At 54.4% G+C, this 45,172-nt stretch carries 49 protein-coding genes and 1 pseudogene; 35 read left to right on the top strand and 15 right to left on the bottom strand.

Annotated features, from left to right (window positions below; all coding sequences use genetic code 11):
- The first annotated feature begins 64 nt into the window (after nucleotides 1-64).
- The 3 genes from PFRI_RS07935 to PFRI_RS07925 all read left to right on the top strand — a co-directional run bounded on the left by PFRI_RS07935 (nucleotide 65) and on the right by PFRI_RS07925 (nucleotide 3,526).
- On the top strand, nucleotides 65-1,720 hold the full coding sequence (locus PFRI_RS07935) for a DUF1963 domain-containing protein (protein WP_072630165.1): 1,656 nt from the start codon (nucleotides 65-67) through the stop codon (nucleotides 1,718-1,720).
- Nucleotides 1,721-1,766: 46 nt separating this feature from the next.
- Nucleotides 1,767-2,945, top strand: coding sequence for a cytochrome P450 (locus PFRI_RS07930; RefSeq protein ID WP_072630164.1), 1,179 nt, complete (start codon nucleotides 1,767-1,769; stop codon nucleotides 2,943-2,945).
- Between the two features lie 74 nt (nucleotides 2,946-3,019).
- Nucleotides 3,020-3,526, top strand: coding sequence for a hypothetical protein (locus tag PFRI_RS07925; RefSeq protein WP_072630163.1), 507 nt, complete (start codon nucleotides 3,020-3,022; stop codon nucleotides 3,524-3,526).
- Between the two features lie 84 nt (nucleotides 3,527-3,610).
- Here PFRI_RS07925 and PFRI_RS07920 read toward each other — a convergent pair whose 3' ends face one another.
- Nucleotides 3,611-4,072, bottom strand: coding sequence for an Lrp/AsnC family transcriptional regulator (locus tag PFRI_RS07920; protein WP_072630162.1), 462 nt, complete (start codon nucleotides 4,070-4,072; stop codon nucleotides 3,611-3,613).
- 142 nt (nucleotides 4,073-4,214) lie between these two features.
- Between PFRI_RS07920 and cysG the strand changes: the two genes are divergently transcribed.
- The 6 genes from cysG to PFRI_RS07890 all read left to right on the top strand — a co-directional run bounded on the left by cysG (nucleotide 4,215) and on the right by PFRI_RS07890 (nucleotide 9,636).
- On the top strand, nucleotides 4,215-5,594 hold the full coding sequence (gene cysG / locus PFRI_RS07915) for a siroheme synthase CysG (protein ID WP_072630161.1): 1,380 nt from the start codon (nucleotides 4,215-4,217) through the stop codon (nucleotides 5,592-5,594).
- Nucleotides 5,594-5,893: a DUF2849 domain-containing protein gene (locus tag PFRI_RS07910; RefSeq protein WP_072630160.1), complete on the top strand. Its 300-nt coding sequence runs from the start codon at nucleotides 5,594-5,596 to the stop codon at nucleotides 5,891-5,893. The genes cysG and PFRI_RS07910 overlap by 1 nt, the downstream gene beginning before the upstream one ends.
- On the top strand, nucleotides 5,893-7,560 hold the full coding sequence (locus tag PFRI_RS07905; RefSeq protein WP_072630159.1) for a nitrite/sulfite reductase: 1,668 nt from the start codon (nucleotides 5,893-5,895) through the stop codon (nucleotides 7,558-7,560). The genes PFRI_RS07910 and PFRI_RS07905 overlap by 1 nt, the downstream gene beginning before the upstream one ends.
- Entirely contained in the window at nucleotides 7,550-8,296 is a 747-nt protein-coding gene (locus PFRI_RS07900) for a phosphoadenylyl-sulfate reductase (RefSeq protein WP_072630158.1), read from the top strand. The genes PFRI_RS07905 and PFRI_RS07900 overlap by 11 nt, the downstream gene beginning before the upstream one ends.
- Nucleotides 8,293-8,676 (top strand): DUF934 domain-containing protein, encoded by a 384-nt coding sequence (locus PFRI_RS07895; protein WP_072630157.1) that lies wholly within the window; start codon nucleotides 8,293-8,295, stop codon nucleotides 8,674-8,676. The genes PFRI_RS07900 and PFRI_RS07895 overlap by 4 nt, the downstream gene beginning before the upstream one ends.
- Before the next feature lie 111 nt (nucleotides 8,677-8,787).
- Nucleotides 8,788-9,636 carry a ferredoxin--NADP reductase gene (locus PFRI_RS07890; RefSeq protein ID WP_072630156.1) on the top strand — a complete coding sequence of 283 codons (849 nt, stop codon included), beginning with the start codon at nucleotides 8,788-8,790 and terminating at the stop codon, nucleotides 9,634-9,636.
- A 206-nt stretch (nucleotides 9,637-9,842) separates the two neighbouring features.
- On the opposite strand, the pseudogene PFRI_RS07885 reads toward PFRI_RS07890, so the two are convergent.
- A pseudogene (locus PFRI_RS07885) lies at nucleotides 9,843-10,652 on the bottom strand (TauD/TfdA dioxygenase family protein).
- 107 nt (nucleotides 10,653-10,759) lie between these two features.
- Entirely contained in the window at nucleotides 10,760-11,491 is a 732-nt protein-coding gene (locus PFRI_RS07880; RefSeq protein WP_072630155.1) for a hypothetical protein, read from the bottom strand.
- A 173-nt stretch (nucleotides 11,492-11,664) separates the two neighbouring features.
- Here PFRI_RS07880 and infC point away from each other — a divergent pair, with 173 nt between their 5' ends.
- Nucleotides 11,665-12,237 carry a translation initiation factor IF-3 gene (gene infC, locus PFRI_RS07875; protein ID WP_425439456.1) on the top strand — a complete coding sequence of 191 codons (573 nt, stop codon included), beginning with the start codon at nucleotides 11,665-11,667 and terminating at the stop codon, nucleotides 12,235-12,237.
- 60 nt (nucleotides 12,238-12,297) lie between these two features.
- Here the strand turns inward: infC and PFRI_RS07870 are convergent, their stop codons facing one another.
- From PFRI_RS07870 to PFRI_RS07860, 3 genes are all read right to left on the bottom strand, one after another.
- Entirely contained in the window at nucleotides 12,298-12,810 is a 513-nt protein-coding gene (locus tag PFRI_RS07870; RefSeq protein WP_072630153.1) for a class I SAM-dependent methyltransferase, read from the bottom strand.
- A 74-nt stretch (nucleotides 12,811-12,884) separates the two neighbouring features.
- A complete protein-coding gene (locus tag PFRI_RS07865) occupies nucleotides 12,885-13,886 on the bottom strand; it encodes a molybdopterin-binding protein (RefSeq protein WP_072630152.1) in 1,002 nt (333 codons plus the stop codon).
- Complete coding sequence (locus PFRI_RS07860) at nucleotides 13,883-14,860, bottom strand: XdhC family protein (RefSeq protein ID WP_072630170.1); 978 nt, start codon at nucleotides 14,858-14,860, stop codon at nucleotides 13,883-13,885. The genes PFRI_RS07865 and PFRI_RS07860 overlap by 4 nt, the downstream gene beginning before the upstream one ends.
- Nucleotides 14,861-15,047: 187 nt before the next feature.
- Here PFRI_RS07860 and PFRI_RS07855 point away from each other — a divergent pair, with 187 nt between their 5' ends.
- Nucleotides 15,048-16,004 (top strand): phosphoadenosine phosphosulfate reductase, encoded by a 957-nt coding sequence (locus PFRI_RS07855; RefSeq protein ID WP_072630151.1) that lies wholly within the window; start codon nucleotides 15,048-15,050, stop codon nucleotides 16,002-16,004.
- Here the strand turns inward: PFRI_RS07855 and PFRI_RS07850 are convergent.
- Together PFRI_RS07850 and PFRI_RS07845 are read right to left on the bottom strand one after the other, a co-directional pair.
- On the bottom strand, nucleotides 15,983-16,432 hold the full coding sequence (locus PFRI_RS07850) for an Rv1443c family protein (RefSeq protein WP_072630150.1): 450 nt from the start codon (nucleotides 16,430-16,432) through the stop codon (nucleotides 15,983-15,985). The genes PFRI_RS07855 and PFRI_RS07850 overlap by 22 nt on opposite strands.
- Nucleotides 16,433-16,699, bottom strand: a complete 267-nt coding sequence (locus tag PFRI_RS07845; RefSeq protein ID WP_072630149.1) for a hypothetical protein — start codon at nucleotides 16,697-16,699, stop codon at nucleotides 16,433-16,435.
- A gap of 96 nt (nucleotides 16,700-16,795) precedes the next feature.
- Here PFRI_RS07845 and pyrC point away from each other — a divergent pair, with 96 nt between their 5' ends.
- The 19 genes from pyrC to PFRI_RS07755 all read left to right on the top strand — a co-directional run bounded on the left by pyrC (nucleotide 16,796) and on the right by PFRI_RS07755 (nucleotide 33,138).
- Nucleotides 16,796-17,833: a dihydroorotase gene (gene pyrC, locus PFRI_RS07840; protein ID WP_072630148.1), complete on the top strand. Its 1,038-nt coding sequence runs from the start codon at nucleotides 16,796-16,798 to the stop codon at nucleotides 17,831-17,833.
- A 78-nt stretch (nucleotides 17,834-17,911) separates the two neighbouring features.
- Entirely contained in the window at nucleotides 17,912-18,592 is a 681-nt protein-coding gene (locus PFRI_RS07835; RefSeq protein WP_072630147.1) for an orotate phosphoribosyltransferase, read from the top strand.
- Nucleotides 18,593-18,784: 192 nt separating this feature from the next.
- The gene (locus PFRI_RS07830) at nucleotides 18,785-20,275 is read left to right on the top strand and encodes a replicative DNA helicase (protein ID WP_072630169.1); all 1,491 of its coding nucleotides are present in this window, start codon (nucleotides 18,785-18,787) and stop codon (nucleotides 20,273-20,275) included.
- Nucleotides 20,259-20,738, top strand: coding sequence for a hypothetical protein (locus PFRI_RS07825; RefSeq protein ID WP_139292107.1), 480 nt, complete (start codon nucleotides 20,259-20,261; stop codon nucleotides 20,736-20,738). The genes PFRI_RS07830 and PFRI_RS07825 overlap by 17 nt, the downstream gene beginning before the upstream one ends.
- Nucleotides 20,735-20,875 (top strand): 2-oxoglutarate and iron-dependent oxygenase domain-containing protein, encoded by a 141-nt coding sequence (locus tag PFRI_RS21650; protein WP_245812320.1) that lies wholly within the window; start codon nucleotides 20,735-20,737, stop codon nucleotides 20,873-20,875. Before PFRI_RS07825 ends, PFRI_RS21650 begins: the two co-directional genes overlap by 4 nt.
- A gap of 27 nt (nucleotides 20,876-20,902) precedes the next feature.
- The gene (locus PFRI_RS07820; protein ID WP_245812318.1) at nucleotides 20,903-21,649 is read left to right on the top strand and encodes an isopenicillin N synthase family dioxygenase; all 747 of its coding nucleotides are present in this window, start codon (nucleotides 20,903-20,905) and stop codon (nucleotides 21,647-21,649) included.
- Between the two features lie 53 nt (nucleotides 21,650-21,702).
- Complete coding sequence (gene alr / locus PFRI_RS07815) at nucleotides 21,703-22,737, top strand: alanine racemase (protein WP_072630168.1); 1,035 nt, start codon at nucleotides 21,703-21,705, stop codon at nucleotides 22,735-22,737.
- On the top strand, nucleotides 22,734-23,519 hold the full coding sequence (locus tag PFRI_RS07810) for an MlaE family ABC transporter permease (protein WP_072630145.1): 786 nt from the start codon (nucleotides 22,734-22,736) through the stop codon (nucleotides 23,517-23,519). The genes alr and PFRI_RS07810 overlap by 4 nt, the downstream gene beginning before the upstream one ends.
- Nucleotides 23,516-24,262 (top strand): ABC transporter ATP-binding protein, encoded by a 747-nt coding sequence (locus PFRI_RS07805; protein ID WP_072630144.1) that lies wholly within the window; start codon nucleotides 23,516-23,518, stop codon nucleotides 24,260-24,262. The genes PFRI_RS07810 and PFRI_RS07805 overlap by 4 nt, the downstream gene beginning before the upstream one ends.
- Before the next feature lie 81 nt (nucleotides 24,263-24,343).
- On the top strand, nucleotides 24,344-24,760 hold the full coding sequence (locus tag PFRI_RS07800; protein ID WP_139292106.1) for a hypothetical protein: 417 nt from the start codon (nucleotides 24,344-24,346) through the stop codon (nucleotides 24,758-24,760).
- The gene (locus PFRI_RS07795) at nucleotides 24,757-25,221 is read left to right on the top strand and encodes a paraquat-inducible protein A (RefSeq protein WP_072630142.1); all 465 of its coding nucleotides are present in this window, start codon (nucleotides 24,757-24,759) and stop codon (nucleotides 25,219-25,221) included. The genes PFRI_RS07800 and PFRI_RS07795 overlap by 4 nt, the downstream gene beginning before the upstream one ends.
- An 85-nt stretch (nucleotides 25,222-25,306) precedes the next feature.
- The gene (locus PFRI_RS07790; RefSeq protein WP_072630141.1) at nucleotides 25,307-26,068 is read left to right on the top strand and encodes a hypothetical protein; all 762 of its coding nucleotides are present in this window, start codon (nucleotides 25,307-25,309) and stop codon (nucleotides 26,066-26,068) included.
- A gap of 50 nt (nucleotides 26,069-26,118) precedes the next feature.
- A complete protein-coding gene (radA, locus tag PFRI_RS07785; protein WP_072630140.1) occupies nucleotides 26,119-27,486 on the top strand; it encodes a DNA repair protein RadA in 1,368 nt (455 codons plus the stop codon).
- A gap of 33 nt (nucleotides 27,487-27,519) precedes the next feature.
- Nucleotides 27,520-28,083: a CvpA family protein gene (locus tag PFRI_RS07780; RefSeq protein ID WP_072630139.1), complete on the top strand. Its 564-nt coding sequence runs from the start codon at nucleotides 27,520-27,522 to the stop codon at nucleotides 28,081-28,083.
- A gap of 105 nt (nucleotides 28,084-28,188) precedes the next feature.
- On the top strand, nucleotides 28,189-29,673 hold the full coding sequence (gene purF / locus PFRI_RS07775; protein WP_072630167.1) for an amidophosphoribosyltransferase: 1,485 nt from the start codon (nucleotides 28,189-28,191) through the stop codon (nucleotides 29,671-29,673).
- A 102-nt stretch (nucleotides 29,674-29,775) separates the two neighbouring features.
- Nucleotides 29,776-30,420: an SDR family NAD(P)-dependent oxidoreductase gene (locus PFRI_RS07770; protein WP_072630138.1), complete on the top strand. Its 645-nt coding sequence runs from the start codon at nucleotides 29,776-29,778 to the stop codon at nucleotides 30,418-30,420.
- A gap of 60 nt (nucleotides 30,421-30,480) precedes the next feature.
- Nucleotides 30,481-31,263: a 5'/3'-nucleotidase SurE gene (gene surE, locus PFRI_RS07765; protein WP_072630137.1), complete on the top strand. Its 783-nt coding sequence runs from the start codon at nucleotides 30,481-30,483 to the stop codon at nucleotides 31,261-31,263.
- Nucleotides 31,260-31,901, top strand: a complete 642-nt coding sequence (locus PFRI_RS07760; protein WP_072630136.1) for a protein-L-isoaspartate(D-aspartate) O-methyltransferase — start codon at nucleotides 31,260-31,262, stop codon at nucleotides 31,899-31,901. Before surE ends, PFRI_RS07760 begins: the two co-directional genes overlap by 4 nt.
- Before the next feature lie 64 nt (nucleotides 31,902-31,965).
- Nucleotides 31,966-33,138 carry a LysM peptidoglycan-binding domain-containing M23 family metallopeptidase gene (locus tag PFRI_RS07755; RefSeq protein WP_072630135.1) on the top strand — a complete coding sequence of 391 codons (1,173 nt, stop codon included), beginning with the start codon at nucleotides 31,966-31,968 and terminating at the stop codon, nucleotides 33,136-33,138.
- A gap of 53 nt (nucleotides 33,139-33,191) precedes the next feature.
- Here PFRI_RS07755 and PFRI_RS07750 read toward each other — a convergent pair whose 3' ends face one another.
- The 6 genes from PFRI_RS07750 to PFRI_RS07725 form a co-directional block, all read right to left on the bottom strand.
- Nucleotides 33,192-34,028 (bottom strand): ATP-binding protein, encoded by an 837-nt coding sequence (locus PFRI_RS07750; RefSeq protein ID WP_072630134.1) that lies wholly within the window; start codon nucleotides 34,026-34,028, stop codon nucleotides 33,192-33,194.
- Entirely contained in the window at nucleotides 34,025-34,984 is a 960-nt protein-coding gene (gene tatC, locus PFRI_RS07745; RefSeq protein ID WP_072630133.1) for a twin-arginine translocase subunit TatC, read from the bottom strand. Before tatC ends, PFRI_RS07750 begins: the two co-directional genes overlap by 4 nt.
- A complete protein-coding gene (gene tatB, locus PFRI_RS07740; protein WP_072630132.1) occupies nucleotides 34,981-35,577 on the bottom strand; it encodes a Sec-independent protein translocase protein TatB in 597 nt (198 codons plus the stop codon). Before tatB ends, tatC begins: the two co-directional genes overlap by 4 nt.
- Before the next feature lie 6 nt (nucleotides 35,578-35,583).
- Nucleotides 35,584-35,796, bottom strand: a complete 213-nt coding sequence (locus PFRI_RS07735) for a twin-arginine translocase TatA/TatE family subunit (protein WP_072630131.1) — start codon at nucleotides 35,794-35,796, stop codon at nucleotides 35,584-35,586.
- 151 nt (nucleotides 35,797-35,947) lie between these two features.
- Complete coding sequence (locus PFRI_RS07730) at nucleotides 35,948-37,024, bottom strand: ABC transporter ATP-binding protein (protein WP_072630130.1); 1,077 nt, start codon at nucleotides 37,022-37,024, stop codon at nucleotides 35,948-35,950.
- 74 nt (nucleotides 37,025-37,098) lie between these two features.
- Complete coding sequence (locus PFRI_RS07725; RefSeq protein ID WP_072630129.1) at nucleotides 37,099-38,478, bottom strand: SLC5/6 family protein; 1,380 nt, start codon at nucleotides 38,476-38,478, stop codon at nucleotides 37,099-37,101.
- 227 nt (nucleotides 38,479-38,705) lie between these two features.
- On the opposite strand from PFRI_RS07725, the gene PFRI_RS07720 reads away from it, so the two are divergent.
- Nucleotides 38,706-39,386, top strand: a complete 681-nt coding sequence (locus PFRI_RS07720) for a hypothetical protein (RefSeq protein WP_072630128.1) — start codon at nucleotides 38,706-38,708, stop codon at nucleotides 39,384-39,386.
- Here PFRI_RS07720 and PFRI_RS07715 read toward each other — a convergent pair.
- Nucleotides 39,383-40,162, bottom strand: a complete 780-nt coding sequence (locus tag PFRI_RS07715) for an SDR family oxidoreductase (RefSeq protein ID WP_072630127.1) — start codon at nucleotides 40,160-40,162, stop codon at nucleotides 39,383-39,385. The two genes, PFRI_RS07720 and PFRI_RS07715, sit on opposite strands and share 4 nt — an antisense overlap.
- A gap of 126 nt (nucleotides 40,163-40,288) precedes the next feature.
- Here PFRI_RS07715 and PFRI_RS07710 point away from each other — a divergent pair, with 126 nt between their 5' ends.
- The 4 genes from PFRI_RS07710 to PFRI_RS07695 all read left to right on the top strand — a co-directional run bounded on the left by PFRI_RS07710 (nucleotide 40,289) and on the right by PFRI_RS07695 (nucleotide 45,133).
- Nucleotides 40,289-41,308 carry a Hint domain-containing protein gene (locus tag PFRI_RS07710; protein WP_072630126.1) on the top strand — a complete coding sequence of 340 codons (1,020 nt, stop codon included), beginning with the start codon at nucleotides 40,289-40,291 and terminating at the stop codon, nucleotides 41,306-41,308.
- Between the two features lie 66 nt (nucleotides 41,309-41,374).
- On the top strand, nucleotides 41,375-42,985 hold the full coding sequence (locus PFRI_RS07705) for a peptide chain release factor 3 (RefSeq protein WP_072630166.1): 1,611 nt from the start codon (nucleotides 41,375-41,377) through the stop codon (nucleotides 42,983-42,985).
- A 107-nt stretch (nucleotides 42,986-43,092) separates the two neighbouring features.
- Nucleotides 43,093-44,748, top strand: coding sequence for a glycosyltransferase family protein (locus tag PFRI_RS07700; RefSeq protein WP_084649642.1), 1,656 nt, complete (start codon nucleotides 43,093-43,095; stop codon nucleotides 44,746-44,748).
- A complete protein-coding gene (locus PFRI_RS07695) occupies nucleotides 44,741-45,133 on the top strand; it encodes a glycosyltransferase family 2 protein (protein ID WP_072630124.1) in 393 nt (130 codons plus the stop codon). The genes PFRI_RS07700 and PFRI_RS07695 overlap by 8 nt, the downstream gene beginning before the upstream one ends.
- The last annotated feature ends 39 nt before the right edge of the window (nucleotides 45,134-45,172 follow it).

The following is a 45,172-nucleotide window of genomic DNA, read 5'->3' as shown; positions in this document are numbered from 1 at the left end:
CGATGGTTGAGCAAACTCTACATTAAACTGAGGGAAGTTTCGGGGGGCAGGTCAGGAATGATCCGTGAAAGTCCAATTAGAGAACGTCCCAAAGGTCATCGCCATTGCGCGCATCGTACTCTTCGCAATGGCATTCCTCTGCTTGTTTGTGCTCGATTTGAGTTTGCTAGCACTTATTCTCGTATCTATCCCGCTCCTGTTCCGCATCGCGATGCGCAGCAAACGCTTCAACATCCGTGTGATTGAAATCCTTACGGGTGTCCCAGTACACGTCAGCAAACCAACGTCGGAAGCTCCGCAAAACCAACCTTCACTGCACACAGACAATTCCAGCGCAACACGTGCTCCAAACTACTTTCGCGATCCAATTGCGATGTCGCCAGATAAAATTGGCGCGCTTATCGATCAAACCGCAGAGCCTGCCCTGCGCTTAAAACGTCATTGGCCTCCGCAAGTGTCCTTTCTTGGCAATTCATGGCTTGGCGGCGCACCTGCTTTGCCTGACGGACTCGCATGGCCAACGCATCCTGATACCGGCCTGAGCCTGCATCACCTTGCGCAAATTGACCTCTCTGAAATGCCCTCCTTGGCAACAGGGGCCAAACTGCCGAAAGAGGGAATGCTGTGGTTTTTTGCGGACATCAGCATTGACTTGGAGTGGTCCGAAGGTCCCCCAGCCAAAGGCACGGCTGTGGTGTTTCATCCGACCTCTACCAAAGGCATGCAGCTTGCCGCGGTCCCCGAAACCTTGCCAGAAGTCGACCACCCTGACGACCAAATGACAGGCCCGCTTTGGAACTTTAAAGGGCCTAATTTCGCGCTCTACCCACGTTGGCCGATCACAGCCCATGAAACCCTTGCTTGGCCCTTTCAAGACAATCAGCCAGACGGTGTCACTGATCCAATGGCCTATTCCGAGGCGTTACAAGCACGTGAAAAGGACGAAAAAGCCAAGATTTGCGGCCAAGCTGTGCCTGAAGATTACCGCGCAAAACTGATCACCAAAGAGATCCCAGAAGAGCGCACCCGCCCCAATGGAACCACTTTCACCTACAATAAACCGATCTATGCGCCAGAGCTTTGGGGGGCCACATTTCCATTTACCGCGCGGTTTGCCCACCATACGCTACGCTGGATGAACCATGATTTTGCGACTGCGCTCCAAGATGCCAGCGGCAGAATTTCCTATGCCAAAAAGACGAAAAATGCGCCGCAAGAGCGTGATTTGAAAGTTTTGGAAACCAACGCACCTGTCCTAGAAAAACTGGACGCTTTGATGCGTGATCTTAAGCAAGCGGAACAGGATACACCGCTGAGCGCTGCCCTAAATGAACGCACGCAAGCCTTATTCATCACGTTCTTTGACAAGGCCTCCAGTGGCAGTAAAGCCGACGGATACGCACAAAACGGTGCAATTGATTTTGCTGCTGAAGCAATGAGCACTCCCGCCCTCTTTGATACCGTGCCGAGCGCGCTGCTGGAGCAGGTCGCACCAACGCTGCAACCATGGCATCATTATACCGAACATTTCCTGCTTGGACCCAAAAGTTCAGCCACCAATCCGACTGCGGGCAAAGGCATTCGCCTTGCGCAATTTGATAGCGATTATGCGTTGCGGTTCATGTTCTGCGACGTTGGCATCATTGATTTTTGGATTGACGAGGACGACCTCGCCGCAGGTCGCTGGGACAAGGCCTATGGCGCGACAGCGGGCGGCTAACACCTAGGACTTGCCAAGCTGCGCGCATCGCTTCAAAGCTGCGCTCATGACAGAATGGCATCAACTCCCGACCGAACCTGCCTTTGTGCAAAACCCCTACCCAGCCTATGCGGCCGCGCGCAATCGCGCTGCGGTCCATCATTGGCCTGCCTATGGGATGAAAGCAGTGTTCAGTCATGCCCTTGTTGCGCAAATTCTCAAGGATCGTCGCTTTGGTCGCGAACCTTTGGAACCTATCGATTTTGCCCCACACCTCGCGCCATTCTACGCAATCGAAGCGCACTCCATGCTAGAACTGGAACCACCCCGTCACACGCGTTTGCGCTCTTTGGTTTTGCGCGCCTTTACGTCTCGCCGCATCAAAGAACTTGCGCCAGAGATTGACGCACTCTGCGATGATCTGCTCGACAAGTTGCCCCAAGACGAACCCTTTGATCTGATCAAACACTACGCGACGCCTATTCCCGTCATTATCATCTGTCGCCTGCTCGGCGTGCCAGAAACTATTTCTGATCAATTTCTTACGTGGTCAAATGATATGGTTGCGATGTATCAAGCCCGCCGCGACCGCGCGATAGAAGACCGCGCCGCGCGCGCCTCCTCAGAATTTGCGGATTTCATTCGAAGCTTTGCAGAACAGAAGCGCCAAACCCCAGGCGATGACCTTATTACGCAACTTCTGAGTGCCGAAGAAAACGGCGACAAACTCAGTATGGATGAGCTGATCACCACGTGCATCTTGCTCCTCAATGCAGGGCACGAAGCGACCGTGCATACCATCGGCAATGGCGTCAAAACGCTTCTCGAAACGCGCACGCCGCTCAGCGCATTGCAAGACAGCACGATAGATCAAACCGTCGAAGAGATTCTGCGCTTTGACCCGCCCCTTCATGTGTTCACGCGCTATTGCTACGCGGATATGGAACTCGACGGTCATACGTTCAAACGCGGAGATGAGATCGCCTTGATGTTGGCTGCCGCCAACCGTGATTCACTGCAATGGAGTGATCCAGACAGCTTCGATCCGACCCGCAAAATTCTTACTAACACCAGTTTTGGCGGCGGTTTGCATTTCTGCGTCGGTGCCCCTCTTGCGCGGCTTGAACTACGCGTGAGCATCCCCAAGCTGTTTCGCCATTTTCCTAATTTGCGCATCACAGAGCCACCCAAATACGCCAATCTCTACCATTTCCATGGATTAGAAAGTCTTATGCTGCGCGCCTAACTTTGACGCGGCAGACTTGACAGCTCCGCGTGATCGCGGCTCCTCTTACGGATTTAGCCTTTAGGAGATTTCACATGCAACGCATCATATTTGCTTTTTTCTGCACACTGGCACTGCCCGCGACAGCCCAAGAACGCATTCTCAGCGCGCAAAAAGCCAAAGGGTTCGACACCGTCATCACCCAATGCGTCAGCCTCACGCGCGCAGCCTTTGCCAATGCCGGCTGCGATGATTTGTTGATACGTATCGATCCAATGGTTCGTGCAGAAGGCCTCAAACATATCGGCTTAGGTCGAACCGAATGGGGCTTTGGCAATGACGTCTTCTTGCGCCCACCGGCCGAAGCAGACATAGCCAATTCAGTCTATCTAACAGCTTACTTGCGCGGCTCAATTGATCCACCAACGATGTCTGTCTGGCTCTCACTTTACAAAGAAACCGCGCAAGGGCGGCTGATCCTTTGGGAAGATTCCGGCCTCGGCGCGGGCGATCAATCCTATATCGCAAACGCCTTGTCCCAAGGCCTCGCTCAAAAACTCACACCCGTTTTCCAAACCCTCGGCCAAAACCGTGAAAACTAACATCTTCCTCTCTTCATAAGTATCCCGGGGAGCACGAGGGGCTGGCCCCTCGCCCTTGTCGGATTGCGGCAGCAATTCGAAACCCTACAAAGGCAGCGCAGTCGTGCTCTTTATCTCTTCCATCGACAAAAGCGCTGTAACGTTATGCACTTTTACCTCTGAAATCAGCGCCTGATAAAATACATCATACGCGCGCGCATTCTGCACACGCACCTTTAGAATATAGTCAATATCGCCGGCCAAACGATGCGCCTCTTGCACCTCTGCGCGATCCAACAGCGCTTTCAAAAACGCCGCCTGCCAATTCGCATCATGCTCTGACGTGCGGATCAAAACGAAGAAACACGCTTCGAATCCAAGCGCTTCTGCGTCCAGTTTCACGGTTTGTGCCCCAATAATACCGGCCTCGCGCATTTTGCGAATCCGGTTCCACACGGGCGTCTTGGAAGAGCCTACTTCGCGCGCAATCTCATCGAGCGAACGGTCTGCATCCACTTGCAACGCGCGTAAGATTTTTCGATCCGTCTCATCAATCCGAACAGACATTCGTATTCCTCCAGCGTTTTAGAACACATACTCCACAAAGCAACTCATTGCAAAACATTGTCCCTATCAAACCCAGGTATCTAGCAACATATCAGAACTTTTTCCTATATTGGACGCAGAAACAGAACGCAGGAACAGCCTCATGGATCATTTCCCAATATTCGTCGCCCTCGCTGGCCGCCGCGTGATCCTCTCAGGGGGCGGTGACGCCGCGCTCGCCAAGCTCCGCCTCCTTCTCAAAACCACAGCGCATATCACGGTGTTCGGTCCGAATGCCGCGCCTGAAATCAAACAGTGGCACGCCTCAGGCAAGCTCACATATATCCCGCGACAGATCGAGCCAGGCGATGCTATGTGCGCCGTTCTCGCCTATGCAGCTGATGAAGACGACGCGCTTGATGCGCGCACCTCGCAAATCGCCCGTGCAGATGGTGCGATGGTAAATATCGTGGATAATCTTGGGGATAGCCAGTTCATTACCCCCGCCATCGTTGACCGAGACCCCGTCACAATCGCGATCGGAACCGAAGGTGCAGCGCCCGTTCTCGCCCGCGCAATCAAGGCGGATTTGGAAGAGCGCTTACCGCAAAAGCTCGGCACCCTCGCGCGCATCGGTAAGTCCTTTCGCAAAGCCGCTGACGCCCTCCCCATGGGCCGCGCGCGCCGTGATTTCTGGCGCGATTATTACTTCAACAGCGGTCCCAAAGCGGACAGTAACGCAGACATCCAATCCGCGCTCGACACCACGCTCGCCAAGCACATTGCACAGAAACCTCGCGACGCGCATGTCGCCTTCGTCGGCGCGGGCCCCGGTGATCCAGAACTGTTGACCCTCAAAGCGCGCAAGGCGATTGTTGAGGCGGATGTGATCATCCACGACCGTTTGGTTACTGGCGAAATCCTCGAACTCGCCCGCCGCGAGGCCCTGATTGTCGATGCCGGCAAGGAGGGGTTCGGCCCCTCCATGAGCCAAACCCGCATCAACGCCCTCATCGCAGAGCACACCCAAAACGGCGCGCAAGTCGTGCGTCTCAAGTCTGGCGATCCCACCATCTTTGGGCGCCTTGATGAAGAAATCGAAACCTGTGCAGCCCATAATATCGCTTACTCAATTATCCCCGGCATCACCGCCGCCTCTGCTGCTGTGGCAAGCATTGGGCAAAGTTTTACGCGCCGTGGGCGCAACGGCTCAGTGCGGTTCTTGACAGGTCACGACATGAAAGGCTTTGCCGATCACGATTGGGCGTCCCTCGCAAAACCTGACGCTGTCGCGGCTATCTACATGGGCAAGAAAGCCGCGCGCTTTGTGCAAGGGCGTTTGCTCATGCATGGGGCTGATCGCCTTACGCCTGTTACTCTGATCGAAAACGCCTCACGACCTGATCAACGTATCATTCCAGCGACACTCGAAACCCTCGCAGATGTCACAGCCGTCACCGGCCCCGCCGTCATTTTCATCGGCCTCGCCCCGCGCGACGCCGCCAATTCACTCGCTGATCTTCCACAAGAGGAATTCGCATAATGCCGCATCATTTCACACCCAAAGTCGTCACCGCCAACGCCCTTTTAGAGGGCGATGTGGTCTACCTTACCAACATCGACACATGGACGCGCGATCTGAAAGACGCGATTTTGTTGACAGATGACGCTGATGCAGACCTGCGTCTTCTTCAAGCTGAAGCGCAAACAGGCATCGTTGTCGGAGCTTACCTTGCGGATATGAAAGACGGGCCAGATGGCCCAGAGCCCAGTCATTTTCGCGAAGCGTTTCGCCGCAAAGGCCCCTCCAATTACGCACACGGCAAACAGGAGCAATTCTGATGTACGCTTATTCTGAGTTCGACAAAAATTTTCTCGCCTCGCGCAACGCACAGTTCCGCGCGCAAGTGGAGCGCCGCATCGCCGGTCATTTGACCGAAGATGAGTTCAAACCGCTTCGCCTGATGAACGGCGTTTACCTGCAACTACACGCTTACATGCTGCGTGTCGCTATTCCTTATGGCACGTTGAATAGTGCGCAAATGAATATGCTCGCGCACCTCGCCGAGAAGTATGACAAGGGCTATGGTCATTTCACAACCCGTCAGAATATCCAGTATAACTGGCCTGAATTACGCGATATTCCTGACATGCTCGACGATCTTGGAACGGTTGAGATGCACGCGATCCAGACCTCTGGCAACACCATCCGCAACGTGACTGCGGATCATTTCGCAGGTGCCGCTGCCGATGAAATCGCTGATCCGCGTCCTGTGGCCGAGTTGATCCGTCAATGGTCTACAGACCACCCTGAATTCCAGTTCCTGCCACGCAAATTCAAAGTTGCGGTGACCGGTTCCGAGAGTGATCGCGCGGTGACGCGCGCCCATGATATTGGCTTGCGCATGGTCGAGCGTAACGGCGTTGCAGGTTTTGAGGTCATCGTAGGTGGTGGTTTGGGACGCACGCCGATGCTTGGCAAAGTCATTGCTGATTTCTTGCCGCGAGAAGATTTACTGCCCTACCTTGAGGCAATTGTGAGCGTTTATAATCTGCTTGGAAGACGCGATAACAAGTACAAAGCGCGCATCAAAATCACCGTGCATGAGAATGGCTTGGAAAAGATCCGTGATCTCGTCAATGAGCGTTTTGTTGATATCAAAGCGCGATTTAGCGGGTTCGATCAAGCGCTGCTCGACGAAATCAACTCTCAATTCGCGCCGCCTTTTTTCAAAAAAGGTGATATTGCGATTTTTGAAAAATCGCGCGCCCAAGATCCGGTGTTTCGCGCATGGAGCGACACAAATCTGCACGCGCACAAGGCGGATGGATATTCCATCGTCACCGTCTCGATGAAAGCCCATGGCGCGACGCCCGGCGATGCGAGTGCCGATCAGATGCGCGTCCTTGCGGATCTCGCGGCGCGCTTTGGCCATGACGAATTGCGCATTAGTCATGAACAGAACGTGATCCTGCCGCACGTGCATAAATCCGACCTACCTGAAGTGCACAAAATCCTCAAAGCGAACGGTCTGGGAACTGCCAACATCGGTCTGATCTCTGACATTATCGCTTGCCCCGGAATGGATTATTGCGCTCTGGCGACAGCACGCTCCATCCCAATCGCGCAACAAATCGCGACCCGTTTTGACGAGTTGAAACTAGAGCATGAGATTGGCGGATTGAAGATCAAAATCTCCGGCTGCATCAACGCCTGCGGGCATCACCATGTGGCGCATATCGGTATTCTTGGCCTCGATCGTGCTGGGGTTGAGAGTTATCAGATCACGCTTGGCGGTGATCATACGGAAACGGCGGCGATTGGTGAACGTGCGGGTCCGGGCTTTAGCGCGGATGACATTATTCCTGCGATTGAACGGCTGGTTGAGAACTACCTCGATTTCCGCTCGGACGCCGAGGAAACGTTCATACAGACTTACCGTCGTCTCGGCATGGCGCCGTTCAAAGCCGCGCTTTATCCTGAAAAAGCGCAGGCAAATGCAGCTTGACCCCCTCGCGCGCAAACTGAACGCACGCCTGACGTCCTGCAGCGCTGAACAGGCGTTGCGGGTTGCGGTGGATGCGCCAGAACTTGGGAGCATCGCGCTCGTCTCCAGCTTTGGTACAGAGGCGGCTGTCTTGTTGCATCTTCTGGCCCTAACCAAACCAGATTTGCCTGTGGTGTTTTTGGATACAGGCAAACATTTCACCGAAACGCTGGTCTACCAACAAGAGCTAAGCGAGCGATTGAACCTGCGCAATGTGCGCATCATTTCGCCTGCTCCCAAAGCGTTGAAATCCAGTGATCCAAAGGGCCGTTTGCATGAACAAGACAGCGACGCCTGCTGCGCTTTGCGCAAAACCGATCCGCTGGAACAGGCCTTGGCAGCAATACCGAACCTCTCTGCGCTGATCACTGGTCGCAAACGGTTTCAGGGCGGTGCGCGCAGCAAGATCGAGGTGTTTGAAGCCGATACAAAAACAGGCGTGATCAAGGTAAACCCGCTCGCCCATTGGTCGCCCCATGATCTGCGTGACTACATGGAAGAAAACCGCCTGCCCAAACATCCCTTGTTGGCCAAGGGCTATCTCTCCATCGGCTGCGCGCCTTGTACCAGCCCCGTTGCCGCAGGCGAAGACCCGCGCGCAGGACGCTGGCGTGGATCACAAAAGGCCGAATGTGGCATACATTTCATCAACGGGCGCGCAGTGCGTGGACCGATCAATCAGGAAGTAACGCTATGACGATTTTGGTAACGGATATTGGATTTGGCGCGGATGATTGGCAACACGCATATGACGGCGCGATTGCGCTTGATCTGGCGTCAGACGTTGACCCGACTGCGCTTGAAATCCCTGACAGTGTTGAAATGATCCGTGTTGATTTCCCGAATTTCTCGGACGGTCGTGGCTTGACCATCGCGCGGCAATTGCGCCTGCGTGGGTTCAAAAAACGTTTGCGCGCGAAAGGCCATGTGATCGCGGATCAATACGCCATGGCACGGCGTGCGGGATTTGATGAGGTCGAGATCGACGACAGTCTCGCAACCCGCCAACCCGAACCCGATTGGATCGCACGTGCAGATTGGCAAGCGGATGATTATCAGGCCCGCCTGCGCGGCTAAAGTCTAGCGCGATCAAATGACGCGACAGCAACGAAGGGTGCCCCGCGCCCTTCCCAAACGCATGAAACCCTATTACATGAGGAAACGGAGATATATTCCGTTTGTACACACATGAATGAGATGACGCCCGTGACCCAGTCCGAAGCCCCCACAACACCGATATTGCCAGACGCCCAAACCATAACCGCGGTCACTCATTGGACGGACAAGCTATTCTCGTTCCGCATGACGCGGCCTAACACGATGCGCTTTCGTTCAGGTGAGTTCGTGATGATCGGCCTCATAGGGGATGTGAACGAGAAGACTGGCAAAGCAAAGCCGCTTTTGCGTGCCTATTCAATCGCTTCGCCCTCTTGGGGTGAAGAGTTGGAGTTCTATTCGATCAAGGTGCAAGACGGTCCTTTGACGTCTCGTTTGCAACATATCAAGGTCGGCGATGAGGTGATCATGCGCCCCAAGCCTGTTGGCACTTTGGTGCATGACGCTTTGCTACCGGGCAAGCGTTTGTGGTTCTTTGCGACAGGCACGGGTTTCGCACCGTTTGCCTCGCTTTTGCGCGAGCCACAGACCTATGAAGATTACGACGAGGTGATCATCACCCACACATGCCGTGAAGCGGGTGAGTTGACCTATGGGCGCGAATTGATCGAGGGCTTGAAGACTGACGAATTGCTCAATGAGGTGATTGGTGAGGGTTTCTGGAAAAAGATCAAATACTACCCCACGACCACGCGAGAAGAGAGCCCAAAGATGGGGCGGATCACCGATTTGATGCGTTCAGGTGAGGCGTTTTCTGATCTAGAGGTCTCAAAGCTGAACCCCGAGAGTGACCGCGCAATGATCTGCGGGAATCTCGCGTTTAACCTTGAGCTTAAAGAGATGTTTGAGGAATACGGGCTTGAGGAAGGCGCGAATTCCAAGCCTGCCCACTATGTGGTTGAAAAGGCGTTTTTGGACTGATCTGGATGGGTGCGTGAAATCACGCACCTACATAAGGGGCGCTGCCCCCGCTCGATCAAGATCGACCTCCCCCGGGATATTTAGAAAGAGAGGAAGCCATTTAGGTGGCCTCTAAAAGGGCGGGAGATTTAGCCGCGAAACCTGTTGATTCAATTTAGGTTTTGTTAAGAGATGTCCCCAATGGATGACGCGCAAGTGCGATACGTTCAATAAGGTGCGAGCGTTTCGCCCTCCACCGTGATGCGGTGCATCAAGCGTTCGTGCCCTGCGTAATCGGCGCAGGCGAAGTGTTGCACGAGGCGGTTGTCCCAGATGGCGACGGAGCCTGCTTTCCAAGTCACGCGACAGGAATATTCTGGGCGCGTGGCATGGGCAAAAAGGTAGCTCAAAAGCGGCGCGCTTTCCTAAGGTGTCCACCCTTCAAAGTTCAATGTGAAGTCACCATTCACATAGAGACATGGCGCACCAGTCGTTGGATGAGCGATGACGACCGGATGCACCACAGGTTGGCGAAATGCGCTTGTTTGCGCGTCGATGCCCACGTTGCTCTGCGCGAAACTACCATCGGAATGCACAGCACGCAGGGTGCGAAGGGTCTGCGTAAGCCCGTCGCTGAGGCCTTCGTACGCAGCAGTCATCGACGCGAAAAGCGTGTCTCCACCGAAGGGAGGCAACGCGCGCGCAGCGAGGATAGAACACATCGCAGGGGCCGGATCGTAAGAGTGATCCGTGTGCCAAGTGCCACCGATCACGTGGGTCATTTCGGGTTTGGTGCGTACTTCAGCGATCATTGGATGAGTGTCTACAGGCGCGAAAAAGCGGTTTATGTCGATGGGGCCAAACCGCTCGGCCAGGGCGATGTGCGCTTCAGGCGTGAGGTTTTGGTCGCGGATGACAATCATGCCGTGTGAAAACAGGGCAGCGCGTATTTCATTGAAACTGAGGTTATTTAGCTGTGTCAGGTCAATGTTAGTAATTTCGGCCCCGACGGCGCCCGCGAGTTTTCTGATGTGCATTGCGCAGCCTCCATGTCCGTTTGAGGGAGCCTGAAAGTAAGAGGCTTGGCAAGAAAAAACCCCGCACCGAAGTGCGAGGTTCTTATCGTGTTCGAAAGAGCGGTAGCTTACATTCCAAGCGCGCCTTTGATCTGCTCAAGCACACCTGAGAGCAGCTCAGGATTGTCCTGCGCGCCGCTCAAAGCTGTTTTCAGAGCTGTTTTCTTCAACGCACCGAGCTCGGAACCGTCGATCATTTCAGCGACCTTGTCGAGGCTGAAACCTTCAGGCGTCAGCAGGTCCGCCATGCCGCCTGCGGCTTCTTCGGTTGCGGCGGCGGCAGTTTCTGCGGCCTCAGCAGCGGCAGCGGCAGCCTTTTCAGCGGCGGCTGTTGCGGCGGCTTCGGCTTCTGCTTTGGCAGCTGCAGCAGCTTCTTCGGTTGCAGCGGCAGCAGCTTTTGCTTCTTCTTCAAGCTTGGCCGCGGCGGCAGTCGCCTCTTCTTCGAGCTTCGCAGCAGCGGCAGCAGCCGCCTCTTCAGCCATCTTAGCTTCTTCTTCTAGCTTTGCAGCAGCCGCAGCAGCAGCCTCTTCTGCCATTTTCGCTTCTTCTTCTAGCTTTGCAGCAGCCGCAGCCGCCGCCTCTTCAGCCATTTTAGCTTCTTCTTCGAGTTTCGCAGCAGCGGCCGCAGCTTCCTCAGTCGCTTTTGCAGCAGCAGCTTCTTCAGCCGCCGTTGCAGCGGCCGCAGCTTTGTCGGCTTCCGCTTGCGCCATCGAAGCTTTTTCAGCAACGTTGTTCGAGTAAAGCGTATAACCGCCGCCAAGAACGAGTGCCGCGATCACGACCCAAATCAAGTTTTTCATGGAATAATCCCCCAGAGATAATCAAGTGCACCCGATGCGTCCTGCTCGGATGCTGCAAGCGCGAAGTGCTCTGATAGCGCGCTAAGCGCAAGGGGAAAACACCGTCTAAGAGCGCAAATTGCACGATTTGGCGCTTGAAGAACAATGCATGCGAGGATACCGTGCACGCCTAGATAAATAGCTATCAAAGGATAAATCCCATAGCCCGCAGACCTCACAATGCGCCGCCACAGCGCGACACCGGACCTCGTATTAACGATAAAATCCGCTCTCCAGAGATCCGCCTCATTGGCGCAGACGGCGAAAACGTGGGTGTAATCCACCCTGCCAAAGCAATGGTTATGGCTGAAGAAGTTGGCCTAGACCTGGTCGAGATATCGCCGAATGCCAATCCGCCTGTTTGCAAGATCATGGACTTCGGTAAGTTCAAATACGAGACGCAAAAGCGTGAAGCTGAAGCACGCAAGAAGCAAAAGATCATCGAGATTAAAGAAGTTAAGTTCCGTCCGAACACGGATACGAACGACTACGAAGTCAAGATGCGAAACGTGTATAAGTTCTTGGAAAATGGCGATAAAGTGAAAGTCACTTTGCGTTTCCGTGGACGTGAGATGGCACACTTGAACTTGGGTCGCGAACTGCTTGAGCGTGTTGCTGCAGACACCAAAGAGCATGGGCGCGTAGAGAACTTTCCAAAGATGGAAGGTCGCCAGATGGTGATGTTGATCGGGCCTTTGCCGAAATAAGCTCTACACTGAGACATAGACAGAAAGTCCGGCCTTTGAGCCGGACTTTTTTGTTGGGGGCTAGTGTTTTTGCACGAACAAAGTGCCACCCTTTTCAAAGACGGTATCCCAAACACTCTCGTCTTGTTGCAGGACTGTTTTGAACCCCGCAATGTTAGAGCGCTCATCCTCGATCAGCACGCGCCCTTTGGGAACAACATGCTGAATCAGGCGCGCTAGCACGAACAATCGGGGCGTTTCGGCTAGCATATGCAGCGTTCTATCAATCAAAACCACATCAAACACGCCCTCAGGCACGAACTCGGTTATGTCCGCGACACGCCCTTCAACGTCGAGGTTTTCCGTTGCTGCGGCGCGGCACATGTCAGCGACGCCGCTCGGCGATAGATCGATGCCAACCACGCTATGGCCCAAGCGCGCGATGTGTAAAGCATCACGACCTTGGCCACATCCAACATCCAAAACGCGCAGCGGGGCTTTGGTAAAGCTCTGAAAAACATCAACAAAGAGTTGATTGGGTGCACCCAAAGCTTGCGGCGTTGTCTTGTATGAAGCATCGTAGTCGTAGCCCAATTGCGCCTCCTTGGGATCAGGTAGGTGGCAACGCTAAAAGATCCGATTTGGCGCAGCAAGGGAAAGCTGAAGTGTTACAGAGTGTTTAGCGTGTGCTGCCGTGGTCTTGGTCGCGTCGGAATTTCTTTGAGCAGACCACCCACCCCCATACCAGCGATATCAGAACTGCTCACAGGCACGCCACAGAGCACACGACTGAGCACTTTATCCGCACCATTCAAAGCAGGCGAGCGGGCACATCCCGGAAGGCCGATAACAGGTTTGTCGCCAATACTGCCTAAGAACAGCAAGTTACCGGGATCAACGGGCATGCCAAACCGGATCAATTCACCGCCTGCAATGCCAAGAGCCGCAGGCGCAACATCCAAAGGGTCCGAGGTGGCCGAGCCGGTAAGGATCAAGATCACCTCACCCTTTGCCGATGTGATCGCGTCGACCAAAGGATCAAGGCGATGCGCGCATGTGAGTGTTTCAATCAACGGGCTTTCGAGCGCAGCAAGGCGCGCAGAAATTGCGGCAATGCCTTTACCTTCATCGCTGCCCTCACGGATTTGAGTGATGATCAGGGTCACCGTTTTGCGCAGTGGATGCGCCAGCGAAATCGCACCCCGTGCTAAAGCACTGGCCTGAACAAGATCAGGTTCAGGCACTGCATAAGAGATGATCTTAACAGTCCCAAGCATACCGGCCCGGTGCATTTGGTGATGCGGTGGTACTGTCGCGAAACTGACCATTGGATTGATTTCATTGAGCTTTGTAAGCCTCTGCACATTGAGGATCGCAACACCTGCACCATCGGCGATGATATTCACACGTCCCGTCGCGGCAATACTGGCGCTGAGCCCTGTGGTTCCATCAAGCAAAGCTTCACCAAGACGATAGGCGGCTTCATTTTCCTCAACATCGCCCTTCTCTAGTGTAGCGACAGTAATCTCGGCGATATTTGCAGCCCTAAGGGTCGCAATATGGGCTTGGTCGAGCATAACGCCTTTGCGCACTCGTGTGCCATTGGCATCAACTGAATGCGCGAGAATGCTACCAACGCAGTCATCAAGCGCGCGTGGCCCAAACTTCATTGGTTGCCCTTACGCAGCATTTGAACCATTTGCGCAATGATAGAGATCGCAATCTCTGCTGGGTTGCTTGCGCCAAGATCAAGACCAATGGGCCCTTGAATACGCGCGCACTCTGCTGCCGAAAAACCCGCATTTCGCAAGCGTTCAAGGCGTTTCGCATGGGTCCGTTTAGAACCAAGCGCACCGATATAGGCGACAGGGCTTTTCAACGCGAGTTGTAATACCGGATCATCGAGTTTTGGGTCATGCGTCAGCAGTACCAATGCTGTACGCGCATCCATATCAAAGGCGCTCGCCGCATCCAACGGCCACTCATGAGAGAGTGTGACATCGGGGAAACGTGCTTGGCTTGCAAAACTCTCGCGCGGATCAACCACCATCGGATCGTAACCCGCCATTTTTGCCATTGGAACAAGCGCTTGCGTGATATGCACCGCGCCAACGATCAACAATCGCAAAGGTGGATTGTGAATGGCAACAAAGCGTTTGCTGTCCTCTTCAAAGCCGGAACGATCCATCGAAAAACGCGTCTCAAACCCGTTAGTCGCTAAACTGCGCACGCCCGTTTCCAGATCGATCACGTAAGCAATCGGTTTACGCGCAGCGCGCGCAGCGACCAGTTCGGCGAGCAAATCACTGCTCAGAGCTTGACCTACAGGCTCGACCAAAATGCGGATCGTACCACCACAGGCAAGCCCTACGGCAAACGCATCGCCGTCAGAAACACCGAACTCTAACTCTCGCGCATCACCTTGCTGGATGGCTTCGATCGCTTCGACAATCACCGCGCCTTCGACACACCCACCAGAGACAGACCCGACGATTTCGCCCTGCCCGCTAATCGCTAACTGGCTGCCCACACGTCGCGGTGCGCTGCCCCATGTCTCGATCACGGTGGCCAAAGCCGCCCCCTGCCCAGCGCGGTGCCAAGCGAGCGCTTGCTCGGGAATATTGTCGAAATCGGTGTTGCTCATCCCGCGCTGCCCTTTGTGGTGATGTTGCGCATCAGTGGCTTGAACCTGCGCGAAAACAATCGCGGGCGCAACGCATCTATGTCCAAAGATGAACCCATGTTTTTCTAATTGCTGCCCCATTTGAGCGCTATCACCACATCAAAGGACCGCGACAGATCGGTCCATATGAGACGTGCAGGAGCAACACATGCAGGACGCAACGCATCTATTGGAAGAGTCCCTCGCAGGGCAATCTGGGCCAGCCTGGCTCGGCGCGCTCGAAGAGCTGGCCGATGAAGTCGGATATTTCCAACCGCTCAGCGCCAAGCACAATGCAGCATTTTTTGATGGTGGCAAAACGCTGCTCGTCAGTTTTGAAACCCTGCAATCCGTCCAGAACATCAACAGCAAGGCTCACCCAATTGGTTTTGAAATGGTGCGAAAAAAAGGTTGGTCCCTCTTAAGTTTTTTCAGCGATGGCGAAACGTGGTTCCGCGATCCGTCAATCTATCGCTATTTTGACCGTTTGATTGACGATGGTTTCTTTGAAGACTTTGATCAGGTGATTTTCTACGGCACTGGCTCTTGCGGATATGCCGCGAGCGCGTTCTCTGTGGCCGCCCCCGGTGCGCAGGTACTCGCCCTGAACCCGCAAGCCACGCTTGATCCGCGTGTGACGGAATGGGATGACCGTTTTCGCCGTATGCGTCGCACAAGCTTTACCGACCGCTATGGCTATGCGCCCGACATGCTTGATGCGGCCCAACGCGCGACGATTATTTATGACCCGAAGGTCGAGTTGGATGCGATGCATGCCGCACTCTTCACGCGCTCAAACGTAGACAAACTGCGGATGAGCTATTTCGGCTCCGCGCTTGATCTGCAAATGCTGCGGCTTGAGATTTTTTACCCGTTGCTCAGCGCGATTGGCGCAGGCGATGCTGTCCCTAACACGTTTCACATGCTTCACCGCGAACGCCGCAAGGACCGCAACTATTTGCGGGCGGTCTTGGGCGATACCGAAGATGCGAAACGCTGGGGCTTTGCCAAGACAATATGCAATCACGCGGCCGAAGCGCTCAATGCCCCCCGTTTCAAGAAACGCGCAGATCAGATTGCCGCTCTGCAAGAACGAGAGAGCGCTCAGCCCGCTGAGCCAGAGTGACGCAATAGCATTTTTTGACGCGGCTTGTGGCGGCGTTTATACATGAAGCGCGCCCAAACGGCGATCAGCGGCGTGCGCCATCCTGCTTCAATTTCGATCTCATCGTGCAATTCAGCGCCCTGCGCATGTGGCACAATGCGCAAGCTATGCTGCCAATGCTCAACACCCATGCCCACTTCGTTCGACTTAAATCGCATCTCAGCGTCATCGAACTCGATCAACTCCATACGGTAAGGCTGCGCAGGCAAAATCCCGAACATAGAGACTTTGACGTCAACAACCTGTCCCTGATGTATCACCCCTTTGGGCATCCCTTCAAACGAGAGCAGGCCGCGCACCGCTTCTTGCAAACACTCCAAATCCGTTGCGACACGCCACACGTCGCGGGGCGTATGCTCGTAGATATGGCTCAAGCGGACCGTTTTCATCTATGCACCGCGCGATGTGATACGATCGAGAAGCGGCTTGCGCGCGACGCCAACTGCTGCGCCTAGGCACAAGAGAACAGGATAGCTGTGCACGCCAATCAGGTTCAACAGCATCGCTGCTGCCCCAAGGCATATTGCAAAATTGAACAGGCTCATCTGGGTTTCAGCCAAAGCCACATTCGCGCGCTCTAGCAAACCCGAAATGAACGGCTGCGCCTGTGTGAAAAACACTCCGACGACAAATCCAGTGATCAACGTAAAAATCATGACAGCATTCCTTAATTTCAAGCTCCCGCTTAGCGATGTTTCGTCCCTCGCGCAAACCCCTAGCCCTTTTGCCTGCTTCGGTGTATGCGCTTTTGCATGACTGATAGCCTTACCCTCCGCCGCCCCGACGATTGGCATTTACACCTGCGCGATGGCGATATGCTGCGCGCTGTGCTGCCTGAAACCGCACGCCACTTTGCCCGCGCGATCATTATGCCCAACCTTGTGCCCCCGGTGGTCACAGGCGCTGATGCCCTCGCCTACCAAGCGCGCATCATAGAGGCGCTGCCAGAGGGCATGACGTTCGAGCCTTTGATGACGCTCTACCTCACGGAGGACACAAATCCCGCAGATGTGCGCGCAGCCCATGCAAGCGGTCTGATCAAAGCGGTAAAACTCTACCCTGCGGGTGCCACAACCAACTCTGCCAGCGGCGTACGCGATTTCGCGCGTGTGCAACCTGTGCTCGATGTGATGGCGGAGATCGGCTTGCCACTGTGCCTACACGGTGAAGTCACTGACTCTGAGGTGGATATCTTTGATCGTGAAGCCGTCTTCATCGACAAAATTCTCGACCCGATCCGTCGCGCCACACCCGGCCTCAAAGTTACGATGGAACATATCACCACCAAAGACGCCGTCGATTATGCGCGCGCTCAAGACGACAGCCTTGGCGCTACGATTACCACGCATCACTTGGTCATCAACCGCAACCACATCCTCGTGGGCGGGATCAAACCGCACTATTATTGCCTACCCGTTGCCAAACGCGAGCTTCACCGCGAAGCGCTTGTGGATGCTGCGACCTCCGGCGAGGCGCGGTTCTTTCTAGGTACAGACTCAGCGCCACATACGGATGTGCTCAAAGAAAACGCTTGCGGCTGCGCAGGATGCTTTACGGCAACCAACACGATGTCCATTCTTGCCGAAGTCTTCGATAAACAAAGCGCTCTGGACAAGCTCGAGAGCTTCGCCTCTTTGAATGGTCCAAAACACTACGGCCTTGCCCCCAATGACGAGACCATAACGCTGAGCAAAACGCCGCCGACCTACCCTGAGAAAATCATCACAGGCGTCGGCGAAGTCACGCTCTTCGATCCCGGCTTTGATCTCCATTGGTCTGTTACGTCTTGACCTTACTCTCTTCATAAATATCCCGGGGATTGCGAGGGGCTGGCCCCTCGCCCCCTATTCACAAAAACGAGCCTTGCTATGATCCCATCCAGCTTCCCCCCTTCCGAAGAAATTGCACGCCTCACAGCGCGTATGCTGCTTGAAATCAAAGCTGTGCATTTCAACGCCAAAGAGCCATTCATTCTCGCCTCTGGCCTGCCAAGCCCGACCTATATCGATTGTCGCAAACCCAACTCCTACCCGCGTATCCGCTCCGCATTGATGGACTTCATGACCGTCACAGTGATGCGCAACGCGGGTTTTGAAGCGTTTGACAATATCGCAGGTGGCGAGACAGCGGGCATTTCTTTCGCGGCCCTTGTCGCAGAGCGCATGGCGCTCCCGATGACCTATGTGCGCAAAAAGCCAAAGGGTTACGGGCGCGGCGCACGCATTGAGGGCGACATGACTGAGGGTCAGCGCGTGTTGTTGGTCGAAGACCTCACCACAGACGGCGGTTCAAAACTAAGCTTCGTCGATGCGATTCGCGAAACCGGGGCCACCTGCGCGCACACGGCGGTTATTTTCTACTACGACATCTTCCCCGAAACCGAAAAAACGCTCGGGGATCATGGGGTTACATTGCACCACCTGTGCACATGGTGGGATGTACTGGCGGAAGCCAAAGCGCAAAACACTTTTGATGCGGAAACATTGGACGGCGTCGAAGCCTTCCTCAATGATCCCCGTGCTTGGCAAGACGCCAACAAAAAGGGCTAACAGATTAACAAATCAACCTGATCCAACGTCATGTTTAACACTTTGTTAAGCACAACGACTAAGCATGTCCGAGCACATCGCCACAACATCTTGTGGATTTCAGCGCCAATTCAGGTTATCCACAGAAACATACAATTTGCACATCTCCCCACTGGTTTTGTATCAAGGCCAGAGGAAATGTCAGGGGCCATCATGAACGAAATCGCATCCATCAATCAAACGCAGGTCGATGTAGCAACGGCCGAATCAATGCCCAATTCTATCGAAGCAGAACAGCAGCTACTCGGTGCCATTCTGACGAACAACGACATTTATGACCGTGTCGCCTCGATCATTCAGCCGCGCCACTTCTTTGATCCGGTTCATCAGCGCATCTACGAAGTCGCGGCAGCACGCATTGCCAAGAACAATCTTGCGTCGCCCGTGACCCTCAAAGCGTTTCTTGAAGATGACGAAGGTCTAAAAGAACTCGGCGGTCCGGCCTATCTCGCGCGTCTTGCGGGTGCTGCGGTCTCTGCCTTTGCCGCGCGTGATTATGCGCAGATAATCTATGACCTCGCGATTCGCCGTGAATTGATGGGGCTTGGCCGCGACATTGCTGCTAAAGCGGCCCGCGTTGATGTGGCCTCCGAACCTGCCGAGCAAATCGTTGAGGCCGAGCAAGAGCTCTATAAACTCGCCGAGAAAGGCAGCTCAGACAGCGGTTTCCAATCCTTCTTGCGCGCAATCACTGAAGCGGTGAACGTCGCCAACGCCGCCTATGAGCGTGGGGGCGGTATGGCGGGTGTCTCCACGGGTCTTACTGATATGGATAAGATGCTTGGTGGATTGCATAAATCCGATCTTCTCATCCTCGCGGGTCGCCCGTCGATGGGTAAGACATCGCTCGCCACTAACATCGCGTTTAACATCGCCAAAGCCTACCGTCAGGGTAAGCTTGCGGATGGAACAAATGGTGCGATCGATGGCGGCGTTGTTGGCTTCTTTTCGCTCGAAATGAGCGCTGAGCAGCTCGCGGGCCGTATCTTGTCCGAGGCGTCAGAGATTTCATCCCATAAGATACGCCAAGGGGACATGGAGGAATTCGAGTTCCGCCGTTTCGTCGAAGCCGCCAAGGACCTAGAAGCCTGCCCGCTCTATATTGACGACACTGCCGCGATCCCGATTGCGCAACTCTCTGCGCGTGCGCGGCGCCTTAAACGAACACACGGCTTGGATGTGTTGATCATCGACTACCTCCAGCTGGTGCGCGGTACTTCAGAAAACCGTGTGCAAGAGATTGGCGAAATTTCCATGGGTCTCAAGGCCATTGCGAAGGAATTGCAGATCCCTGTGATCGCCCTGTCCCAGCTCTCGCGTCAGGTGGAAAACCGCGAAGACAAACGCCCGCAACTGTCAGACCTGCGTGAATCAGGCTCGATCGAGCAGGACGCGGATGTGGTGATGTTTGTGTATCGCGGCGAGTATTACAAAGAGCGTGAAAAGCCCGATGATGACAACCTTGAAGCAATGGCCGCATGGCAAGACGACATGGCGCGCTTGCACGGCAAGGCAGAAGTGATCATCGGCAAGCAGCGTCACGGCCCTATTGGCACGGTTGAGCTAAGTTTCGAGGCGCAATTCACGCGTTTTGGCAACTTGGCGAAGTCTTGGCAGGTTGGGAGCGATGACGCGAGTTTCTGATCCGACTCCCAGCCAAACTCTGATCAGAGACGTGATGGGGTGGCTGCGTGAAGACAGTTGGCTCTTTCGCTTGTGGGCCGCTCTTTTTGGTATTTTGATCGCTTTGGCAGTGGTGCTTTTTGTCGAAGGTGCGCCAGTCAGCTCTCTCACCGCCAAAGACGTGTTCTTTGTCGGCTTGATTGCGCTTGGTGGCGGATTCGGTGGCTTTTTGATGAGCGGTTGGTTTGGCCGTTCTGGCCCGGTCGGTTCTGCGTTGACGCTTGTAGGGGCATGGCTCGCAGGTGGTTTGGCCGGCGCGTTCGTCGGAGCGACATTCTCACTTCTCAAAGGCACGCTCATCGGCGCAACACTCGGCTCGACCGCTCCATTCATGTCGATCGCAAGCACTGCGATTTGGCTCATTTGCTGCGTTGGGTTACATTTCGCGATCAAGGCGCTGCGCCGAAAGCCTGTAACATCATGACAACGATCCCCTTTCTTGATTTGAACGCAGAAAACATCGAGCAGGCGTTCTTTGAGGCGTATAGCCACGTTGGTTTTGCCTATCTGATTAACCACGGCATCGCGTCTGAATTGCGCGAATCTTTGTTTGATGTCTAAGAGCAGTTTCATGCTTTGCCCGAAGATGTGAAACGAAAGGTAGAAGTCGATTATACGCATCGCGGCTACATTCCTATGGCGGCCTCTACGGATGTGAATTCCGACTTTGCAAAGGTCACGAAACCCAACCAGTCGAGCAGTTTTATGATGATGCGGGAGGATGCTGTCGCCTCACCTGATATCTACCTCTCGGGTCCGAACAAATGGCCTGAACTTGTAGGGTTTCGCGAAACTCTTGAACGTTACAACAACGAAATGTGTGTTCTTGGTGCGCGCATGATGCGGATTGCTTTGCGATCACTTGGCGCAAGTGAGGCGACGATGGAGATGTTCATGCCCGCGACCACTTGGCTGCGTTTGCTTCATTATCCCCCTGCCCCAGCGCAGCGCCCTGATGATCTATATGGCTCTGCTCCGCATACGGATTTCGGGGCTTTGACGTTTCTCGCGACGGATGATGTGGGTGGGCTGCGAGTGCTTGCAGCCGATGGGTCTTGGATTGATGTGCCCCCACGCGCAGATGCGTTCGTGGTGAATGTGGGTGATATGTTGCACCGGATGTCTGGGGGTGTTCTGCGCTCTACTCCGCACCGCGTTATCAATGAAACGGGACGCGAGCGCTATTCCTGTCCGTTCTTTTTTGACCCACATGTGAGCGCCTGTATTGAACCCCTTGTGGGTGAGAAAACCACCTTCCCGCCATTGAACTTTGGGACGTTTTTACGTGGTGAACTTGAGGCAAGCTACGAAGCACATAAACCCGACACGATTTAAACAAACGGCTTTTACTCTTGACGCGAGCGCGCGCAATGGCAAACACATCGCTTATGGGAACAGGATCACTCACAATCGATTTAGCGGCGATGGCCGACAACTGGCGCGCGCTGGATAACATGAGCGCGTGCGAGACTGGCGCGGTCGTCAAAGCGGACAGCTATGGCACAGGCATCGGACGCGCTGCGCGGCGTTTGGCCCAAACCGGAGCCCGCAAGTTCTTTGTCGCAGTAGCACAAGAAGCCGGCGATATCCGACAAGCGCTTGGACCTGATCCTGAAATCTACATCCTGTCGGGGCACATGTCCGGCGACACAGATATGATCGCCGACCTGAACCTGATCCCCCTGCTCAGCTCTATTGACCAAATGTTGCGTCACTTCGAGGCCCTGCCCGGTGCGCCCTTTGGTATTCAACTTGATACAGGGATGAACCGCTTAGGGATGGAGGCGGGCGAATGGGAAGCTGTACGCGCATTGGTCGTGGCACAAGGTCCGCGTTTGATCATGTCGCATCTGGCCTGTGCAGATGAACCCGAACACCCGATGAACGCGCAACAACTTGCAGCGTTTGTGCAGATGACGGATGGAATTGATGCGCCGCGTTCTTTGGCGGCGACGGGTGGCATCTTGTTGGGACCAGAGTATCATTTCGACGTTACGCGTCCGGGGATTGGCCTTTATGGCGGGTTGCCGTTTGTGGATGCGAAACCTGTTGTGTCGCTAGCATTGCCAATCATCCAAGTGCGCGATGTGCTCGAGGGTGAAAGCGTCGGCTACGGCAACACGTGGATCGCGCAGCGCGACAGCCAGATTGCAACTGTGTCGAGCGGATATGCTGATGGTATTTTGCGTGTCATGGGGCCAAAAACCAAACTCTATGCCAATGCCCGTCCGGTACCGATTGCGGGGCGTATTTCGATGGACAGTATCGGCGTTGATGTGACCGGCGTGAGCGAATTACCTAACGCTTTGGACCTGCTGGGCAGATATCAAGACGTTGAAGCACTGGCGCAGAACGCAGGAACGATTGGATATGAAATCCTCACCTCGCTTGGTGCGCGCTACACGCGGCGCTACACGGGATGAGCTTTTTTCTAAGTCCTTTGGCCGCTTTGGGTGCGGCCTTCCTGAACATGCTCGCCGCTTTGGGACGTATATCGATTTATGCGTTCAGCACATTACGCCATGTCTTCAAGCGTCCTTTCTATCTGCGCGAACTTGGAATCGCGATCCTGAACGTTGGCTGGCTTTCTTTGCCCGTTGTCGGCTTGACTGCCGTGTTCACTGGTGGCGCTTTAGCTTTGCAAATTTACGCGGGCGGCGCGCGCTTTAACGCAGAGGCCGTGGTCCCGCAAATTGTCGCCATCGGCATGGTGCGCGAGCTTGGGCCTGTCCTTGTTGGCCTGATGATTGCGGCGCGTGTCACCTCCTCGATTGCGGCCGAAATCGCAACGATGAAAGTAACGGAACAAATTGACGCGCTCGTGACCTTGTCCACACATCCGATGCAGTACCTGACAGTACCGCGTGTTTTGGCAGGCTTGATCTGTGTCCCTGTGCTCGTTGGTATCGGCGATGTCATTGGCATCTTGGGCGGCTATCTGGTGGCGACGGGGACGCTGGGGTTCAATTCATCCACATACCTTATCAACACGTTTGACTTTCTAGAGCCTCGCGATGTGTTTTCATCCCTCGCCAAAGGCGCAGTTTTTGGCACGATCGCAACCTTGATGGGCTGTTATTACGGCATGAACTCAGGGCGCGGCGCGCAAGGCGTTGGGGCGGCGACCAAAGGCTCTGTCGAGGCGGCAGCAATTTTGATCCTCGCAGCGAATTTCGTTCTTACGGGGGTGTTTTTCTCGCTATGATCACCCTCTCTCAAGTCAAAAAATCCTTCGGAAACAATCACGTGCTGCAAGGCGTCGATCTAGAGATTGCGCGCGGGAAGTCGATGGTGATTATTGGCGGGTCTGGCACAGGTAAATCAGTGGCCTTAAAATCGGTGCTGGGGCTTGTAACGCCTGACGGCGGAACAATCACCGTTGATGGCCAAGACGCCGCGACCGCTGAGCGCGACGCTTTTCTGGCGCGTTTCGGGATGTTGTTCCAAGGAGGCGCGTTGTTTGATTCTCTTCCTGTTTGGCAAAACGTGGCATTCCGTTTGATGCGCGGCGCATTGAAGCGCCCCAAAGAAGAAGCACGCGAGATTGCGATTGAAAAATTACGCCGTGTTGGGCTGAAACCCGATGTTGCAGATCGCCTACCTGCGGAGCTCTCTGGGGGGATGCAAAAACGCGTCGGGCTTGCGCGCGCAATTGCGGCGGAACCTGAGATCATCTTCTTTGATGAACCAACCACAGGGCTTGACCCGATTATGTCTGGTGTGATCAACGATCTGATCCGCGAGATCGTGGTCGAAATGGGCGCGACAGCGATGACGATCACCCATGATATGACCTCAGTGCGCGCGATTGCGGACAATGTCGCGATGCTACATGACGGCGTGATCCAGTGGACCGGCCCTGTTGCGGATATGGATAGCGCCGGTGATCCGTACTTGGATCAATTCATCCATGGACGCGCGGATGGACCTATTGAAGCGGTCCGCTAGCAACAAGGCGCGCGAATTTTCTAGAAAATTCGAAGTCGCGCACCACTTGCATCATAGCGCTCGAAACGCCACGTTGTGGATGTGAATAACTTAAGCACCCTATTTGAGCCGAACTACACGATCCTCACATTCTTGATGATCAAAACGTTCTTTTACATTGAAACCATCGGTGCATTCGCGCTGATCCGCACACTCATTGCCACAGGCCCCTCCCGCCTCATGTCGTTTGGCGCATTCTTGCTGGCGCTAATTGGTGTGGCAGCAAAGTACATTCCACCTTTGGCGGGTTTGACAGGTGAAATGCCGGGCCGCATTGCCGCGTATATCGTCAATCAAGGGATCATTACATCAGGGTCCGGCATGGCGTTGCCTATTGCCGTGTCGATCTTGTTTGCATTGTCCTGGCGCTTGCGCGGGCATCGTTGGTGGGCGCTTGATGCGCTGCATCTGATTTGTGCACTCGGCTTCTTTGGCCTGTGGATCTACACGCTCCTATGAACACTCTTGCTAAGTATGTGAATTTGGCGCTGTTGATCGCCTTTCCGATTGCGTGGTTTGCGCCGCTTATGCGCGCCGGCTTGTTGCCGTTGTTCGGTCTGAGTGAGATCAGCGTCATTTCCGGCCTACAGAGCCTGTGGGACAGTGACGTAGCATTGGCATTACTGGTCACTTTCTTTGCTCTCTTTGCGCCCTACGTCAAAACCCTTGGTCTTGCGTTGATGCATTTCGGCTTGCTCAGCGCGCGAGTCAAACCAGCCCTTAGCCTACTGGGAAAACTGGCGATGGCAGATATCTTCCTGATCGCGGTCTATATCACCATCGCAAAAGGAATCGGTGTCGGCCGGATCGAGACCGCGTGGGGTTTATATCTGTTTACCGGATGCATCCTAATCCAGTTATTATTAGGCTTATTGTCGCCAAAACCTCAGAAAAGCGCGACTGATTTGCCTCAAGATTAACATTTGAAGCTCGACTGATTTCTTTCCCCCTAACCAGAAAAACTTCATCGGCTAACAATCGCCTATAGCCTTTGGGGGGTTACCTATGTCTGCGTTTGCCAATGTTTGGCACATTGCATCTTGGTTGATGCAACGTCTCACGTTCTTCTTGTTAATCGCACTTGCTGTGAGCGCTGCGGCTTACACTATTGCGTGCGCCTTTGGTCTTGCCAGTTGGATCAACTGGCCCTTGATGCTTGGCGAAACCGTATATCCTTGGGCTGGCACTGGTGCACAAAGCGCTGTGAGCGTGCTGCTTGTGGGGCTTTGCTTTTTCCTACCCTCGCATCAACGCATCACAAAACTTGAAACCTCGCATCGCTCTTTTCAGATCGGGATGGAGGATGTCGCCAAAGCATATGCGATTGCACATGCACAAGATCGCTCTGGCGTTTTCAAACTCTCTGGTGAGTTTGATGCTGTACGCGAGCGCCTTGGCTTTTTGCGCGATCACCCTGATTTGGCGCAATTGGAACCCTCGATGCTCGAAGCCGCGTCTCAGATGAGTCATATCTCTGCCGAGTTGGCCGCAATCTATTCTGATCGCAAAGTCGAGCGAGCGCGCACTGTTTTGCAGGAACGTCAGCACGAAATTGGTGAGTTTAACCAACGACTAGAAGAGGCAAAGATCGTTTCAACCGAGTTGAAGGGTTGGCTGGGTCAAGTCGAGATGGATGAAAGCATCGCGCGTGCGCAAATTGATAGACTCGTTGATGATTTGGCGGATGTTCTGCCAGCACTTGGTCTTGAGGTCGTTGAGCAAAAAGCAAGCGATACGGTGATCGCCTTGCCGCACGCAGCAGAATAAACAACGACGCTTTGAATTGACGCGAACGACGCCATTCGTCACAAGGGCGCATGGCTAAAAAACCCTCTTTCGCATGCAATGATTGCGGCAATATCACCACCAAATGGTCCGGACGCTGCGAAGCATGCGGCGCATGGAATTCCATCGCGGAAGATGCCGGGCTCAGCAGCTCTGGCCCCGCGAAAGTAGGCTTAGGTACAGTGCGCGGGCGTGCTGTCCAACTCACCAACCTAAGCACAGAAGAAGCCCCGCCCCCGCGCACGCTGTCTGGCTTGAACGAGTTGGACCGTGTTTTGGGCGGCGGCTTGGTGCCCGCCTCGGCCACATTGGTGGGCGGTGATCCGGGCATCGGTAAATCCACATTGCTTTTGCAGGCAGCCGCGCAGTTCGCGAATGTGGGTCTAAAAACGATTTATGTGTCAGGCGAAGAAAGCAGCGCGCAAATCCGAATGCGTGCACTGCGCCTTGGTCTCACAGACGCGCCTGTTCAATTGGCCGCTGAAACCAATCTGCGCGATATTCTCACGACGCTCGAAATCGAAAAGCCGCAACTGGCGATCATCGATTCGATCCAAACCATGTGGTCGGATTCAGTGGGCAGCGCGCCCGGCTCTGTGGCGCAGGTGCGCGCGGCGGCGCATGAATTGACCAGTTTCGCCAAACGTGTGGGCATGGCGGTGATCCTTGTGGGTCACGTCACCAAAGACGGACAAATCGCAGGCCCACGCGTGGTCGAGCATATGGTTGATACCGTGCTCTACTTTGAGGGCGAACGCGGGCATCAATTCCGCATTTTGCGCGCGGTCAAAAACCGCTTTGGTCCCTCTGACGAAATCGGTGTGTTTGAGATGACAGGTATGGGACTCGCGCAGGTCACTAACCCGTCTGCTTTATTCTTAAGCGAACGCGGCACGCCCTCACCCGGCTCTGTGGTTTTCGCGGGTGTCGAGGGCACGCGTCCCGTCTTGGTCGAGCTACAAGCGCTTGTCGCACCGTCCCCTCATTCGCAGCCACGTCGCACCGTTGTGGGATGGGATGGTGGACGCCTTGCGATGATTCTCGCCGTTCTTGAAGCACGCGTCGGCATTCCGTTCACAGGCCTTGATGTCTATCTCAACGTCGCGGGGGGGATGAAAATCACCGAACCCGCTGCAGACCTTGCGGTGGCCGCTGCACTTTTAAGTGCGCGTGAAGACGCCGCTTTACCCGCTGAGACTGTGGTGTTTGGTGAAATCAGCCTCTCTGGTGCGCTGAGACCCGCCCCTCAGACCGAAAACAGGTTGAAGGAAGCGCAAAAACTTGGTTTTACGGGCGCACTCGCGCCTGCGGGTGGTAAGGGTGTTAGCGTCAAAGGAATCGCGCTCAATCAAATGAGCGATTTGACGGCCTTTGTCGGTGATGTATTCGGCGCTGGATAGCGCTCGAGCAAACAGAAGAAAGCGAGCGGACCTATGGAAGGTTTTACAATTATTGACGGCGTCGTTGCGGTCATTATCGTTCTCTCCGCCTTGCTGGCTTATTCGCGCGGTTTCGTGCGTGAAGCTTTGGCAATCGCGGGTTGGTTCGCAGCCGCGATCCTCGCGACGATGTTTGCGCCGCAAGTCGAACCCTTGGTCAAAGAAATTCCGGTCATCGGTGAGTATTTGGCCGATAGCTGCGAATTGGCGATTATTGCCGCATTCGCTGTCGTCTTTGCCATCGCTTTGATCGTGACATCGCTGTTTACACCATTGTTTTCCTCGCTCGTGCAACGCTCTGCACTCGGCGGTATCGACCAAGGATTTGGTTTCCTTTTTGGCGTTCTGCGCGGCATCCTTTTGGTTGCAGTGGCGTTTTTCGTTTATGAAACGGTCGCCACGCAGCAAAACATCACCATGGTGGATGAAAGCCGGTCTGCCAAAGTGTTTGCGCGCATGACAGGCCAGATTGAGGATCGTAACCCCGAACAGGCACTTGGCTGGATCACGACCCAGTACGAGCAGCTCGTTGGCACATGCGGTACACCCGACGAATAACTCCAAGTTACCTGCGATGAGCGGGTGACTCACTCAGCGGTTCGGTCTATGAAGCTCGAAACTGCCATGACCTCGGATACGGAGCTGCTCGCCTTGTCCCATATTATGCCGCCTGCCCACCCCTTCGACTTTGATTATGTCCACTCGGATGCGAGTGATGACAAGTTAAAGGAGGAATGTGGCGTGTTTGGCGTTGTCGGTGTCACAGACGCTGCCAACTTTGTCGCCCTAGGGCTTCACGCCTTGCAACACCGCGGTCAGGAAGCGGGCGGGATCGTCAGTCATGATCCCGAACAAGGGTTCAACTCTGCCCGCCGTTTTGGCTATGTGCGCGATAACTTCACCAAAGCGTCCTTGATGGAAACACTCCCTGGTCCTTTGGCGATTGGCCACGTGCGCTATTCCACGGCTGGCTCTAAGGGCGCTGTGATCCGTGATGTGCAGCCTTTCTTTGGCGAGTTTTCCATGGGTGGTGCCGCGATTGCGCACAATGGAAACATCACCAACGCCGATGCTTTGCGCAAAGAGCTGATCGAGCGCGGCTCGATCTTTCAAAGCTCCTCTGATTCCGAGTGCATCATCCATTTGATGGCGCGGTCTTTGCAGCAAAATATTCCCGAGCGCATGGAAGACGCGCTGCGTCGCGTTGAGGGTGCATTCTCTATTGTTGCGATGACCCGCACGAAACTGATCGGTGTGCGTGATCCTTTGGGCGTGCGCCCATTGGTTTTGGGCAAACTCGAGGGCGAAGGCTGGGTGCTGAGTTCGGAAACCTGTGCGCTTGATATTATCGGCGCGGAGTATGTGCGCGAGATTGAACCTGGTGAGATGGTTGTTGTGACCGCCGACAAAGGCGTTGAAAGTCATTTCCCGTTCCGTCGTCAGTCCTCGCGCTTTTGTATCTTTGAGCACGTCTATTTCTCCCGCCCTGATAGCATCATCGGTGGACGTTCCGTTTATGAAACGCGTCGTCAAATTGGTGTGGAACTGGCCAAAGAAAGCCCCGTTGAGGCCGATCTGGTCTGCCCCGTTCCGGATAGCGGCACACCCGCAGCAATCGGGTTTTCGCAAGAAAGCGGTATTCCCTATGCGATGGGTATCATCCGCAATCAGTATATGGGTCGCACTTTTATTGAGCCAACAGAGCAGATCCGCAATATGGGTGTGCGTCTGAAACTCAACGTGAACCGCGCGTTGATTAAAGGCAAACGAGTGATTTTGGTCGATGACAGTGTTGTGCGCGGCACGACCTCACGCAAAATCAAAGAGATGATTTTGGATGCAGGTGCTGCGGAAGTTCATTTCCGGATTGCATCACCGCCGACAGCATGGCCGTGTTTTTATGGGGTGGATACGCCGCAACGTGACAAGCTTTTGGCGGCGACCATGTCCGAAGAAGAAATGCGTCAGCATTTGACAGTGGACAGTTTGAAGTTCATCTCGCTCGATGGTTTGTACCGCGCGGTTGGAGAAGCAAAAGGGCGCAACGCAAAATGTCCACAATATTGCGATGCGTGTTTCTCGGGGGAATACCCGGTGAAACCTTCGGATCAAATCACCAAAGGGTTTGAATTGAAGGCGGCAGAGTGAGCTGGGCGCGAATTTTCTAGAAAATTCGGAATGGTGCAAATTTTCGAGAAAATTTGATGCCTTCGGCGAAAGTTTGTTTGGAAAGATGAAGGCAGGGTTTTCATGAGTAAAGTCGCATTGGTCACAGGTGCTTCGCGCGGGCTCGGTTTCGCGATGGCAGAGGCGCTGGCGAGCAGTCATCATATCGTCGCAGTCGCACGCACCACTGGCGCGCTTGAAGATCTCGATGATCGCATACAAGCAGCTGGCGGTCAGGCCACGCTGGCCCCAATGGATATCACCAACGAGGGCGCAATGGCGCAGCTATGTCGCTCCATTTATGATCGTTGGGGTAGTATTGATCTTTGGGTTCACGCAGCGGTTCATGCGGCCCCCCTCACGCCAGCACCACACATGGACGCGAAGGATTGGGCAAAATCCATGTCTATCAATGCGACGAGTATGGGAACTTTGGTTCCTTATATCGCTCCGTTGTTGGGAGATAAGGGAACAGCCGTATTTTTTGATGATCAAACGGTTGGTGAAAAATTTCATGGTTCTTACGCCGCATCCAAGGCAGCACAGATTTCACTGGCGCGTTCCTGGGCCATTGAAACACAAACCAGCGGCCCAAAAGTTCTGATCGAAACGCCCCCTGCGATGTCCACGGCAACGCGTGCACGTTTCCATCCGGGTGAGGATCGCGCAGCTTTGGCGCATCCGCGTGATGTGGCCGCGTTGCTTGTCGCGAAATTGCAAGAAGCCTAAAGGCTTTACGCATCCTGTCCCCTCCACTAAGGGTTTTTCTAAGCGAGCAAAGGGGCAGATATGCGTATTCTCATCACCAATGACGACGGCATCTATGCACCAGGATTGGCCGTGTTGGAAAAGATTGCCAACGAGCTGGCAGGCGCGGATGGTGAGGTTTGGATCGTTGCACCTGCGTTCGAGCAATCCGGCGTTGGGCATTGCATCAGTTATACGCATCCCATGATGGTTTCTAAAATGGGTGAGCGGCGCTATGCCACCGAAGGATCGCCCGCCGATTGTGTGCTTGTAGGCCTGCATGACGTCATGAAGCACGCGCGTCCTGACCTGATTTTATCTGGTGTGAACCGTGGCAACAATTCAGCCGAAAATACGCTTTACTCAGGCACAATCGGTGCTGCGATTGAAGGCGCTCTGCAAGGCGTGACTTCGATTGCTTTGTCGCAATATTATGGCGTCGAGAACGCCTCGCTCGATGATCCTTTCGAGGCGGCTGGCGCGCATGGCGCAGATGTTGTGCGCCGTATTTTGGCACAAGTAGATGATGAAAATAGCGACTATCAGTTGCTCTTCAATGTGAATTTTCCCCCCGTACCTGCGGATGCTGTGAAAGGTGTCAAAGTGGCGCGACAAGGTCGCCGCAGGGATGTGTATTTCGGCGTCGAGCCGCATTTGTCCCCGTCTGGCAAGCGTTTCTTGTGGATCAAAGGCGGAGATCAACGTGTGCGGCCGAGTGAAGGCACCGACGCTGCCGTAAACCTAGACGGCTATATTTCTGTGACCCCCATGCGTGCAGATTTGACTGCAGATGATGTGATGGAGCGCTTTGAAGCGACCTTATGACTGACGCCTCAACCCTTATGCAATTCCTCTTTGCGTTGCGCTCTAAAGGCGTGACGGATGCTAGGGTTTTGACTGCGATGGAAAAAGTCGATCGCGCAGCCTTCATTCGCGGTCTATTTGCCGAGCGTGCCTATGAGGATATGCCGCTCCCCATCCCGTGTGGACAAACGATTAGTCAGCCATCAGTCGTTGGATTGATGACGCAAGCTTTGCGCGCTGGTCCTCGTGATACTGTACTAGAAATTGGGACCGGATCTGGCTATCAGGCAGCCGTCTTGAGCCACGTTGCGCGGCGTGTCTACACCGTCGATCGTCACAAACGTTTGGTGACTGAAGCGCGAGAAGTGTTTGACCAACTTGGCCTGACAAATATCACCGCATTCACTGCGGACGGCAGTCACGGCCTGCCGGATCAAGCCCCCTTTGATCGCATTTTGGTAACAGCCGCCGCAGAAGATCCACCGGGTCCGCTGCTCGCACAGCTTAAAGTTGGTGGCGTCATGGTCTTGCCAGTCGGGCAATCGGACGCTGTCCAAAGCTTGATCCGTGTCACACGCGACGAGCGCGGGTTTGAATATGACGAGTTGCGCCCTGTGCGCTTTGTTCCGCTCATCGAGGGGCTGGGACGCGACGGATAAATCTGTTATAAGAATATTAATTTCAGGACGCAGCGGCCAACGCAGCGCATGTGAGGATATCGAGATGACGATTTTTGCAAGCAAAACACCTATGCGCGCAATGCTGTGTGGCACAACGCTTTTGGCTCTAAGTGCTTGTGCAGACGGGTTTGATTTGGACCTGCGCGGCTCGACTGGCAACAAATTTGACACCACAACTGCGGCGATTAATGCGACGCAAGATCGCCCCCGCCCTGACGAGCGCGGTGTGATCACTTATCCCAACTATCAAGTGGCTGTCGCACAGCGCGGCGACACCGTTGCAAGCGTGGCTCAGCGGATTGGTGCTGATGTAACAGATCTTGCGCGTTACAATGGTCTTTCGCCTGAAACGCAGCTGCGACAGGACGAAGTCCTCGCGTTGCGTAATCCCGTGTCAAACCTACCGACGGCTACTTCTGGTGGCGCGACAAGCACACCGGGTGCGGTCGATATAACGGCCCTTGCACAAGGCGCTATTGATAGCACACCTGTGAGTACAAGCGCCCTGCCCGCAGCATCACCTGCAGGTCCAGAACCAGTGCGTCACCGCGTTGCACGTGGAGAGACTGCGTTTACGATTGCGCGTTTGTATAATGTTTCCGTGCGCTCGCTCGCTGATTGGAACGGCCTTGGCAAAGAGCTCTCCGTACGCGAAGGGCAGTACTTGTTAATCCCTGTTGCACAAGGCACCGCTGAACCGGCACCAACGCCATTGGCAGCGACGACCAATCCGGGTGCTGGTTCACCAACACCGACACCGCCCTCGGCAGTGAAGCCTTTGCCGCAAGAAACACCAGTCGTGGCCGCGGCACCCGTCGTCGCGCCCCCGGCCCCAGTGTTGGAAAAGCCGACAAAAGTTGCGAGTGAAGGTCGTATGGCGTTCCCTGTACAAGGTCCGATCATTCGCGAATATGCAAAAGGTAAGAACGATGGAATTGGCATTGGCGCAAGCGCTGGCACGTCCGTCAAATCCGCCGCCGCCGGTACAGTCGCCGCGATTACCGAGAACACCGACAATCTACCGATTATCGTTGTGAAGCATCCCGATAACTTGCTGACCGTTTACGCCAATGTGGACAATCTGAAGGTGAAAAAGGGCGATACTGTTTCGCGTGGTCAGCAACTTGCCTCCGTGCGCGCGGGGAGCTCAGACTTCTTGCATTTTGAGGTGCGTGAAGGCTTTGATAGCGTCGACCCGCTGCCCTATCTTCAGTAATGCGATTTTTCTAGAAAAATCAGGTGTTCAAATTTTCTAGAAAATTTGTGCGCTCAAAGGGTATGGCCGTGACGTCCTGCAAGATCGCAGAAGAATTGCCACGCGACACGTCCAGAGCGTGATCCGCGTGTCGCTTGCCACTCGATCGCGTCTGCGCGCAAAACTTCCGGATCTACTTTCAGACCCGCAGCAGCACAGTAGCCATCAATCATCGCCAAATAGTCGTCCTGATCACATGGATGAAAGCCAAGCCACAGACCGAAACGATCCGAAAGAGAAACCTTCTCTTCAACCGCCTCACCGGGATTGATCGCGTTTGAACGTTCATTCTCGATCATATCGCGTGGCATCAAATGTCGACGATTGGATGTTGCGTACAGCAACACATTCTCTGGACGCCCCTCAATGCCGCCATCCAGAACTGCTTTAAGCGATTTATAATGTTGGTCATCATGGCTGAATGAGAGATCATCGCAATACAGCAAAAACCGTTCTGACGCTTCCCTGAGCAAAGCCAACAAGCGCCCCACGCTTGGCAGATCTTCGCGTTGTAATTCAACAATCTTGAGCGATGCACCTTCGCGCAAAAGCTCTGCATGGATCGCTTTGACCAGCGATGACTTGCCCATGCCGCGTGATCCCCAGAGCAACGCATTGTTCGCCGGAAACCCGTTCGCGAACTGACGTGTATTTAGCAAAAGCGTATCGCGCGCGCGATTGATGCCAACCAACAGGTCTAGCGCGACATGATTGACCTTTGCGACAGGCACCAGAGCGTCCGGTCCTGTCTGCCAAACAAACGCATCCGCAGCAGCAAAATCAGGCGCAGTAAGTGGCGCTGGGGCGAGGCGCTCCAGCGCAGCGGCGATCCGTTCTAACGGCTCGCTCACTTCTTGTCCTCAGCATCAGCCTCATCGAACTCTTTGGCGAGCTCATCATCGAACTCTTCTTCCTCATCGTCGTAATAGCCGTCTTCGCGCAATTTCTCTTCGCGCTTACCTTCAACACGGCGCACGAGCAAAATCGAAATTTCGTAAAGACCGTAAACGACCGTGAACAAGATCAGCTGCGTGATGACATCTGGCGGTGTCACAAGGGCGGCGAGCAGCAAAATGCCAACCATTGCGTATTTGCGGACAGCACCGAGACCTTCGGCGCTGACCAAGCCTGCTTTGCCCATAAGGGTCAAAAGCACAGGCAATTGAAAGCACATGCCAAAGGCGATGATGAATTTCAGTGTGATATCAAGACTCTCGTTCACCTTACCAAAAAAGGTAATGCGCACGCCGTCGCTATCAACGGGCGGCTCCGTGAGCAAACCGCCAGTGGGTGGCAAGCCATCACTTGGCACGTTCGCCACCGTGGCCAACAGGCCGGTAAAGATCGAACTAACGTCCGCGAAGCCCAGAAAGAAGTTCATCGCAAGGGGCGTCACCACGAATTGCGCGAAACCAGCGCCGAGGAAGAACATCAAGGGCGACGCGATCAAGAACGGCAAAAACGCGTTTTGCTCTTTCTTGTAAAGACCGGGGGCCACAAAGCGCCAAAGTTGGTAAGCAATTACCGGAAAGGCGAGGATAAAGCCGAACACCATAGAAATGCGGAACAAGGTGAACAAATATTCCTGCGGCGAGGTGTATTGCAATGTCGGGTTTGGATCGCCCAAATCGCGCAGTGTATTTTCGATCGGTGCAAGCAAGAACTCGAGGATCGGTTCCGCGACAATGAACGCGAGGACAATGCCAACAATAAACGCGATAACTGCACGGATCAGCCGTGTGCGCAGCTCCGCAAGGTGTTCAATCAGCGGGGCGGAACTGTCTTCGACATCGTCTGCGTTACTCATGCGGTATCCTTGTCCGCTTTCGCAGCGGTCTTCTTAGCAGCGGGTTTCTTCGCTGCTGTCTTCTTGGCTGGTGCCTTTTGGGCGGTTGTCTTTTGCGCTGGTGCTTTTTTCGCAGCAGGCTTTTTAGCGGCGGGCTTCTTGGCTGCAGGCTTTTTCGCCGGAGCCTTCGCTACAGCGTCACCCGCCTCTTCTGCTTTCGCAGCAGCGGCGCGTTCTGCTTGCTTGGCCAAACGTTCTTCGGCTTTACGCGCGGACATTTCGTGGATCTTGCGCGCGTCTTCCGCACGCTCCGCCGAAAGTTTGCCCGTCTCTGTGTCCAGATCGAACTTTTTGAACTCTTTGGTCGCGTCGTTCAAATCATCCAGCCCCAAGTTCTTGGAACTGGCCATGTCTTTAAAGCTCGACGTTGCCTCTTTCATACCGCTTTCATCCGCGGCCTGATCCATTGCCCGAGAAAACTCGCGCGCCATGCCCTTTGCTTTGCCGACAAACTGCCCAACTTTGCGGAACAGCATTGGCAAATCTTTAGGCCCAATGACGATCAGCGCGACAACGCCGATCACCAGAAGCTCCGTCCAGCCGAGATCCAACATGGGGGCTTAGACCTTGTCTTTCTCTTCAGGTGTGACGTCTTTCGCCACCTCTGCCGCGTCTTCTTCGAGCTCTTTCGTGCCCTCGTTCACACCCTTTTTGAAGGATGTAATGCCTTTACCAACTTCGCCCATGAGCGAGCTGATTTTGCCACGGCCAAATAGCACGAGAACCACGACAGCGATAAGAAGAAGGCCGGGAAGGCCGATGTTATTGAGCATGAGAAATCTCCCTTAGATCTTATAGTGAACACAGCTCTTGTGTTCGCGTTCTAGACGTATCTATTGCCTTGCGCCCTTCGTTAAAAGGGACAAACGCGCAATTGGCGTGCAAAACTTTGATGTTGTGAGAGAAATTAAGCAGTTTTGTTGCTTATGCCGGAAAAACAAAGCAACGATCGCGCCGAATTGTCAGCCAAAGCGGCGTTCCGGGCTTGGGCAAGAATACATTGGGAACGGTCGCATGGATGACGCTTTGATCATCCATTTCGAACTCCACCAGGCTTTCCGCCCCCATGAAACGTGAGCGCTGAACCACACCGCGCGCAGCCGTGCCATCGCGCGCCGTCGGCAATGGACCTTTGCCACCACGATCAAAGTCAATCCCAACGTGTTGCGGGCGAAAGACAATATCGACTTCGGCCCCATCCGCAACACCGGGCGCGAGGAACTGACCAAAGGGTGTTTGTGCCAAGGCCCCATTGCAGATCGTGCGTATCACATTGATATCACTGAAAAACCCGACAGCTTCGAGGTCCGCAGGAGAATTGTAAATATTATAAGGCGCGCCGCGCTGCACGATTTTGCCATCGCGCATCAGAGCGATTTCATCAGCCATGCGCATCGCTTCTTCGGGCTCATGGGTGACAAGCAGAACGGCTGTGCCCTCTTCCTTGAGCAAGGCCAATGTCTCGTCTCGGATACCATCGCGCAAACGATTGTCGAGGCCAGAGAATGGCTCATCCATCAACATAATCTTTGGTCGCGGCGCCAACGCGCGCGCAAGCGCAACGCGCTGTTGTTCACCACCAGAAAGCTGATGAGGATAAGCGTCAATCAAGCGCATCAGGCCGACTTTCGCCAAAAGCTCTTCCACGCGGGATAATTTTTCCGCGCGCGTCCCTTTCAAGCCAAAAGCCACATTGTCCGCGACGTTCATATGGGGAAACAACGCGAAATCCTGAAACATCAGCCCGATGCCGCGTTGCTCGGCGGGAACGGTGAAAGCGCCGTCACAAATGAGAGTGCCATCGACCCAGATCTCACCGCTGTCTTGCATATCGACGCCCGCGATCATGCGCAAAGTCGTCGATTTTCCGCAACCCGACGGCCCAAGCAGACACATGACCTGCCCCGACTTGATACTCAGGCTTACGTCATCGACAACACACGCTCCTCCAAAGAGGCGCGTTAGATTGCGAATCTCCAAGCGCGGCGCTGTGCCTTGCATATTCAGCCCTTAGATTTGATCACAGTTCGGCATTCTTGATTAAATCGATCAAGAATAAAGATGTCCTACCAGCCTCAAACCGTTGGTTCAACCCGCCGCGCGCCCGCCAAAACCGCGACAAATCCGACAATTAGAACCACGACGCAAATCGCCAAAAGCTGCTCGTATTTATGCCCTTGCGGCAAAAGCGCCGTCGCCCAAGTGGAAGCACGCGCAAAATAGAGGACCGCTCCGATGAATGCCGTGCCAAACGCAGTCAGATAGGACCAAAGCGCGATTTGACGCCCCATAACAAGGCCAACAATCAAAACAGGCGTAAGGAACATTGACGCCGTGCCACTCACCGCGACCGCGTCAAACAAAGTTGCATTACCCCAAAGCGTTAAAGCTGCCCCTGCGAGCATGAAAAAGACCATGACAATGCGTCCGCCATTCAGGCTGCGCGGCGCGATGCCAAGCTCTTCGACGCACAGGCGCGACGCTGATGACAGCGCCGAATCAAGTGTACTGAGCGCGGAGACCAACAGTGAAATCAGCAGTGCACCAAAGATCCAAGCAGGGAACATGCCCGCCCATGTGCCGATGAGTTCGCCCTCGTACTCTGCGCCCACTAGGCTTGCTTGGATGCCGAACATACCGAATGCGATGATGCAAAGCGAGGACAGCCAGAACGCATGGAGGAATGAGCGTTTCGTGGTCTTTTCATCCGCCAAAAACCCGCGATCCATCATTACTGGATCGTGCACAGGGTATGAGAAAACTTGTAACGCTGCGACCGCCATAAGGACCCAGCCGTTGTAGCTACCAGCAGTACCTTGAGCGGTTAGAACAGCGCCCAATTCAAAGCCGGGACTGACGAGCATGGCGATGAATGCAACGACGAAAACCACAAGGAATACAGACATTTGCAACACATCTGTGCGCAAAGCAGCGCTGAGACCACCCCAAGCTGAATAGGCAAGTCCCAAGAGCGCGACGAGCAAGATGGATAGCTCTTTGGCCAGCGCCATTTCGGGTAGAACGGCAGAAAAAATCAGGCCGACAACGATGAGATTGGCGAAAACTTCGGACAACAGCCGCAAAGCGATAACCAAATTGTAACAACTCGTGCCCAATGTGCCAAAACGCGTGTTCAACCAGTCTTGCACCGACCCTGCCCCGCCCGCGCGCAACCGCGCGACGACGAAACCGCCAGTCAGAAAGGATCCGTAATACGCCGCATAAGCCAGCGTGCCTACCATGCCGTAAAAGTAGCCAAGAATCGCCGCGTTCATCAAAGAACGTGCGAAAATCCATGTTGTGACTTGGCTCAACACCAATGTCAGCAAACTTGGCGCTTGGCCCGTTGATGTTTGCCCCCCAAAGAACCCTTCTACAGAAACGCGGCGTGGCGCGACCAAAAGGCTCGCAAGAACGATACCCGCGAAAATCGCGACGATGAGGGTGGCAGTCATGAGTAGTTTTCCTAACGCATAGATTTGACGGCCCTGCTGCCAGATGATGGGCGATGTGCATAGCCCTCACGTGAAGATGTGACAAAGATGTGAGTGATTCTAGACAGCGCCAAACACGCCAAGCCATCACCGAATGCGCAGTTCGGACGTCGAATCAGGCGTTAACCCAAAGGTAACCTTCATCAGTCAAACCTTAATCTGATTGATCAAAAGGTGTCTTCTCGCTCATGCTTCGCACTATTTTTGTAATACTTCGCGCTTTGGCATGCTTTTTATGTCTGTTCACACTCATGGCCTGCGACAATAGCCCAGAGCAGGAAGAAGCCATTCCATTGATCGATCAAATACAAGGTTCACCAACACCCGAACAACTGATCGTGCTGGAAGAAAACACCACGCTAGTGTCTGGCATAGGTACGCCAAACGCAGATGGGACATTTCCAGAATCGCTTACGACCATCTTTAAGGGCAGCTTCAAAAACCCAGAGGGGCATGGTTACGCGTTGGAGCTCGGCCAAGATGACACGGCCTTTAGCGCCTACGCAGGTCTCTTGCCAAGTCCGGATCCGAGCCCTTTGCCGATGCAAGGAATAGCTGCAATGCATGGCAATTACAGTGTGATCGAAGTCGGCAAATCAGACGGCGAACGCCGTGATTTTGGCGAGCCGGAAACGACCACAGGCCGCATCACCCTGCGCGCAAATTTCACATTCAAGACCTTGCAAGGAAGCGATGATTTTCTCACGGTTGATGGAGAATTCAACGGGAACGCTGTTACAGGGGATGTGTTTTTCAACATGCGCCCTGCGACTTTGGTCGGCAGTCTGGGCAGCGATCACGCCGTCGGGGTGTTTCATGGCACCGATGACGTGACCGCTTATATTGGAGGCTTTCTGGTCGAGCGTTAGAAGGTTGCGTTCACACCACCGCCATCATGCAAAATGTTCTGGCCGACGATGAAACCTGCATGTGTTGAGCACAAAAATGCACACATCGCGCCAAATTCCTCCGCTGTGCCATAGCGCCCTGCCGGGATTGTCTTGCACCGATCGATCTTGGCCTGCTCAGAGGTGATCCCTTGCGCTTTGGAAACACCGGCATCAAGTGATACTGCGCGATCCGTTGCATGAATGCCGGGCAGTAAATTGTTGATGTTCACGCCGGATCCCGCCACTTGACGCGATGTTCCTGCGACGTAGCCGGTCAAACCAGCGCGGGCAGAATTGGACAGACCAAGCACACCAATCGGTGCCTTCACAGATTGCGATGTGATGTTCACGACACGCCCCCAACCGCGATCCATCATTGAAGGCACCAGCGCTTTGATCATCGCAATCGGTGCCAGCATGTTTGCGTCCAGCGCTTTTATGAAATCTTCACGTTCCCAATCATGCCACATGCCGGGAGGCGGTCCGCCTGCGTTGTTTACAAGGATATCAACCTCGCCCGCTGCTTTCAAAACCTTCGCACGTCCCTCGTCGGTGGTAATGTCAGCGGCAACGGCCACAACATTCACGCCGTATTTCGTGCGAATATGCTCAGCGGTAGCTTCCAAAGCCTCTGCACCGCGTGCGTTGAGCACCAAATCACATCCCGCCTCTGCCAGTGCTTCTGCGCAACCGCGACCGAGCCCTTTGCTCGAGGCGCACACAACCGCGCGGCGTCCTTTAATTCCAAGATCCATGGTATTTCCTATCATTTCTATGCAAGCCGTACTGAATTTACGTTCAAAGGCCGCAGTAAGGACTGTAAACCGCCGTATTTTCATGACAAGACGACGTCTAAGAATTTAGTTAGACGAGTGTTTTGAATGATTGCAAGCCGCAACTCTGGCATCTCCCTTGCACAAAGCATCCCTGTGTATCGCGCAGAGGATTTTTTGGTCGTGGATGGCGCCAATATTGACGACACGCTCAGCTTCGCTGCTGAGGTGATGCTTGATGATGTGTATGAGCTGAACGCCGTTGCTGAGCACAAACGCCTCTCCTTGCATGCTCGGACTGATGGCACCTATGTAATCGCGCAGGATACCCAAGTGGGCGCACCAAGTGCGCGGGTGATTGTCGACAGTTGTTTGACGGTTATGACCACCGACAGTTCTACCTTAGAGATGCTGCTTCTAGTCGAGCTTGATCCAGAGGATCATGTGGCCAACGTGCACGTGCTCCCTCTCGCGCCGCTGGTCTCGATCGGGCACTACCGTTTGGTCGGGATTGAGCTGGAAAATGCAGCCCGTAAACTTGCGCAAGTGGCCTGCGTTTCGTTCTCTCGTGGCACCAATATCACAATGAGCTCTGGCGCGCAGCGCCCAATTGAAGAGCTGCAAGTGGGGGACAAAGTCTTGACCCGCGATGACGGTGGACAAGTGATCCGCTGGATTGGTCAGCACACCGTACGCGCAATCGGTGATTTCGCTCCAATCGTGATCAAAGCGGGCACTTTGAACAACACCAATGACCTTATGCTCAGCCCCGATCACCGTCTTTTCATTTACCAACGTCGCGACGCTTTGGGCGCTGGCCGCTCTGAAGTGCTCGTCAAGGCGCGCCACTTGATCAATGGTGAGACCGTCACGCAGCAAGACGGCGGGTTCATCGACTATTTCCAGCTGCTTTTTGATCAACACGAGATCATTTACGCCGAAGGTATCGCCGCCGAAACTTTACTCGTAGACACACGCACGCGCCCAGCTTTGAAAGATTCAGTGAGCGAGGATGTGTTGCAAGAACTCAGCGGTCATTCTGGCTGGTTGCATGAAGAATTCGAAGTCGGTTCGGAACTGCTTGGACCAGATGCTGCTGATAAACTGCGCAAAGCGTCTAAGCGCTGATCCGAATTTTCTAGAAAATTCGCAGCCCCGTTGCATAGGTTCACGCCCAAGCATATAGCGATGAATATGTTAGACAGTGCCACAAACCGCCCAGAACTCCCTGCCGAGATTGCCCGCCGTCGGACCTTTGCGATTATCTCGCATCCTGACGCGGGGAAGACGACGCTGACGGAAAAATTCCTCCTCTTTGGTGGCGCGATTCAAATGGCGGGCCAAGTGCGCGCCAAGGGCGAAGCGCGGCGCACGCGCTCTGACTTTATGCAGATGGAAAAAGACCGCGGCATCTCGGTTTCCGCATCCGCGATGTCCTTTGATTTCAAACACTTCCGCTACAATCTCGTGGATACGCCCGGTCACTCTGATTTTTCCGAAGACACCTACCGCACGCTCACAGCCGTTGACGCGGCTGTCATGGTGATTGACGGTGCAAAGGGTGTGGAGAGCCAGACTCAAAAACTATTTGAGGTCTGCCGCATGCGCGACCTGCCAATCTTGACCTTTTGTAACAAAATGGACCGCGAAAGCCGCGATACGTTTGATATCATTGATGAAATCCAAGAGAACTTGGCAATTGATGTTTCTCCCGCAAGTTGGCCCATTGGCGTCGGTCCCGATTTTATGGGCTGTTACGACATGCTCAACGACCGTCTTGAATTGATGGATCGCGCGGATCGCAACAAAGTTGCGGACTCGATCGAAATCAACGGACTGGGCGACCCTGCCCTTGCAGAACATGTGCCTGCGCACTTGTTGGAAAAGCTGATCGAAGACGTAGAAATGGCGCGCGAGTTGCTGCCAGCTCTAGATCCGCAATCCGTGCTTGAGGGCCATATGACACCGATCTGGTTCGGCTCTGCGATTAATTCGTTCGGCGTCAAAGAACTGATGGACGGCATCGGCACCTACGGGCCTGAGCCACAGATCCAGCGCGCCTCGCCGCGCGCGATTTCGCCTGAAGAAAAGAAAGTGTCGGGCTTTGTGTTCAAAGTGCAGGCAAACATGGATCCGAAACACCGCGACCGTGTGGCGTTTGTGCGTCTCGCATCTGGCCACTTCAAACGCGGCATGAAACTGACACATGTACGTACAAAAAAGCCGATGGCGATTTCCAATCCTGTGCTTTTCCTAGCCTCGGATCGCGAATTAGCGGAAGAAGGCTGGGCAGGCGATATCATCGGCATCCCAAATCACGGTCAGCTCCGCATCGGCGATACATTGACCGAGGGCGAAGCGCTGCGTGTCACTGGCATCCCCTCTTTCGCGCCAGAACTTTTGCAAGGCGTGCGCGCAGGCGATCCGCTGAAATCAAAACATCTCGAAAAAGCGCTTATGCAGTTTGCCGAGGAAGGCGCGGCAAAAGTCTTCAAACCGACTTTTGGCTCTGGCTATATTGTTGGTGTGGTAGGCGCGCTTCAATTTGAGGTTCTCGCGAGCCGAATCGAGCTGGAATATGGCCTGCCCGTGCGTTTCGACCAAAGCCAATTCACCTCCGCACGTTGGGTTTTGGGTGAAAAGAAAGCTGTTGAAGCCTTTGCCGAGGCAAATAAGCTGCATATCGCAACGGATAATGATGGCGACGTCGTCTACCTGACCCGCTTGCAATGGGACATCGACCGCGTTGCACGCGACTACCCCGATGTCACACTGAGCGCGACAAAGGAAATGATGCTCCAATAGCGCTTGATGGATGCGCGCTCTGCGGGCATCTTGAACACTATGAGCGAGAGTGACCCAGACGCACAAATCTGACCTACGAGGGTGGCTTTCAAGCCGTCATCGAACGTATGCAAGCGCGTCAGAAGCCTCTGAGCTTCGCCATCGCAGAGGCATTGCCGCCGCTCGACACAGACCTGAACGCTCTCAAAACCCGGACCGTAAACGCGCATGAACCAAACGCCATGCCGCGTGCCAAAGATCAGTCGGGTAACACACGTAAGTCACTAGAATTGAACGAAGAGTTCGTGGGCTTGCCTGAGATTTGCAAACTCCACGGCCTACTCATCGCGCATTTGCGCAAGTCGGATCAACCCGCTCACACGATGGCGCTTTTCACCCGCATTTGGGCAGAGCACGCTAATTTCATGTTCGAGCACCTTGATCCGCGCTGGCTCGTCTCTGCGATCACAACATTTGGCGATCATGGCACCACCGAAGTGCAGCGCCGCGTCGGGCAGTCTATGACCGTGCTTTTTGGGGCGATGAAGCTCTATGAATCCGAGCGTCTTTATTCTGGCTTTCCCCCAGAGAGCGAGTTCAAACTCAAACGCCTCGTGCATAGCAAACTGCCGCTCAACATGGATCGCTACGCTTTGGTGTCTGGCGGGCTTGATATCAATATGCTTGGGCGTCTTTGGGTCGATGCGGCCGATGATCCGGTCATCGCGCCCCTCGCCCATCACTTGTTGAACCTCTTGAACGCAGACCCAAGCACAGTGTTTCGCCGCTTTAAAACATTGCGTGGACGTAAATTGCGCCAGCGCGCGCAAAAAGAGGCGAGCGGCGATCCGGACCCCGAGCCTGCTGTCGTTGCGGCACGTGCCAAAACACTGACTTGGGGAACGGTAAGCACGATCAAGGCGAACGCAGAGCAGATCAAACCGTTTATCGAGCATCATCTCAGTCTTGGTGCCGCTCAGATGGATATCTTTCTGGATACGCCTTTGCCGGACTCAGATCTTGCGCAACTGACATGCCCAAAAGTGCGTTTTATCCAGTGTGATGCAGCTTACTGGACCGAGACGGGCAAAACATTGATGGAAAAACATCAACAGCGCCAAGCCTTTAACGCGACGCGTGCGTATCGCGACGCACAGGTTGATTGGCTTGCCCATATTGATCGCGACGAATTTTTGTATGGTGCAGATGACGTTAAACTGACTTTGGCAAGTGCACCCGACGACATCGACGCATTGATCATTCCCCCCGCCGAAGAGATCGCGCAATCTGACGCTGCAGATACTCTTTTGTTCCGGCGCACTTACTTTGATGCGGGCACTGACAAGGCGCTATTGGATCAGCTCTACCCTATCTTCGGTGCCTATTTGCGGTCTGGCTTCATCTCTCACACAGCAGGCAAAACATTCGCACGTACAGGTCTCAAGGATGTGCGCTTTGGGGTGCATTTGCTAAAACGCAGTGGTGTAGAGATCGAGAACGCTAAACGTATTCAGTCGCTTAACCTACTGCACCGTCATGCGCCGGATTGGGAAAGCTTTGCTGCGCATCTTGAGTTTCGCCTGCAAAAGGGCAGCTACCGCGATCGCGGACAATCACGGCTTGGACTAGGGGATATCATCGACCTTTTGCACGAAGAACATGGTTCAGACGGTCCACGCCAGCTATTTGACGAGATTTGCGGATACAGCGCCGATGTTGTTCAGAAACTAGAGCAAAACGGGATGCTGATCCGTGCAAAACTTGGCGTTTTAGATCATGTCTGACCTCAAATGGGGCATCGTCAGCACGATCAAGGCTCCAATGCACGAAGTGTTAGGGTTTGTCGCCTATCACCTGCAACGCGGCGCGCATCGGCTCTATATCTATCTTGATGCACCAGATGACGCGACATTTGCGACGCTCAAGGCACATCCGAAAGTGCGCGTAACCCAAACAAATGATGCTTATTGGTCGAAAAAAGGCGGTCGCCCCAGCAAGCATCAGCCACGTCAGACAATCAATGCCGCTGACGTCTATGCTAAGCGGGTCGAAGTGGATTGGTTAACCCATATCGATCACGATGAATTTCTCGTTTGGGACAGCCCGTTAGAGCAGCAGTTGGCTGCACTATACACAGAGTCCTCGAGCACCCGACTTTTGACGGGTTGACGTCTGACCGTAGAACGATTCAGCTAACCGCATGATCCG

The organism is Planktotalea frisia, from assembly GCF_001890925.1.
Lineage (GTDB): Bacteria > Pseudomonadota > Alphaproteobacteria > Rhodobacterales > Rhodobacteraceae > Planktotalea > Planktotalea frisia.
This window is presented reverse-complemented; position numbering and strand designations above follow the sequence as displayed.

What these genes read in the sequence shown, in the direction of transcription:
- PFRI_RS07930 (WP_072630164.1), top strand. Translation starts at nt 1,767, where the DNA reads ATGACAGAATGGCATCAACTCCCGACCGAACCTGCCTTTGTGCAAAAC.
- PFRI_RS07925 (WP_072630163.1), top strand. Translation starts at nt 3,020, where the DNA reads ATGCAACGCATCATATTTGCTTTTTTCTGCACACTGGCACTGCCCGCG.
- PFRI_RS07920 (WP_072630162.1), bottom strand. Translation starts at nt 4,072, where the DNA reads ATGTCTGTTCGGATTGATGAGACGGATCGAAAAATCTTACGCGCGTTG.
- cysG (WP_072630161.1), top strand. Translation starts at nt 4,215, where the DNA reads ATGGATCATTTCCCAATATTCGTCGCCCTCGCTGGCCGCCGCGTGATC.
- PFRI_RS07910 (WP_072630160.1), top strand. Translation starts at nt 5,594, where the DNA reads ATGCCGCATCATTTCACACCCAAAGTCGTCACCGCCAACGCCCTTTTA.
- PFRI_RS07905 (WP_072630159.1), top strand. Translation starts at nt 5,893, where the DNA reads ATGTACGCTTATTCTGAGTTCGACAAAAATTTTCTCGCCTCGCGCAAC.
- PFRI_RS07900 (WP_072630158.1), top strand. Translation starts at nt 7,550, where the DNA reads ATGCAGCTTGACCCCCTCGCGCGCAAACTGAACGCACGCCTGACGTCC.
- PFRI_RS07895 (WP_072630157.1), top strand. Translation starts at nt 8,293, where the DNA reads ATGACGATTTTGGTAACGGATATTGGATTTGGCGCGGATGATTGGCAA.
- PFRI_RS07890 (WP_072630156.1), top strand. Translation starts at nt 8,788, where the DNA reads ATGAATGAGATGACGCCCGTGACCCAGTCCGAAGCCCCCACAACACCG.
- PFRI_RS07880 (WP_072630155.1), bottom strand. Translation starts at nt 11,491, where the DNA reads ATGAAAAACTTGATTTGGGTCGTGATCGCGGCACTCGTTCTTGGCGGC.
- PFRI_RS07865 (WP_072630152.1), bottom strand. Translation starts at nt 13,886, where the DNA reads ATGAAGTTTGGGCCACGCGCGCTTGATGACTGCGTTGGTAGCATTCTC.
- PFRI_RS07860 (WP_072630170.1), bottom strand. Translation starts at nt 14,860, where the DNA reads ATGAGCAACACCGATTTCGACAATATTCCCGAGCAAGCGCTCGCTTGG.
- PFRI_RS07855 (WP_072630151.1), top strand. Translation starts at nt 15,048, where the DNA reads ATGCAGGACGCAACGCATCTATTGGAAGAGTCCCTCGCAGGGCAATCT.
- PFRI_RS07850 (WP_072630150.1), bottom strand. Translation starts at nt 16,432, where the DNA reads ATGAAAACGGTCCGCTTGAGCCATATCTACGAGCATACGCCCCGCGAC.
- PFRI_RS07845 (WP_072630149.1), bottom strand. Translation starts at nt 16,699, where the DNA reads ATGATTTTTACGTTGATCACTGGATTTGTCGTCGGAGTGTTTTTCACA.
- pyrC (WP_072630148.1), top strand. Translation starts at nt 16,796, where the DNA reads ATGACTGATAGCCTTACCCTCCGCCGCCCCGACGATTGGCATTTACAC.
- PFRI_RS07835 (WP_072630147.1), top strand. Translation starts at nt 17,912, where the DNA reads ATGATCCCATCCAGCTTCCCCCCTTCCGAAGAAATTGCACGCCTCACA.
- PFRI_RS07830 (WP_072630169.1), top strand. Translation starts at nt 18,785, where the DNA reads ATGAACGAAATCGCATCCATCAATCAAACGCAGGTCGATGTAGCAACG.
- PFRI_RS07825 (WP_139292107.1), top strand. Translation starts at nt 20,259, where the DNA reads ATGACGCGAGTTTCTGATCCGACTCCCAGCCAAACTCTGATCAGAGAC.
- PFRI_RS21650 (WP_245812320.1), top strand. Translation starts at nt 20,735, where the DNA reads ATGACAACGATCCCCTTTCTTGATTTGAACGCAGAAAACATCGAGCAG.
- alr (WP_072630168.1), top strand. Translation starts at nt 21,703, where the DNA reads ATGGGAACAGGATCACTCACAATCGATTTAGCGGCGATGGCCGACAAC.
- PFRI_RS07810 (WP_072630145.1), top strand. Translation starts at nt 22,734, where the DNA reads ATGAGCTTTTTTCTAAGTCCTTTGGCCGCTTTGGGTGCGGCCTTCCTG.
- PFRI_RS07805 (WP_072630144.1), top strand. Translation starts at nt 23,516, where the DNA reads ATGATCACCCTCTCTCAAGTCAAAAAATCCTTCGGAAACAATCACGTG.
- PFRI_RS07795 (WP_072630142.1), top strand. Translation starts at nt 24,757, where the DNA reads ATGAACACTCTTGCTAAGTATGTGAATTTGGCGCTGTTGATCGCCTTT.
- PFRI_RS07790 (WP_072630141.1), top strand. Translation starts at nt 25,307, where the DNA reads ATGTCTGCGTTTGCCAATGTTTGGCACATTGCATCTTGGTTGATGCAA.
- radA (WP_072630140.1), top strand. Translation starts at nt 26,119, where the DNA reads ATGGCTAAAAAACCCTCTTTCGCATGCAATGATTGCGGCAATATCACC.
- PFRI_RS07780 (WP_072630139.1), top strand. Translation starts at nt 27,520, where the DNA reads ATGGAAGGTTTTACAATTATTGACGGCGTCGTTGCGGTCATTATCGTT.
- purF (WP_072630167.1), top strand. Translation starts at nt 28,189, where the DNA reads ATGCCGCCTGCCCACCCCTTCGACTTTGATTATGTCCACTCGGATGCG.
- PFRI_RS07770 (WP_072630138.1), top strand. Translation starts at nt 29,776, where the DNA reads ATGAGTAAAGTCGCATTGGTCACAGGTGCTTCGCGCGGGCTCGGTTTC.
- surE (WP_072630137.1), top strand. Translation starts at nt 30,481, where the DNA reads ATGCGTATTCTCATCACCAATGACGACGGCATCTATGCACCAGGATTG.
- PFRI_RS07760 (WP_072630136.1), top strand. Translation starts at nt 31,260, where the DNA reads ATGACTGACGCCTCAACCCTTATGCAATTCCTCTTTGCGTTGCGCTCT.
- PFRI_RS07755 (WP_072630135.1), top strand. Translation starts at nt 31,966, where the DNA reads ATGACGATTTTTGCAAGCAAAACACCTATGCGCGCAATGCTGTGTGGC.
- tatC (WP_072630133.1), bottom strand. Translation starts at nt 34,984, where the DNA reads ATGAGTAACGCAGACGATGTCGAAGACAGTTCCGCCCCGCTGATTGAA.
- tatB (WP_072630132.1), bottom strand. Translation starts at nt 35,577, where the DNA reads ATGTTGGATCTCGGCTGGACGGAGCTTCTGGTGATCGGCGTTGTCGCG.
- PFRI_RS07735 (WP_072630131.1), bottom strand. Translation starts at nt 35,796, where the DNA reads ATGCTCAATAACATCGGCCTTCCCGGCCTTCTTCTTATCGCTGTCGTG.
- PFRI_RS07730 (WP_072630130.1), bottom strand. Translation starts at nt 37,024, where the DNA reads ATGCAAGGCACAGCGCCGCGCTTGGAGATTCGCAATCTAACGCGCCTC.
- PFRI_RS07725 (WP_072630129.1), bottom strand. Translation starts at nt 38,478, where the DNA reads ATGACTGCCACCCTCATCGTCGCGATTTTCGCGGGTATCGTTCTTGCG.
- PFRI_RS07720 (WP_072630128.1), top strand. Translation starts at nt 38,706, where the DNA reads ATGCTTCGCACTATTTTTGTAATACTTCGCGCTTTGGCATGCTTTTTA.
- PFRI_RS07715 (WP_072630127.1), bottom strand. Translation starts at nt 40,162, where the DNA reads ATGGATCTTGGAATTAAAGGACGCCGCGCGGTTGTGTGCGCCTCGAGC.
- PFRI_RS07710 (WP_072630126.1), top strand. Translation starts at nt 40,289, where the DNA reads ATGATTGCAAGCCGCAACTCTGGCATCTCCCTTGCACAAAGCATCCCT.
- PFRI_RS07705 (WP_072630166.1), top strand. Translation starts at nt 41,375, where the DNA reads ATGTTAGACAGTGCCACAAACCGCCCAGAACTCCCTGCCGAGATTGCC.
- PFRI_RS07700 (WP_084649642.1), top strand. Translation starts at nt 43,093, where the DNA reads ATGCAAGCGCGTCAGAAGCCTCTGAGCTTCGCCATCGCAGAGGCATTG.
- PFRI_RS07695 (WP_072630124.1), top strand. Translation starts at nt 44,741, where the DNA reads ATGTCTGACCTCAAATGGGGCATCGTCAGCACGATCAAGGCTCCAATG.